Source organism: Paenibacillus sp. RUD330, from assembly GCF_002243345.2.
In the GTDB taxonomy this organism is placed as follows: domain Bacteria; phylum Bacillota; class Bacilli; order Paenibacillales; family Paenibacillaceae; genus Paenibacillus_O.
The window spans coordinates 941,451-999,121 of sequence record NZ_CP022655.2 but is presented as its reverse complement, the minus strand read 5'-3'; the positions used below and the strand labels follow the sequence as shown (position 1 = coordinate 999,121).

The 57,671-nt window shown below is 61.1% G+C and carries 42 protein-coding genes and 1 pseudogene (1 of these 43 only partly in view); 7 read left to right on the top strand and 36 right to left on the bottom strand.

What is annotated here, in order from left to right; translation table 11 throughout:
* Window positions 1-29: 29 nt before the first annotated feature.
* Both CIC07_RS04440 and CIC07_RS04435 read right to left on the bottom strand, forming a co-directional pair.
* Window positions 30-1,655 carry an MDR family MFS transporter gene (locus CIC07_RS04440; RefSeq protein WP_076358717.1) on the bottom strand — a complete coding sequence of 542 codons (1,626 nt, stop codon included), beginning with the start codon at window positions 1,653-1,655 and terminating at the stop codon, window positions 30-32.
* 253 nt (window positions 1,656-1,908) lie between these two features.
* Window positions 1,909-2,538 carry a TVP38/TMEM64 family protein gene (locus CIC07_RS04435; RefSeq protein WP_076358716.1) on the bottom strand — a complete coding sequence of 210 codons (630 nt, stop codon included), beginning with the start codon at window positions 2,536-2,538 and terminating at the stop codon, window positions 1,909-1,911.
* 441 nt (window positions 2,539-2,979) lie between these two features.
* Between CIC07_RS04435 and CIC07_RS04430 the strand changes: the two genes are divergently transcribed.
* Window positions 2,980-3,741: a ZIP family metal transporter gene (locus tag CIC07_RS04430; protein WP_076358715.1), complete on the top strand. Its 762-nt coding sequence runs from the start codon at window positions 2,980-2,982 to the stop codon at window positions 3,739-3,741.
* Window positions 3,742-4,339: 598 nt separating this feature from the next.
* Here CIC07_RS04430 and CIC07_RS04425 read toward each other — a convergent pair.
* From CIC07_RS04425 to CIC07_RS04370, 12 genes are all read right to left on the bottom strand, one after another.
* On the bottom strand, window positions 4,340-5,116 hold the full coding sequence (locus CIC07_RS04425) for a DsbA family oxidoreductase (protein WP_076358714.1): 777 nt from the start codon (window positions 5,114-5,116) through the stop codon (window positions 4,340-4,342).
* Between the two features lie 298 nt (window positions 5,117-5,414).
* Window positions 5,415-5,822, bottom strand: a complete 408-nt coding sequence (locus CIC07_RS04420; RefSeq protein WP_076358713.1) for an ArsR/SmtB family transcription factor — start codon at window positions 5,820-5,822, stop codon at window positions 5,415-5,417.
* Window position 5,823: 1 nt separating this feature from the next.
* A complete protein-coding gene (locus tag CIC07_RS04415; protein ID WP_076358712.1) occupies window positions 5,824-6,261 on the bottom strand; it encodes an SRPBCC family protein in 438 nt (145 codons plus the stop codon).
* A 267-nt stretch (window positions 6,262-6,528) separates the two neighbouring features.
* Window positions 6,529-7,389: a delta-lactam-biosynthetic de-N-acetylase gene (pdaA, locus tag CIC07_RS04410; protein ID WP_083688538.1), complete on the bottom strand. Its 861-nt coding sequence runs from the start codon at window positions 7,387-7,389 to the stop codon at window positions 6,529-6,531.
* A gap of 260 nt (window positions 7,390-7,649) precedes the next feature.
* Window positions 7,650-8,546: a DUF8580 domain-containing lipoprotein gene (locus tag CIC07_RS04405; protein WP_076358711.1), complete on the bottom strand. Its 897-nt coding sequence runs from the start codon at window positions 8,544-8,546 to the stop codon at window positions 7,650-7,652.
* 133 nt (window positions 8,547-8,679) lie between these two features.
* Complete coding sequence (locus CIC07_RS04400; RefSeq protein ID WP_076358710.1) at window positions 8,680-10,311, bottom strand: copper amine oxidase N-terminal domain-containing protein; 1,632 nt, start codon at window positions 10,309-10,311, stop codon at window positions 8,680-8,682.
* Window positions 10,312-10,674: 363 nt separating this feature from the next.
* On the bottom strand, window positions 10,675-12,123 hold the full coding sequence (locus tag CIC07_RS04395; protein ID WP_076358709.1) for a SulP family inorganic anion transporter: 1,449 nt from the start codon (window positions 12,121-12,123) through the stop codon (window positions 10,675-10,677).
* A gap of 274 nt (window positions 12,124-12,397) precedes the next feature.
* Window positions 12,398-12,796, bottom strand: coding sequence for a hypothetical protein (locus CIC07_RS04390; protein ID WP_139334449.1), 399 nt, complete (start codon window positions 12,794-12,796; stop codon window positions 12,398-12,400).
* Between the two features lie 147 nt (window positions 12,797-12,943).
* Window positions 12,944-13,855 (bottom strand): ATP-binding cassette domain-containing protein, encoded by a 912-nt coding sequence (locus tag CIC07_RS04385; RefSeq protein WP_083688536.1) that lies wholly within the window; start codon window positions 13,853-13,855, stop codon window positions 12,944-12,946.
* A complete protein-coding gene (gene ssuC / locus CIC07_RS04380; protein WP_083688534.1) occupies window positions 13,852-14,694 on the bottom strand; it encodes an aliphatic sulfonate ABC transporter permease SsuC in 843 nt (280 codons plus the stop codon). Before ssuC ends, CIC07_RS04385 begins: the two co-directional genes overlap by 4 nt.
* Complete coding sequence (gene ssuD, locus CIC07_RS04375) at window positions 14,672-15,814, bottom strand: FMNH2-dependent alkanesulfonate monooxygenase (RefSeq protein WP_076358707.1); 1,143 nt, start codon at window positions 15,812-15,814, stop codon at window positions 14,672-14,674. Before ssuD ends, ssuC begins: the two co-directional genes overlap by 23 nt.
* Before the next feature lie 150 nt (window positions 15,815-15,964).
* Window positions 15,965-16,966 (bottom strand): sulfonate ABC transporter substrate-binding protein, encoded by a 1,002-nt coding sequence (locus tag CIC07_RS04370; protein WP_076358862.1) that lies wholly within the window; start codon window positions 16,964-16,966, stop codon window positions 15,965-15,967.
* Between the two features lie 322 nt (window positions 16,967-17,288).
* On the opposite strand from CIC07_RS04370, the gene CIC07_RS04365 reads away from it, so the two are divergent.
* Both CIC07_RS04365 and CIC07_RS04360 read left to right on the top strand, forming a co-directional pair.
* Window positions 17,289-18,533 carry a helix-turn-helix domain-containing protein gene (locus CIC07_RS04365; RefSeq protein WP_076358706.1) on the top strand — a complete coding sequence of 415 codons (1,245 nt, stop codon included), beginning with the start codon at window positions 17,289-17,291 and terminating at the stop codon, window positions 18,531-18,533.
* 232 nt (window positions 18,534-18,765) lie between these two features.
* Window positions 18,766-23,442, top strand: a complete 4,677-nt coding sequence (locus CIC07_RS04360; RefSeq protein WP_165895292.1) for a DUF7507 domain-containing protein — start codon at window positions 18,766-18,768, stop codon at window positions 23,440-23,442.
* A gap of 43 nt (window positions 23,443-23,485) precedes the next feature.
* On the opposite strand, the gene CIC07_RS04355 is transcribed toward CIC07_RS04360, so the two are convergent.
* The 9 genes from CIC07_RS04355 to CIC07_RS04315 form a co-directional block, all read right to left on the bottom strand.
* Window positions 23,486-24,616 (bottom strand): hypothetical protein, encoded by a 1,131-nt coding sequence (locus CIC07_RS04355; RefSeq protein WP_139334448.1) that lies wholly within the window; start codon window positions 24,614-24,616, stop codon window positions 23,486-23,488.
* Window positions 24,617-25,006: 390 nt separating this feature from the next.
* Window positions 25,007-26,608 carry an FAD-dependent oxidoreductase gene (locus tag CIC07_RS04350; RefSeq protein ID WP_076358703.1) on the bottom strand — a complete coding sequence of 534 codons (1,602 nt, stop codon included), beginning with the start codon at window positions 26,606-26,608 and terminating at the stop codon, window positions 25,007-25,009.
* A complete protein-coding gene (locus CIC07_RS04345) occupies window positions 26,605-27,528 on the bottom strand; it encodes an ROK family protein (RefSeq protein WP_076358702.1) in 924 nt (307 codons plus the stop codon). The genes CIC07_RS04350 and CIC07_RS04345 overlap by 4 nt, the downstream gene beginning before the upstream one ends.
* 51 nt (window positions 27,529-27,579) lie before the next feature.
* Window positions 27,580-28,416, bottom strand: coding sequence for a MurR/RpiR family transcriptional regulator (locus CIC07_RS04340; protein WP_076358701.1), 837 nt, complete (start codon window positions 28,414-28,416; stop codon window positions 27,580-27,582).
* Between the two features lie 2 nt (window positions 28,417-28,418).
* The gene (locus CIC07_RS04335) at window positions 28,419-29,105 is read right to left on the bottom strand and encodes an N-acetylmannosamine-6-phosphate 2-epimerase (RefSeq protein WP_175619208.1); all 687 of its coding nucleotides are present in this window, start codon (window positions 29,103-29,105) and stop codon (window positions 28,419-28,421) included.
* Between the two features lie 4 nt (window positions 29,106-29,109).
* Window positions 29,110-30,807, bottom strand: a complete 1,698-nt coding sequence (locus tag CIC07_RS04330; protein ID WP_076358700.1) for a DUF4127 family protein — start codon at window positions 30,805-30,807, stop codon at window positions 29,110-29,112.
* Between the two features lie 110 nt (window positions 30,808-30,917).
* Window positions 30,918-31,808 carry a carbohydrate ABC transporter permease gene (locus CIC07_RS04325; RefSeq protein WP_442953359.1) on the bottom strand — a complete coding sequence of 297 codons (891 nt, stop codon included), beginning with the start codon at window positions 31,806-31,808 and terminating at the stop codon, window positions 30,918-30,920.
* The gene (locus tag CIC07_RS04320) at window positions 31,802-32,686 is read right to left on the bottom strand and encodes a carbohydrate ABC transporter permease (protein WP_076358698.1); all 885 of its coding nucleotides are present in this window, start codon (window positions 32,684-32,686) and stop codon (window positions 31,802-31,804) included. The genes CIC07_RS04325 and CIC07_RS04320 overlap by 7 nt, the downstream gene beginning before the upstream one ends.
* Window positions 32,687-32,739: 53 nt before the next feature.
* Entirely contained in the window at window positions 32,740-34,158 is a 1,419-nt protein-coding gene (locus tag CIC07_RS04315; RefSeq protein ID WP_083688530.1) for an ABC transporter substrate-binding protein, read from the bottom strand.
* Between the two features lie 546 nt (window positions 34,159-34,704).
* Between CIC07_RS04315 and CIC07_RS04310 the strand changes: the two genes are divergently transcribed.
* A complete protein-coding gene (locus CIC07_RS04310) occupies window positions 34,705-35,631 on the top strand; it encodes a hypothetical protein (RefSeq protein WP_076358696.1) in 927 nt (308 codons plus the stop codon).
* Between the two features lie 223 nt (window positions 35,632-35,854).
* Window positions 35,855-36,364, top strand: a complete 510-nt coding sequence (locus CIC07_RS04305; protein WP_076358695.1) for a hypothetical protein — start codon at window positions 35,855-35,857, stop codon at window positions 36,362-36,364.
* A gap of 88 nt (window positions 36,365-36,452) precedes the next feature.
* Here CIC07_RS04305 and CIC07_RS04300 read toward each other — a convergent pair.
* The 4 genes and pseudogenes from CIC07_RS04300 to CIC07_RS04285 all read right to left on the bottom strand — a co-directional run bounded on the left by CIC07_RS04300 (window position 36,453) and on the right by CIC07_RS04285 (window position 43,932).
* Window positions 36,453-37,581: pseudogene (locus tag CIC07_RS04300) on the bottom strand (MFS transporter).
* Window positions 37,582-37,643: 62 nt separating this feature from the next.
* Window positions 37,644-38,624 (bottom strand): aldo/keto reductase, encoded by a 981-nt coding sequence (locus CIC07_RS04295; RefSeq protein WP_076358694.1) that lies wholly within the window; start codon window positions 38,622-38,624, stop codon window positions 37,644-37,646.
* A 143-nt stretch (window positions 38,625-38,767) separates the two neighbouring features.
* Complete coding sequence (locus CIC07_RS04290) at window positions 38,768-40,444, bottom strand: glycoside hydrolase family 13 protein (protein WP_076358693.1); 1,677 nt, start codon at window positions 40,442-40,444, stop codon at window positions 38,768-38,770.
* A 179-nt stretch (window positions 40,445-40,623) separates the two neighbouring features.
* Entirely contained in the window at window positions 40,624-43,932 is a 3,309-nt protein-coding gene (locus CIC07_RS04285) for a DEAD/DEAH box helicase (RefSeq protein ID WP_076358692.1), read from the bottom strand.
* Window positions 43,933-44,395: 463 nt separating this feature from the next.
* Here CIC07_RS04285 and CIC07_RS04280 point away from each other — a divergent pair, with 463 nt between their 5' ends.
* Together CIC07_RS04280 and CIC07_RS04275 are read left to right on the top strand one after the other, a co-directional pair.
* Window positions 44,396-47,092: a discoidin domain-containing protein gene (locus CIC07_RS04280; RefSeq protein ID WP_076358691.1), complete on the top strand. Its 2,697-nt coding sequence runs from the start codon at window positions 44,396-44,398 to the stop codon at window positions 47,090-47,092.
* Between the two features lie 77 nt (window positions 47,093-47,169).
* Window positions 47,170-51,387 carry a discoidin domain-containing protein gene (locus tag CIC07_RS04275; protein WP_076358690.1) on the top strand — a complete coding sequence of 1,406 codons (4,218 nt, stop codon included), beginning with the start codon at window positions 47,170-47,172 and terminating at the stop codon, window positions 51,385-51,387.
* 208 nt (window positions 51,388-51,595) lie between these two features.
* On the opposite strand, the gene CIC07_RS04270 is transcribed toward CIC07_RS04275, so the two are convergent.
* The 9 genes from CIC07_RS04270 to CIC07_RS04230 form a co-directional block, all read right to left on the bottom strand.
* Window positions 51,596-52,399 (bottom strand): hypothetical protein, encoded by an 804-nt coding sequence (locus CIC07_RS04270; RefSeq protein ID WP_076358689.1) that lies wholly within the window; start codon window positions 52,397-52,399, stop codon window positions 51,596-51,598.
* A gap of 53 nt (window positions 52,400-52,452) precedes the next feature.
* Window positions 52,453-52,803, bottom strand: a complete 351-nt coding sequence (locus CIC07_RS04265; RefSeq protein WP_076358688.1) for a GNAT family N-acetyltransferase — start codon at window positions 52,801-52,803, stop codon at window positions 52,453-52,455.
* Between the two features lie 62 nt (window positions 52,804-52,865).
* Window positions 52,866-53,093, bottom strand: a complete 228-nt coding sequence (locus tag CIC07_RS04260) for a hypothetical protein (protein WP_076358687.1) — start codon at window positions 53,091-53,093, stop codon at window positions 52,866-52,868.
* Window positions 53,094-53,227: 134 nt separating this feature from the next.
* Entirely contained in the window at window positions 53,228-54,196 is a 969-nt protein-coding gene (locus CIC07_RS04255) for a quinone oxidoreductase family protein (RefSeq protein ID WP_076358859.1), read from the bottom strand.
* A gap of 49 nt (window positions 54,197-54,245) precedes the next feature.
* A complete protein-coding gene (locus CIC07_RS04250) occupies window positions 54,246-54,707 on the bottom strand; it encodes a hypothetical protein (protein WP_139334447.1) in 462 nt (153 codons plus the stop codon).
* Window positions 54,708-54,748: 41 nt separating this feature from the next.
* A complete protein-coding gene (locus CIC07_RS04245) occupies window positions 54,749-55,816 on the bottom strand; it encodes an aminoglycoside 6-adenylyltransferase (protein ID WP_327205397.1) in 1,068 nt (355 codons plus the stop codon).
* A gap of 84 nt (window positions 55,817-55,900) precedes the next feature.
* On the bottom strand, window positions 55,901-56,410 hold the full coding sequence (locus CIC07_RS04240) for a hypothetical protein (protein ID WP_076358685.1): 510 nt from the start codon (window positions 56,408-56,410) through the stop codon (window positions 55,901-55,903).
* Between the two features lie 280 nt (window positions 56,411-56,690).
* On the bottom strand, window positions 56,691-57,179 hold the full coding sequence (locus tag CIC07_RS04235; RefSeq protein WP_076358684.1) for a DUF2798 domain-containing protein: 489 nt from the start codon (window positions 57,177-57,179) through the stop codon (window positions 56,691-56,693).
* Between the two features lie 250 nt (window positions 57,180-57,429).
* Window positions 57,430-57,671 carry the 3' portion of a Rieske (2Fe-2S) protein gene (locus CIC07_RS04230; RefSeq protein ID WP_076358683.1) on the bottom strand. Its footprint extends 118 nt past the window's final position, so 242 of the gene's 360 nt are visible here — the last part of the coding sequence; the start codon falls outside the window, past its right edge; its stop codon occupies window positions 57,430-57,432.

Here is a 57,671-nt window from a genome sequence, read left to right as displayed (position 1 = left end):
GGATAAGGCTCCGAGCTCAACTTACCGGATCAATGCATCGCAGCCGCATGCTCCTGCTCCTGGCGTGCGACCTCCTGCGGATCCATCCTGCCGCTGCCCATGAAGAAGGAGAACATGAGAGCGATGGCCGCAGGCAGGATCGCCCAAGCGAAGGTATGCACGATGGAGGAGCTGAGCGCCGAGGTGATGGAGTCGAGAATCTCCTGCGGGATGTGCTTGCGGGCTTCGGGGTCCAGCAGCTGGCGCGGATCGCTGAAGTTCAGACCTTCCGGCAGGCCGGCTCCTCCCGCTGCCCCTGCGACGGCTCCGCCCGCCGTGCCGCCCGCTCCAGCGGCATCGGCGCCGGCTGCGGCTCCCGGAGCGGCAGCCGCTCCGCCCAGCAGATCTTTCATGCGGCCGCTGAACAGATGGCTCTGGACGATGCCGAACACCGTGATGCCGAGCGCCATGCCGAGCGAGCGCAGGAAGTTCAGCGTCGCGCTGGCCGTCCCGCGGTCCGAGACAGGCACGGAGAAGATGGCCGCATTGCTGAGCACCGAGAACGACGCGCCGATGCCCAGGCCGACCAGAATCATGAACAGCCTCAGCGTCCAGATGTTCGTTCCCTCGCCGATCGTCGCGAGCAGCACGAGGCCGAGCACGAGGATGGCAAGAGTCGGCATCATGAGGGTCCGGTACTTGAGCTTGGTCATGAGGAAGCCGCCCATCGTCGCCGTCACGACCGAGCCGACCATCATCGGCAGCAGCACGAGGCCGGAGTTGGTCGCTCTTCCGCCCAGCACGCCCTGCACGAAGATCGGAATGTAGACGGATGCCGTCACGAAGGCGGCGCCGCTGAAGATGCCGATCAGATTGCTGGAGAGGAATTCACGGTTGCGGAACATGCCGAACGTAATGATCGGCTCCTTGGCCCGCAGCTCGAACACGACGAACAGAATCGTGAGCACGGCAAATCCGGCGAACAGCCCGGATATTTGAATGGAGTCCCAAGCGTAGGTCTTCCCGCCGAATTCCAGGGCGAACATCAGGCAGAGGACCGCTCCGACCAGCGTTGCCGCGCCTCCCCAGTCGATGACCTGCTTGGCATGCTTGGGCGATTCCTTGTAGAAGATCGCGATGAAGGCGAGCGCGATCAAGCCGAGCGGAAGATTGATGTAGAATACCCATTCCCAATGGATATGGTCCGTGATGTAGGCTCCGAGCAGCGGTCCGAAGATGCTGGAGAGGCCGAATACGGCGCCGAACAGGCCGCCCAGCTTGCCCCTCGCGCCTGCCGGCACGGCATCGAACATGATTGTGAAGGCGATCGGCACGAGCGCTCCGCCCCCGATGCCCTGGATGGCCCGGTAAATGGCCAGCTGCTCGATGGAAGTCGCGGTGCCGCATAACGCCGAGCCCGCCATGAACACGATGATGCCGAAAATATAGAATCTCTTGCGGCCGTACATATCGGACAACTTGCCGAAAATCGGCATGCCCGCCATTTCCGCTACCATATACGCCGAAGTGACCCAGACGAATTTGTCCAGTCCTCCAAGCTCGCTGACGATGGTTCCCATAGCCGTCGATACGATCGTCTGGTCCATGGAAGCCATCAGAATGCCTAGCAGCAATCCGGCCACGATGAGGCCCGTGCTGCGTGAGGCTTGCGCCATGATGATCCCCTGCCCTTCCCCTGTCTGTTTCCGGCCTTGAGGGCCGGACGCTTCCCCTATTATATAGAGGAGCCTTGCCGCGAAAATCAGTCCGGAGACTGATTTCAGTTAAAACTGAAACAGTTCGGACAAAGATGCTTACCGCAAAGACTTCAAGCCTGGCGGACGGATCGGCAGAACATCCTTCGCTTCTGTTTCCAGCCTAACAAAAACACCCTGACAACTGATTGTCAGGGTTCCCGGAGGAGATGGACTAATTTCCGCCTGCGGCTTGAGCTCCATCCGGAGCCGGCTCTTTGCGCATGAAGCGGGCTTCGATTTTCTTGCATGCATACCAGGAGAGCACGATGAACAGGACCACGTAGACGAGCTGGAGAGGATCCCGGTAAAAGCGGGCGATGTCGTGGCCGACAAAGGAAACGGCCAGCGCCATGACCGCTTTGCCGGCGGCGACGGCGGCCAGAAAACGAAGCACGCTCATGCGGGATACGGCTGCGGCCATGTTCACGAGCACGAACGGACCGACCGGGAACAGGCTCAGCACGAACACATAGCTGAAGCCGTTGCGGCGAATCCAGTCCATGCTGGCCTTCACCTTGGGCTTCGCCGCCCAGCGGCGGGCGATGCGGTGGCCGGCCGCCGTGCGCACCAGCAGGAACGTAGCCATGCAGCCGGCCACCAGGCCGATCCACGAGTATAAGAAGCCGGGCCACAAACCGTATACGGCGGCGTTGACGCCGACGATCAGAATCGTCGGAAGCGGCGGCACGAACGATTTGAGGAAGGTCAGCAGGATGCCTGGGAGCGGTCCGTAGGAACGGTATTCTCCGAGCAGCCGATGCAGATTTTCTTCCGTCATATAGTCAAGCAGGTCGGATATCATAGTCGATGCCCCTTTGGCCGGCTCTGGCTGCATAAGCAACAGCTGGCAGGATGATCCTATTCGGTATGCCCATTGTATCGGCAAGCGGCAAGGAAATAAAGCCCCGCCCAGCGCCGAAGGGCAAAAGTCCGGACAAGCAGGACAAGCATGTTCCGCCCGCGAGCGGCATACCTTATTGCTAGGCCTCGCGGCTGGTTGACGGAGCGCTTCGCGGATTCGAACCGTTCATGTATGGAACGGGATCGGCAAAGATTGGCGTCGATGCTGGCCGGAAAGGTGTTCAAGACCGATGGGAGGGGCTCCGGCGGGCTGGAAGAAATCATCTGCAGCCGCCCCAATGATTGCTGTCACCCTACGGGGGGCAAGAATCATTGGGATGCAACTCTTTCCCGTCCTTCAAATGAATTTTCCCGGCATTGCGCCGGAACAAGGAGAATGGCTATGAATCCGATTCTGCTGGGGTCGCTGGCCACGGCCATGTGCACCGCTGTCGGCGCGCTGCCCGCCCTCTTCATCAGCTCCATGACACATCGGGGAAAAGACGTGCTGCTCGCCTTCACGGCCGGCATCATGGTATCCGCGTCGACCTATGGCCTCATTCCAAGCGCTCTCAAGCTGTCCAATCTAGGCGTGCTGACAATCGGCATCCTGCTCGGCACATTCGTCCTCATGCTGCTGGAGCTGCTCATTCCGCATACCGACACCGTCCACGGCAAGCTTCCGCAGCCTCTGCAACCGCAGAGCGGCGGCTGGTTCGGACTGGACCGGAATTCGACGCTCTTCCTCACTGCCATGGCGCTGCACAACCTGCCGGAGGGTTTATCGGTCGGTGTCAGCTACAGCAGCGGCGAAATCCAGCTGGGACCGATTGTAGCTGTCAGCATCGGCTTGCAGAATATTCCGGAAGGCTTCCTGACGGCACTGTTCCTGATCACTCAAGGTACAAAACGCGGTTACGCCGTCCTCATGGCCATCGGAACCGGGCTTCTGGAGTTCACCGCGGCTCTCCTTGGAGGCAGCTTTGCCGCAGCCATCGAACCGATCGTGCCTTACGGCCTCGCTTTTGCGGCCGGAGCCATGCTGTTCGTCGTGTACAAGGAGCTTATTCCGGAGAGCCACGGGGATGGAAATGCACGGACCGCGACACTCTCGTTCATCGCCGGGCTTTTGACGATGATATCGTTGACCCACGCGCTTGGATAGAATCATTCTATCGGACACAGGATCCGTTATTTGATCCTTTAGCCGCGATCCGGCTGATTATCGGACATAGGATCCGTTATTCTGCCCTTTCAGGTCCAAAATGACGGAAAATGGGACAAATAACGGATCTGATGTCCGATAAATCTCATTTTTCGCCCATTTCATCCCAATAACGGATCTGATGTCCGATAAATCTCATTTTCCGCCCAGTTCATCCCAATAACGGATCTGATGTCCGATAATCTCATTTTCCGCCCAGTTCATCCCAATAACGGATCTGATGTCCGATAAATCTCATTTTCCGCCCAGTTCATCCCGATAACGGATCTGATGTCCGATTCAGCAGCCTTTGCCCGAATAAGCTTGTGACAGGGGGCGGCGTCTGATGTCAGGCTGTATCCCGTATCGTTCGGTTTCATATATGATATCCATGCGGTCTCGCATGCAGGTTCACGCACAGGCGGATCCGTATGCGGTGTCAACGGGTATAAATATGATTTCGTATTCGCCTCATGTCCGCTCCAGACACGCCAGCTGCCTGCATATCCGCAACAAAGAAGAGGCAAGCTGCTGCCGCAGCTTGCCTCTTCAGCCTTCATTATTTGCCGCTTGGATCCGGGACAGCGCAGCTCCCGTCGTCGCAGGCGTCCCCACCGCTCGTTGCGGCAGGAACGGCGCAGGCTCCATCCGCGCAATCCTCGCCTGCGGAAGCTCCGGCTGGAACGGAATCCGCGGCGGCGGCGCGCTCCGACCAAGCCTGCTCCAGCGCCTGGAGGAATACGGATGGAGGCTGGGCGCCGGACACGCCGTATTTGCGATCCAAGACGTAGAAGGGAACTCCCTGGATGCCCAGCTCGGACCCTTCCTGCTCGTCTCTCCTCGTCTCCGCCTCATATCTTCCCGAAGCGAGAACCTCTGCTGCTTCCGCCGCATCCAGCCCCGCTTCAGCCGCAAGCTCCGCCAGCGTCCGGCGGTCTTCGAGAAGCCGTCCCTGTTCGAAGTAGGCTCGGAACAGCCCTTCGGAAAGGGCGTTGCCCTTGCCCTGCTCCGACGCCCAGTGCATCAGACGGTGGGCATCGAATGTATTTCCCGTTTTCATCGCGTCAAAATCGAAGGTCAAGCCGAGCTCGGCGGCCTGGCTGCCGACATTCGCATTGCTGGCCTTGGCCTGTTCCAATGGGAATCCGTATTTGCGCGACAGCAGCTCATGGATGCTGGTGCCGGGCACGTGCTTGGCATTCGGGTCCAGCTCGAAGCTGCGGTACACGACCTCGACCTTGTCCCGATGCGGGAACGATTGCAGCGCCAGCTCAAACCTCTTCTTGCCGATATAACAAAACGGACATGCATAGTCGGACCAAATCTCTACCTTCATGCTGCCTTCCTCCCGTTGTTTCGAATCCGCCTCAACTAACTGTAACAAAGTAAGTTACATTATTATAGCACAGCACGGTTTCATCGATCAAACGAACGGGACGGAGCCGCGCAGGATTGCACCAAGCATCCATACGAAGATCCGGCAACAAGCTCCCGGGAACGGCCGCAGCATCCTTTGGCTGATCCATTCCCGTCGAACGGCGTCAGCATCCTTTGACCTGATCCATTCCCGTCGAACGGCCGCAGCATCCTTTGACCTGATCCATTCCCGTCGAACGGCCGCAGCAGCCTTTGACCTAATCCATTCCCTGTCCTGTGCGGTCGGCTGATCCCGGCCCCACCGGCGCGGCCGGCCGATCCGGCTTCCCGACGGCTGCTCCATGCTCCGTCTCCGCGATCATCTTCAGCATGCCCAGCTTGTTGTCCCAGTAGCGCTCGAAGAAGGCGAGCCAGCGCCGAAGCTCCAGCAAGGGATCGGGATTCATCCGGTACCGGGTCTCCCGTCCGACACGCCGTTCATGGAGAAGCCCCGCATCGGATAAAATATGCAGATGCTTGGATACGGCAGCCCTTGTCATGGAAAAATGAGGAGTGATGCCTTTAAGCGGGAGCTCTTCACCGGAGCGAAGCAGCCGCAGCAGCTCCCGGCGAGTCGGATCCGCTACCGCCTGAAACACGTCATGCCGCTGTTCCTTCGCCTCCATGTCAGGAAGCGAACAAGCCGGCGAGCTTCTGAACGATTTTCTCCCAGCCGCCGTTCATGTTGCCCCGCACCTGGCTGTGAGGCTGTCCGAATTCCGTCCTTCCTTCCTCCAGCCAGCCGGAGTGGATCAAGGTGAATTCCGTCACATCCGGCTCCAGCTCGCGCAGCTCGAATGTGATGGACCATTGCTCCCCCCAGGCGAAGCTCAACCGGCGAGGAGGCGACAGCTCGGTCACCTTGCACTTGGAGTCTCCGAAGGGACCCGCATGCAAGACGAACTCCGCTCCTTGCTCCGGCGTGAACGTATTGGGCATGAACCAGGAGGCGATACCCTCGGAAGTAGCGGTCTTCTCCCATACGAGAGCGATGGGGGCGTTGATGATCCGGGTTTGGCGGATATCGGGCAGCGGTCGGCCCGGCTGCAGGTTGTGGTCGGTCATGAGATACAGCTCCTCTGTGCGTATGAGTTTCATTCCGCTATTAGGATACCACATGGTATCCAATTCGACAATTGGACGGCACTGTAAGGTTAATCCAAGCCTTATTTCGAATACCTGAACGGAAGCGCCCTCCCCATGCCTGCAAATCAAAAAAGGGCCAACCAAATGAATTGGTTGGCCCCATCCCCGTCCCCGCAGGGTACGGCTTGCCGATAGCCTTGCCCTGAAGCTCGCCTTGAAGCCTCCGAGCGGAAGGAGCTGTCGGCTTCAGCGATAAGTCCGCTGCGTGAGCTGATCCAGGCTTTTGAACGTATAGCCTTGGCTTCGCGCCGAATCGATCATGCGTCCGAGAGCTTGAGCATTGTCCCTGGATACCGCGTGAAGCAGCAGGACGGCACCGGGATGAAGCTGGCCCATTACGTTGCTGTAGGCATATTCCGCCCCTTTTTGCGCGGAGGTATCCCAATCCTTGTAGGCGACCGACCAGAACACATTGGTGTAGCCTTCCTCCTTGCTCGCCTCCAGCATGCGGTCGCTGAAGATGCCTCTCGGAGGACGGAGATAGTTCATTTCCCGGAAGCCTGTCAGGTCGGCTACCGCTTTTTTCACATCGGCCAGCTCCCGCTTGACCGCATCGGGATGCAGCGTGCTCATATCGGGATGGCTCCAGGAATGGTTGCCGATCAGATGGCCCTCGGATGCCATCCTCTTGACGAGATCAGGCTCCGTCTTGACATAATGGCCCGTGATGAAAAAGATGGCCGGAACCTTCTTCTCCTTCAATACGTCCAGGATCTGCGCCGTAAGCTTGTCCTTCTCGTACCCGTTGTCGAAGGTCAGATACAGCTCCTTCTCGGCCGTATTGCCGAGAAAAATCGCCTTATGCTTCTCCAGCATCGGCATGAAGCCCTCCTCGGCTATCGAGGGCAGCTGCCCGTTTTTGCTTTTTTTGAAGCCGAAATGGTAGGGCTTGCTCCATCCTGCCGCCGCTTCCTGATTGGGCTCCGTGACGGCGGCATTCCCACTGGACAGCTGCTCAGGGGCAGCGGCTCCCGCTGCCTGAGCGGAAAGAACAAGCATCGCCAGCATGCAGCCGGCCGCTCCCGCCGCTTTGATTCGGGCTTTCATTCATTGTCCGCCTCCTGCCTGATTAAGTTCGCATACCGGGTTGGTATGTGCAGGAAGCGGAAAAAATATGCGTTCCGGAAGTCCAAGGAAATACCTGCGCCGCAATCCGGCATTCACGAACGCGGCCAAAGCATGTATCCTCTTGTGCATAACTTGAATTGTGGATAAGTGAGCAACTTTTTCAATTTCTTCATATTACAGGCTTTTGAACCTGTTCATAGTGTGTACAAATCTGTGCATAACTACTGTTTCAGCAAGCATCAATTTGGGTTCCGGGAGCGCTCAAGCGAATTCAAGCTCGTATAGACATAGTCGGAGAAAATGCCGCCGTCCTCGGTCTTGTTCGTGTCTACTTTGAAGACGAACCATTCCCCGTCATATTTCTTGGCGATATATTGCACCATGTCCGAATCGTTGCTTCCCTCCAGGAAGACCGCCGCATCGCGCAAAGGCACGGGACGCTTATCCTGCGGAACGTCGGCGAGCTCGATTCCGGCGAACTCCTTCCGTGCCTCCGCCTTCAGATCGTCCGTCCTGTAGTCCGAGCCGTAAGGCTGGATGGAAGCCTGCAGCTTGTTTCCCTGTGCCGGATCGCCGAAGGAGAGGATGCCTTTTTCGGGATCGAAATCAAGCGCGCTGAAAACATACAATCCGAATCCCTTGCCCTGCATGAGGGCGGCCGGCTTTTCCGCCGGAGCCGTCTGCACGCTGAGCTTGAAGGTTTTCGCCTTGGCCAGCTTGGCGAGGATCAGCTGCTTCACGGAAGCGTCTCCTTCTACCGGTTGTTCCTTATAGATAAAGAAAACCTCGCCTCCTTCGGCAATCCCTTCCGTGCTGACGCCTTCCGCGAGCTGATAAGCCTGGGGCTGCCCGTCCGATTCGATCTCGACCGTATGCGGATCGGCCGCTCCGTTATAGATGCCGTACTTCCGATGTTCCGCCTGCTCTGGAGCCGGAGCGGCAGTCGGCGCGACCGAAGGCTCGGCGCTCGGGGCTGGAGCCGGCGCCGCCGAAGCCGATACGACGGGGCTGGCCACCGGCGCAGGACTTGCTTCGCCGCCAGCCGCGCCTTCAGGAGGATTGCCAACGCCGCAGCCTGCGAGCATCAGCATCAGAACCGCGCTGGACAGCGCGAATGTTTTCGATTTTCTTTTCATGCGGGTTTACACCTCCGCTCTTTAAGACGAACGGGACGAACTCTTGGTTACAGGCGAGCGGAAAAAGCCGGCATCGCGGATGAGACCGCGATGCCGGCTTTGAATTGAAACCGGATGGATGGCTGACCTTGCCTTACATGTTGGAAGTAAGCGTGATGGAACCGTCTTTGCTGTTGAACATGACGTTCCAGTTCAGCGTTTCAGCGATGAAACGAAGCGGAACGAGCGTGCGGCCGTTTTTGTCGATGACGACCTTGGAAGAGACTTTTTTATTCACGCCGTTCATGGAGAAGATGTCCTTGCCGGCCCAGAAGCCGAGCTTGTCGGAGCCAGCCATGACCCAGATGCCTTTGGTCGCTTTGTCGTAGCTCACCGTCGCGCCGATGCCTTCGCTCAGGAAGCGCAGCGGGATATACGTCATGCCGTTCCACATCACCGGTGTCGTGTCCATTTGAGTCGTCGAGCCGTTCACCTTCAGCATCATGCTGTTCAGCTTCATCCAAACCGTCGTCATCTCAGGAGCTGGAGCCGGAGTTGGCGTCGGAGCCGGCGTAACGACCGGAGTCTCCATGAATTTTTCCGGCGATTGCGTCACGATCGCATTGCCCAGCGCCTGGCCGACGCCGAAGACGAATTTAAAGCCTTCACGGTCTGTGGCGTAAGCACCGTCATAGTTGCCGGCAGCATATTGGTCGAAGGCGGCCTGGATCTGGCCTTCGTGCTTCATCAGAGCTTCCGTAGCGGCAGCTGCAGGCAGGTTGCCGTTCGTAGCCGTGCCGAGGAAGGCGCCGAAGTCTTTTGTGAAGCTTTCGATGCGGGACTTGACCGCGGCTTTTGCATTGGCGTCGTTCATCTTGACGGCATTTACATAGTCGCTCTGAGCATTGATGTGATTCGTCACCCACAGCTTCTCGAAGCCGTCAGCGCCGGCTGTGCCATAGAGGGAACCGATCGCCGCTTTCCAGTCGGCCGTATTCATCGCTTCCGTACTGATCAGCGCATCGGAATCCTTGGAGCCGTCCAGCTGCTTCTGCATTTGCAGAACCGACAGGGCTACGTGCTCCGATACGAGCGCGTTCAGGCTGGAGCGCAGATCCGCGGCTTTCGTATCCGGGGTCGTGTTATTGAACTTTTCCGGCATTTGTTTCGTAATCGCCGTGGAAAGCGCCTTGCTGATGACGAACATCGTCTTGTAGCCTTCACGGTATTTGCTGTAGGCATCCTTGTAATCTCCGGCTACATACTCGTCGAACACCATTTGCACTTGATCTTCATGAAGGCGGATGGCCTTGGCAGCTGCATCTTTGGGAAGGTTGCCGGCAGTCGCCGTCGCCAGGAAGGCGGAGAACTCATCTACGAAGGCTTGAACATTCGCTTTAGCGGCCTTCTCGGCGTCCACGTTGTTCATTTTATAGGCTTTGGCGTAATCATCCGTAGCTTTGTTGTGAGCGCGGAAGATGCGCAGGAACTCATCCGCGCCGGCTTTGCCGTAGAGGCCTTCGATTGCCGGCCCCATGTCGAGAGCGTTCTGGTCCAGCGCTTTGTAGGCGGCCGCAGCATCCTTCGAACCTTCATAAGCTTTCGTCATGGCGACGACCGCAAGTGCGAAGTGTTCGGAGAGCAGCTGGTCCAGTCCGGCGCGAAGATCGGCTGCCGGCGTGCTGACCGAAGGCTGCATCGAGTTGGCCGGGGCTGCTGCGGCTATTCCGGTTGGGATAAGAAGGGTCAGGCTGAGTACGGGGGCGACCAGTTTTTTGATTTTCATGTTATTCACTCCTCGAGTTTTGATAGGATCTGAAATGTTGTCCGTGATACTCATCAACCTCTTGCATGGAGTGAAACGCGCCTGGTTTAGAAAAGGATCACTATTGCGAGGAATTAATTTTTATATTATTTTTCATGGTTTTACCTGTTTTAACTAGCAGCAATCATGGTTAATTCTATGATTCTAATATTTTATTTACATTTTCATCATTTTTCATATTTTTCGATATGAATAATATCCTCTACCAGAACCGCTCTGCGATACCGGCCGATTCGATCAACAAGACCATGATAGAGCAGCTGCAAAAAAAGAAAAGGACTGAGCACCAGCCGCGAACGGCTCGGTTCAGTCCTTTTCCTCTTATCAGTGGGCTCCGCTGCCCAGACCGATGCGGTCGACGAGGGTGCGGCTCTGCTCGTTGAGGCCTTCAAGCACGACGCGCTTGCCGGCGGCGGCGTACTTGTCCGCGAGCTTGGCAATGGCGTTGACGGCGGAATGATCCCATACATGGGACTGCCCGAAGTCGATCACGACCTCATCCGGATCATCGGCATGATCGAACTGCTGTCCGAAAGCCGTCGTCGTGGCGAAGAACAGCTGGCCCTCGACGGAATAGCGCTTGCGGCCGCCTTCCATCCTTCCTTCCACCTTCATCGCGGAGATGCGGCGGGCGAAAATCAAGGCGCTGATGACGACGCCGGCCATGACTCCGTAGGACAGGTTATGCGTCATCACGACGATGATGACCGTCACGACCATGACGATGCTGTCGCCGATCGGAATCCGCTTCAGCTCCGTCAGGGAACGCCAGTTGAACGTTCCGAAGGACACCATGAACATGACGCCGACAAGCGCGGCCATCGGGATTTCCATGACGACACGGCTTAGAGCCATGATCAGGACGAGCAGGAAGATGCCCGCCGTAAACGTGGACAGGCGGGTCCGTCCGCCTGATTTGACGTTGATGACCGATTGGCCGATCATCGCGCAGCCCGCCATGCCTCCGAAGAAGCCGGCCACGATATTGGCGATGCCCTGGCCCTTGACCTCACGGTTCTTGCTGCTTGTCGTGTCGGTCATCTCGTCGACGATATTCGAAGTCAGGAGCGACTCCAGCAAGCCGACCAGAGCGAGCGAGACCGAATAGGGCAGGATAATCATCAGATTGTCCACATTCGGCACGAAGTTCGGCAGATGGAAGCTCGGCAGCGCGCTCGTGATGCTGCCGATGTCGCCGACGGTGAGGACGTCCAGTTTGAAGCCCATCGTGACCGCCGAGACGACGATGATCGCCGCGAGCGCGGACGGGAACGCCTTGGTCAGACGCGGCAGGCCGTAAATGATGGCGAGCGTCAGGGCGAGCAGCGCGTACATGAGCCAGCCCTGCCCCCGGAAGTGGACAAGCTGCGCGGTGAAGATCAGAATCGCGAGCGCGTTGACGAAGCCGTTCATGACCGGGTGCGGCACGAAGCGGATCAAATGGCCCAGCCGCATATAGCCGATCGCCGTCTGGATGATGCCGCAGAGGACGGTGGCCGCGAACAGATACTCCAGTCCATGGTCGCGGACCAGGTTGACCATGAGCAGCGCCATCGCGCCGGTCGCGGCCGAGATCATCGCGGGTCTCCCGCCGAAGAAGGAGATGACGACGGCGATGATGAAGGAGGTGTACAATCCGACCATCGGATGCACGCCGGCAATGATCGAGAAGGCGATCGCCTCCGGAATCAGCGCCAGCGCGACGGTGATGCCCGACAGCAGATTCGATTTGGGATCCGTGAACCATTCGTTTTTCCAGCTTGCTGCTTTCAATTCTTTCCCAGACCTCCTGCAGGATGATTTTGGCGACTTTCCAGTCTCAGAAAAGCCGGGTTCCGATGCGTTTCGTCCGTAAGCATTATACGGAAAATTCCGATCGAATTGAAGGCTTTTTTGGCCTCGTCTATGGGGAGGAAGGGCTTGGACAAAGAAAGGAAGGCTATGCTTCGGAGAAGAAAGGGAGGCCATGCTTCGGAAAAGAAAGGGAAGGAAGCTTTTCGCCAAAGGCTGGAAGCCCCTGCCTTGGAGCCCCTGCCTTGGAACGGGTTTACGGCTTCTTGAGCTCGAAGCTTTCCTGATGCTTGCCATCCTTGTCGGTCCATTCCATTACGACCGCTATCGTATTCCTAGCGGGAGTGCAGTCATCGCACACCATGCTGGAGGACAAGGCCGGACCGGGCAGGCCGCCCGATCCATGATAATAGAAATGACCGGGTCCATCGGCCGTGATCGAGAAGGCTTCAACCTCTTTGGGCGCATCCCCCTTGTAGCGGAAAGAATACGTCCCCAGCTGCGACTTCTTGTTCTTGACTAAATCCGCTTGGTAGCTTCCTTCCCAGCTGGCGCCGCCCCCTTTGTACCGGATGGTCCGAGGCTCTCCGCAGCCTGCCAGCAGCACGGCTGCGGCCGCAGCAAGAAGAACGGCTTTTGCGCTGCCTGTTTTCACCGCCATCACTCTCCCTCTATTTTCCATTCTACCAAAAGACCTGGAGCAAATCCGAATCCATCGCCCCAAACGAAAAGCGGAGGATGGAAAAATCCCACCCTCCGCTGCCCATGAACAACAAGAACACGCCGGACTGAATCTGTCCGATTAGATTGAATATGCCGTCGCCCGCAGCCGCCCGGAGCTTTCCTCCCCGCCCATGATGCGGTCCAGAATCAGCTTCTCGTAATGCGCGAAGGCGCTGTCGCGCTCCCTGGGCCTGGCGAGGCGGATCTCGACGTCGATGGCGATCCGGCCGTCCTCAACGAGAATGACCCGGTCGGCAAGCGCGACGGCCTCGCTCACGTCATGCGTGACGAGCACGGCGGTGAAGCCCTGCTCCTCCCACAGCCTCTCGATGAGACGCTGCATCTCGATTCGCGTGAGCGCATCGAGCGCGCCGAGCGGCTCGTCGAGCAGCAGCAATCCCGGCTGCCCCGCAAGCGCGCGCGCCAGAGCGACACGCTGACGCTGGCCGCCGGAAAGCACGCGCGGCCATTCGTCGGCGCGGTCGCGCAGTCCGACCAAGGCGAGCGCCTCCACCGCCTCCTGGCGGCTGCCGCGCCGAATGCCGATGCGGACATTGTCGGCCGCCCGCTTCCACGGCAGCAGGCGCGCGTCCTGGAACAGCATGCGAGTGGACTCGCCGATGCCTGCGATTTCAATGCCGTCCAGCGACAGACTGCCGGCCGACGGATCGTCAAGGCCCGCGATCAGCCGCAGCAGCGTGCTCTTGCCGCAGCCGCTCCGGCCGACGACGGCGAGAAACTGTCCGGCGGGAATATCGAGATCGATTCCCTTCAGCACTTCCTTGCCCCCGAATTTCTTCGAGGCTTCCGAGACGACAAGCCGCTTGCCCCGGGAATCCAGCCGCAAGTCCTCTTCCGGTCCGGCCTTCTCGTGACTTGAATCCGGCTTCTCTTCCTCCGCTCCAGCCTCGTACCGGTCCGTTTGCCCGGCCTTCCCTTCCCGGACCTCCGGCCTGCCCGCCTGCTTCCGTTCCCCTATGCGCACGCTCATGCTCTCCCCTCCCCGGATTCCGGCGTCGTATAATTCGGATTCCAAGCGAGCAGCCTGCGCTCCAGCAGCCTGGCCGCCGTATCCGACAGCTTGCCCAGGAAGGCATACAGGAGGATCGCCAGCACGACAATATCCAGCCTCATGAATTCCCTTGCGTTCATCGCCATATATCCGATGCCGCTGTTGGCGGAGATCGTCTCCGATACGATCAGCGTCAGCCACATGAGGCCGAGCGCATAACGCACGCCGACGAGAACCGAGGACATGGCGCCGGGCAGGATGACCTCGCGATAGAGGGCGAACCCCCTCAGCTTGTACACGCGCGCCATCTCCAGCAGTCCGGAATCGATGGAGCGGATGCCGTGGAGAGTGTTCAGATAGATAGGGAAAAAAACGCCGAGCGCAACGAGAAAGATTTTGGCCGTCTCCCCGATTCCGAACCACAGGATGACGAGCGGAATCAGAGCGAGATGCGGTACGTTGCGGACCATCTGCACCGAGCTGTCGAGCAGCCGGAACGCGCTCCGCGACAGGCCGCTCAGCAGCCCGAGCCCGAAGCCGACGCCGCCTCCGATCAGAAATCCGATCAGCGCCCGCTGCGAGCTGCTCCAGATGTATTGGAACAGCTCGCCGGAATAAGCCAAGTCGATGCCCGCCTCCGCCACCCGGACCGGAGTCGGAAGCGTGCGCGACGAGATCGCGCCGTACTGGCCCAGCAGCTGCCAAAGGACCAGAACGAGTACCGGCACAAGCCACGGTGTCAGACGGCTTTCCGTCCATTTGCCTCTCTTGTCGATGGGAATCCCCCCGCTTTCCTCAGGATTTGGCTGCCACGGCATCCGGCAGCAGATCGTTGGCGACGATTTCCCCTGAAGCCTTGAGCGCGGCCTTGAGCGGCTCAGCCTGCGGCTCGACCGGCAGCAGCGGGAACAGCAGCTCGGCCGTCCGGTACGCCTCTTCCAGATGCGGATAACCAGACAGGATGAATGTCTCGATGCCCAGCGCCTCATACTCGCGGATGCGCTCTGCCACTGTGGCCGCGTCTCCTACGAGAGCCGTGCCGGCGCCCCCTCGGACGAGGCCGACGCCCGCCCACAGATTGGGCGATATTTCCAGAGAGTCCCGCTGGCCGTTGTGCAGCTTCGCCATCCGCTGCTGGCCGACGGAATCGTAGCGGGCGAACACCTTCTGCGCCTCGGCGATCGTATGGTCGTCGACATGGCGGATCAGCTCCTCGGCCGCCTGCCACGCCTGCTCGTTCGTCTCGCGGACGATGACATGCAGCCGGATGCCGAACTTGACCTTGCGCCCCTTGGCCGCGGCCTGCTCCCTCACCTCGCCGAGCTTGGCCGCGACGTCGGCCGGCGGCTCGCCCCAGGTCAGATACACATCCACATGCTCGGCGGCGATTTCCTTGGCTTCCTCCGAGGAGCCTCCGAAGTAGAGAGGCGGATAAGGAGACTGCAGCGGCGGATAGAGCAGCTGTCCGCCCTCGGCGCGAAGGTATTTGCCCTTATGGCTCACCTTCTCGCCGGAGGCGTACTTCCGCCATAGATGCAGGAATTCGTCCGTCAGCTCGTAACGTTCCTTATGGTTCAGGAACAGGCCGTCGCCCGCGAGCTCCTCCGGATCGCCGCCGGTGACGATGTTGACCAGCAGCCTGCCGCCGGAGAGGCGGTCGAACGTCGATGCCATGCGGGCAGCCGTAGCCGGCGCCATCATGCCGGGACGGATGGCTACGAGATATTTGAGCCGGTTCGTGGCCGGGATCAGCGACGAGGCCGCTACCCATGCATCCTCGCAGGAGCGTCCGGTCGGGAGCAGCACGCCGTTGTAGCCCAGACGGTCGGCTGCACCGGCGATCTGCTTCATATAATCGTAGTCGACGGCGCGGGCGCCGTCGCTCGTGCCGAGATATCGGCCGTCGCCGTGGAGCGGTATGAACCAGAACATTTGCATGATGGGTATCCTCCTTGGACATGGGGAAAATGTGAATATCCGTCGAAACGGCTTAGAGGCCGGGCTCACCGGCCGTGAATATAGCCGCTGCAGGGTTTTCCAGGCCGGCGGCACGGGCAGGGCTCGCGTCATTGTTCTGCCCCGCTTGCGTCATTGTCCGGGCGCCGCGTCCTTGACCTTGACCGCTTCGGGAATCAGCTTCAGCTTCAGGAAGGCGTCCGCGATTCGCTGCTGCTCGGCGTAGGTGTCCTCGTCCATGTCCTCGATGCCGAAGGAGCGATGCGAGATCGCCTGCTCCAGCGACGGAATGTCGATGCCGAGCTCCGGCGAGAGCAGCCTCGCAACCTCGCTTTGGTTGGCTTCCGCCCACTTGTCCGCTTCCTTGAGCTGATCCAGGACGATACGGACAGCCTCCTTGTTGTTCTGCTCGAAGCTTCTTGAAGCCAGCATGAATTCATGGTTCTGCACCAGACCCTCTCCCGTCGTCAGCACTCGGGCCTTGGTCGCCAGCTGGGCCGCCGAAAAGAACGGCTCCCAGATGACCCAGGCGTCGACGCTGCCGCTCTCGAAGGCGGCTCTGGCATCGGCCGGAGGCAGGAAGACGGCCGTGATGTCCTTATAGTCCACGCCCGCCTCCTCCAGCGCCTTGACGAGCAGGTAATGCACGTTGGATCCTTTGTTCAAGGCGACCTTCTTCCCTTTGAGATCGGCGACCGTCTTGTTCGCGGAATGCTCCGGCACCAGGATGCTCTCCGACTTCGGACTCGCCGGCGAATGGGCCAAGTAAACGAGCGGCGTTCCGGCCGCCTGGGCGAATATCGGAGGCGCCTCTCCGGTATGGCCGAAGTCGATGCTGCCGACGTTCATCGCCTCCAGCAGCTGGGGACCGCCGGGGAACTGCGTCCATTCCACCTTGTAGCCGATCGTCTCCAGCTCGCCCTCCAGGCTTCCTCTGCCCTTGAGGATATTGGCGGTGCCGTACTTCTGATAGCCGATATGAATGATTTTTTCCTTCGCGCCTTGGCCGAAGCCCGATCCGCCCCCAGCCTGGGATGTCTCTCCATCGCCGTTGCCGCATGCCGCGGCCAGCAGAAGCATGGCGGACAAGCCGATCATCCCTCCCGCCCTTTTCCATCCGATTCCAGCACGCATGCCCGCTCCCCGAATGCCCGCAGTTGGCTTCACGTTTTCCCTCTCCCTTTCGGCCAGACCCGGCCTCTTTCTATTTTCTCGCGCTTAATACCCATTAAGTCGGTGTGATTAATAGAAAATTAGCATCGCTCCGTTTCTCTGTCAATGAATGGAGGAGAAGTGAGGAGGAATGAGGAGGAATGAGGAAGAAAGGCAGCGTTTGAGAACTAGCCATTGCGCTTTCGGCAACGGTCCGGTATTTTTATAAGTATATAATTCCTACCTGATAAGTTGTATTTATAAATGAGGACCGTTCCTATGACTCGTCGACGGAGGAGAAGCGATGCCGAACGAACCTTTCAATCTGATGAGCCTCCAGGAGGCGATGGACCTGCTTGGCGTCAGCCGGGCGACCATCGACCGCTGGCGCAAAGACAAGCGGCTGCCGTATCTGAAAATCGGAAAAGACGTATGGATCGACCGCATCCAGCTGGAGCAGTGGGCTCGAGGAGGCTTGCGGAACGCCGCAGCCGCTGAGAAGGAAGCGGCGGCCGGCCCGGCGGTGGTCCCTCCTCCTTCCCCGGAAGCCCCGTCAGACGAAGCGGAGATCACCGTCGGCTACCAGAGCGGTGCGGCCCTGCTCTGGAGCGCCTTGATCGTCAAAAGCCGGGGCTGGTTCGAGCAGGAGCTGCAGCAGGCGGAGCCTCGCCGCCGGTACCGGGTCAGCTGGAAGCATGCGGACAGCGGCATGGAGCTGGTCGAGGAGCTGATCGCCGGCCGGGTGCAGATCGCCTCCGTCGGCGATTATCCGATCGCCGCGAGCCTGGAGCTCGGACGGCTGCTGCCGCGCTTCCAGCCGGCCATGCTCGCCTTCGACGGCAAATGCGCAGGCGGAGCGGGCATAGCCCTGGTGGCCCGCAAAGAAGAAGGAATCCGCTACGGGGATCAGCTTGCCTCCTCCGCCGCCGTCTCCACCGTCATCCGCTCAAGCGCATCGAGACGGCTGCAAGCCGTTCTGGACCGGGGCCGCAAGGAGGCCATGCCGATGCTCGGCAGCCGCAGGATGGCCGACTGCCTGGCCGCGCTGCTGGAAGGGCGCGTCGGAGCGGCGATGCTGTGGGAGCCCTATCTGACCTGGGCGCAGACGCTCGGAGCGGGGATGACGGTCGCAGCGGATGATTGCGGCGGCGATTACCTGACCGGAATCATGGCGGATGAAGCGTGGGCACGCGCTCACGAATCGGTGACGGTATCCTATCTGAAGGCTCATATCCGGGCTCATGAGCTGATCCGACGGGATTCCCTGGCTGCCGCATCCATCATCCGAGACGCAAGCGGCATCCCTCTGGAGGTCATCCTCCCGGTTCTCGGCACCATCCGCTGGGACGCCAGCGTCTACAGCCGCGACCTGCTGACTCTGTCCCGGCTGGGAGAGGACGACTCCGGACCGAGGCTGCGAAGCTCTTCCCTGTCAGCCGGCCCAGCGTTTCAAGCCTCTTATTTGCAGGAGGCCGCCGCTGCGCTCAAGCTGCCGTCCCTGCCGGATATGGCTATTCCCCATGATTGGACCGATGACCGCTTCTATTGATTCCACCTGCGTCTCTACGATCGGATTTCCGCGCAGGCTTATCTATCGATCTCCGCACGCTCCATTGCCGCGCAGGCTCATCTATCGATCTCCGCACCTTCCATTGCCGCGCAGGCCCATCTGCCGATCTCCGCATCGCCGCGCAGCGAAGAATGCGGATGGCCAGTCATCGGCCAAGTCGGCCTCCCATACGCTAAAACAGGTAGCAAGCGCAGAAGGAGGCTGTCCACACATGAGCGTGTATGTAGCCAACAGCGGCTCCAACACCGTATCGGTCATCGACCAGACGACGAACACCGTCTTCGCCACCATTCCAGGCTTCTCCACCCCGCAGCAGCTCGATGCGACTCCCGATGGAACGAGGGTATACGTCGCCAACCTGGCCAACGCCACCGTATCGATCATCCAGACGTCGACCAATGCCGTCATCGGCTCGATTCCGGTAGGAGGCGGTCCGAACGGAATCGTCATCGACCGCACGGGAACGAGGGCGTATGTGACCAACTCTACGGACGGCACCATGTCGGTCATCGACCTGGCCACCGACACCGTCACAGCCACCGTCGCCGTCGGCATCAACCCGATCGGCGTGGACGTGACGCCGAACAACCGCTACGTCTATGTCGCCAATCAGATCAGCAGCACGGTCTCCGTCATCTCCGTCTCCGACAACGCCGTCGTTGCCACCATCCCGGTCGATACGACGCCGATCGGCGTCAAAGCATCGCCGGACGGAGCCTATGTGTATGTATCCACCCGAGCGGCAGGCATCGTGGACGTCATCTCTACGGCCACCCAATCGGTCGTCGGCACGCTGCAGGCGGGCATCGCCCCGATCGGAGTGTCGACGGACGGAATGAGCGTCTTCGTCGCGAATGAAGTATCCGGAAACCTTACGGTCGTCAATCCGGCCACCAATGCCATCATCGCCACCATTCCGACCAATACCTTTCCCCAGTACATCGCCGTAGACTCCAGTTCCCGCTTCCTCTACGTCAGCACGAGGACGAACGTCGTCTCCGTCATCGACCGGACAACGAACCGGCTGGTCGCCTCCGTACCCGTCGGCGATCAGTCCATCGGCATCGTTGTCGTGCCGAAGTTCAATCTCGACCCGGCTCTGGCCGCGACCAAAACGGTCAACGGAGCCGAAGCGATCGAAGCCAGGCCGGGAGAAACCGTGTTCTTCCAGCTGAGAGTCGCGAACACAGGCAATACGCTGCTGAGCGGCATCCAGCTCACCGACGCCCTCGAGCCTGCCGGAGCCTTGCTGTTGAATGAAACCTTGACCACTCTCGCTCCCGGTGAGTCCGTCACGAGAGAGATTCCCTACGTCGTGCCGGATCCGGCGCCGGCGTCGGTGCTGACCAACCGCTTCATCGCCGACGCCCCGCTCTCCGGCATCTCCTCCGAATCCGATGCCGTCATCAACGTAGGGGCTTCCTCGCCTCTGCTTGCGCTGACCAAAACGGCGGATCGTGCCGCAGCCGCGCCGGGCGAGATCGTCACGTATACGATCGTCGTGACCAATACGGGATCGATGGACCTGTCGAACCTCGTCCTGTCCGACGCCACGCTGGGATTGAACCAGATCATCGGGAGCCTCATGGTCGGGGAGAGCGCCACGATCACCGCCAGCTTCGCCATCCCCGCCGGCACTCCCGCAGGAACGGCGCTCATCAATACCGCCTTTGTCGAGGGCGGAGGAGCCGCGGCAGAGGACTCCGCCAGCGTGACGGTCAGCTCCGCGCCGGCCCTCTCCCTGCTCAAAGAGGCGGATCCGGCCACCGCCGTGCCCGGAGAGTCGATCCGTTATACGTTCACGGTGACAAATACAGGCAACGAGCCGCTTACCGGCATCGTCATCTCCGATCCCCGCATCGGAGCCTCCATCTTTATCGACGGCCTTGCGGTCGGAGCGTCCGCCACCCGCTCGCTCGACTTTGCGGTTCCCGAGGGCACCCCTCCTGGCCTGCTCGTCAACACGGCTGAGGCCGCTGCGGATCAAGGCGCGTCCGCCAATGCGTCCGCCACCGTCATGATCGCGCCTGTAGCCCGGATCGTGCTCAACAAGAACGCTTCGCCCACGACGGCCTTCCCCGGCGAAACCGTCGCCTACACGATCGAGATCGTGAATACGGGAACCGCCACGTTGACGAACGTCCGGGTGACCGATCCTTTCCTCGGGCTGGATCAGGTCGTCGACAGCCTTGTTCCTGGAGCGAGAGCCACCTTCACCGGCACGTTCACCCTGCCTGTCGACGCCTTGGCCGGCACGGAGTTCACGAACGTTGCGTCCGTCGTCACCGACCAGACGCCCTCCATCTCCCAGGAAGCGGTTGTAACGGTCAGGGAATCGCCTTCCATTTTCCTGGAAAAGAGCGTCTCTCCGGCGAACGCGAGCGTCGGCGAAACGGTGATCTATACGTTTGTCATCCGCAATACCGGCAACGTGCTGCTCACGGACCCTCTGCTGCTCGATCCGTCGCTCGGCTTGAATCGAGGCTTGCCGGCCATCCCGCCCGGAGGCTCCGTCACGGAGACCGTCGCCTTCGTCGTGCCGCCGGACGCGCCGGATCTCATCCTCAACACCGCCTCCGCGCAGGCGAGCTCGATGGAGCGGTTCCTCGTCTCCCAGTCCGACTCGTCCCTCTTCGTCATCCGCCTGACCAAGACGGCGACGCAGGCGGAGGCCAGCCCCGGCGAGCGGATCAGCTATACGTTCATCGTCGAGAATACGGGCAATGTGCCTCTGACGAATCTGGTGCTCAGCGATCCGGAGCTCGGGGTGAGCGAACGCATTCCGTTCCTGGACGCAGGCAACGCCTTGACCTTCTCGCTGAACTACGTCATCCTGCCGATGCCGGGCGGCACCGTCATCGTGAACACGGCGACGGTCGGCGGAGACGGCGTTTCGGCGGAGAGCTCCGCCTCCGTCACCGTGCGCAGCATTCCGGGGATGTCGATCCTCAAGACGGCGAGCGCGGTCTCGGCCGCACCCGGCGAAGTCATCACCTTCATGATCCAGACGGTCAATACCGGCAATGTGACGCTGCCCGACGTCACCGTCACGGACCCTCTGCTCGGCATCGCCACCGCTCCGGCGCCGCTCGATCCGGGCGGGACGCTGACGCTGACGGGAACCTATAGTGTGCCTGCGGGCACGCCGGCAGGCACGATCATCACCAACACGGCAACGGCCTCTTCCGCGTTGACAGGCGTGCGGGAGGGGGCGGCCTCCGTCATCGTCGCTGCCGCTCCTGCTCTCTCCATCGCGAAGACGGTCGACCGGGAGACAGCCTCTCCGGGACAGAGCGTCCTGTTCACCATCATCGTCACCAATGTATCCGCCGCGACGCTCGCCGCCGTGCGGATTACCGACCCCGTGCTGAGCATCGATGAAACGGTCGCCTCGCTGGCTCCCGGAGCCCAGGCGGTGCTGACGTCGAGCTTCCTGATTCCGGCAGGAACGCCGGCCGGTACGGTCATCACCAATACCGCTCAGGCGCTGGCCCCGCTTACGGTGCCGGTCTCGGCCTCGGCCAGCGTGGTCGTTGCCGCCGTTCCGTCCCTCACCGTCATCAAGGAAGCCGGAGTCTCCGAAGCGCCGGCCGGCACGCTGGTTTTCTACGAGGTATCCATCCTGAACACCGGCAACATCCGGCTGACCAACCTGCTTCTGACCGACAGCTTCGTATCCGCGACTCTGGCGATCGCCTTCCTCGAGCCCGGAGAGTCCCAATCCCAGCTTGTGCCGTTCCGGCTGCCGGCCGGACTTGCGCCAGGCGACTTGTTCACCAATACCGTCACGGTGTCGAGCACCGAGACGGGTCCCGTTCAGGATTCGGCTCAGGTTCTCATTCTGCCGCCTCCGGACGTGGAGCTCACGGCATCGCCGTATCCGGCCTATGTGCTGCCGGGCCAGCGGGTGACGGTCACGATCACGGCGACCAACCGCGCCGATACCACGCTGACCAATCTCGCCGTCTTCAACGGCTTCACCGGCATCGACGACCGGATCGCCTCGCTGGCTCCCGGCGAATCCATCGCGCTGGCACGCGAAGTGTTCATCCCGCCGCTGACGCGCGCCGGCACGGAGTTCCCGAGCCTCGCCTATCTGGAAACGGACCAGACGACGACGCGGACCGCTCCCGTGCTCGTCATCGTGCTTCCGGATCCGTCGTTCCGGCTCACGAAGACGGCCAGCACGGCGGAGGCGATCGCCGGGGAAACGGTGCGCTTCCGCGTGGAGGCGGTGAATACCGGCAATACGGACTTGAACGGCGTGCTCGCCGATCCGCTGCTGAGCGTGGCGATCGGCCCGGGGACGCTGCTGTATCAGAGCCGGATCATCCTGACGATGCCGTATACGATCCCTCCGGAGACCGAGAACGGAGCCGTCGTCACCAATACGGTCCGCAGCCAGGGGGTGCTGAAGGAGCTTCAGGCTTCCGCCTCCGTCAAGGTGCTGCGCGTCCTCGAGGTGACCAAATCGGCCGATGTGCTCGAAACCTTCCTTGGAGCCGTCATCCGGTACACGGTCGTCGTGGAGAACAACAGCGGCTTCACGGCGGAGGACGCCATCCTGACCGACGACCTTTCCCCTTCGCTCGCCCTCGTGCCCGACAGCGTAACGATCGGCGGCCGTCCCGCGCCGGCGGCAAGCCTGAAGAACGGCATCCCGCTCGGCACGATAGCGCCAGGCCGGCGTCTCGTCATCGCCTTCGCCGCCCGGGTGCTTTCCATTCCGCGTCCAGCCGGCGCCGGCTCCATGTCGTCCGATCATTCCGGAGTGCTGCTCAACCAAGCCGTCGTGACCTTCGGCGTGCGCTCCCCCTCCGGCCGTGATGTCGTCGTTCGGGCGCTGTCCAACATCTCCCGAATCTCCGTCACCGAAGAGGAGGAGTAAACAGGAAATCCCTCTCGTCATGCAGACGAGAGGGATTTCCTGTTTATTTGACCGGACGGCTGGTGAAGTAAAGCGTCTGCGGGCCCGCCGATCCGCCGGTCAGGCTGAGCCGGGACGGAACCGTCTTCCCTTTGCGCCCGACATTGAACTCGGAGAGCTGCCACGCCATCGTGTAGTTCAGGAAGCCGGAATTCAGCAGCTTGCCGCCCCAGCCGATCGTATAATGGCCCGAACCGCCGGACGGGTTCAGATAGACGCCTACGGTGCGGCGCTCGTCGCTGTCGTTCTCGATCTCGACCGACATGTCGTAGATGACTCCGTAGTTGCCGGGGTTCAGGACGGCGGCGCCGCTCGTGGCGTCCACGCCCTGCTCGTATTCTCCCGGCATGAAGTCGGCCCACTGGCCGGAAGGCGACGAATCGACCCGAAGCAGGGAATTGCCGGCCGAGGTTTTGTAGACCAGCGTGCCGGTACGGTCGTAATGCGGGAACGTGCCGCGGATATGCCGGTCGGGCGGCAGCACCGGCTCGGCGAGCGGATCGGCCGGCCGCATCGCATAGCCGAGCGTAGTGACGGTCACCGGCGCGGCGCCGCCGGAAGCGGACTCCGCGCGCAGCTGCAGGAAGCCGCTGAGCGTATGCGTCGCGGGCACCTCGGCGGTCCGCCAGTAGGATTCCCCCGGCTTCAGCACGGCCACCGGCCGCTTCGAGCCGCGATCCTTGAGAAAGGCGGCGAGGGCGATCTGGCCGGCTACGTCCGGGTAGTAGTCCACTCCCGCTCCGGAGCCTTCCTCGTATAGCTTGACCGTGTAGCCCGACGTATTGGTCACCGCGGCGCCGATCTGCAGCGGCGCTCCCGTATTGTTGAGATGATGGTAGAAGACGCGGAAGGAGCCTGTCACCACATCCCGGTAATAGGCGCCTGGTGCGGTCGGCATTTCCGGAGAATCGCTGAGGATGAGCTGGCCGCCCGTTGGAGTCAGCACCGGCTTCTCCATGGCCTGGGCCGGCTTGAGCGATTCAATCGGGACGGTAACGAACGGCTGGTCCTTCGCCATCGCCTGCAGGCCGGCTCCCGATTCGGGAACGGCGGGCGGCGAAGCGGATGCCGTCCCCCCCAGCAGCAGACTGGCGGCAACGAGGCTGTACGCAAGCTTTTGACCATGTGATCTCATGAACAATTCCTCCTGTTCGATCATGGGTTGTCTAGCCCGGCTTCCTTCAGCGGCGGATCGGAAGGAAGTTCCCCTTTCGACCCTGTTGTCCAGTGTGTCCCAATCGTCCATTCTGCTCTTCCATCGTTGCCCTGTTCCTTCCGATTTCATGCCTGCCCGAGAAATGTTCACGGACTTCTTCCCTATCCTTTTCGCAGCCAGAACTTTTCGCTCGCCTAATGATTGCTTCGGTTTCATTTCCTATCGCTCTCGTCATTCACCTGCCCGCGCTGTCATCCTGCTCCCTATTTCTTGCGTCCAAGCGGCAGGCCGCCGCTTCCTCCAGCCCCTCATCCCGCTCGCGGCGGCAGCAGCTGCCCAAGAGGGCTGAAGTCGTCTAGGCCGCATGCCTCACGCTCCCTCGACCACCTCCTTCTCCACATCCTCCGGCCAGTGCATCTCCACGCCGCGGGACGCCAGCAGCTCCTGGTAGCCGGCCAGACGCTCGGCTTCTCCGCGCACCTCGCGCGGCCGCAGCCCGGTGCGGAGGCAATAGGCGGCGAGCGCCCCGGCAGCCTCGCCGATGTTCCACTCCGTCGGGTGCAGGCGGTAGCAGCCGTTGGAAATCTGGGTCGTGCCGATGTTCTTGCAGGCGGGAAGCAGGTTGTTCATCCGCACCGGGATGAGAGCCCCGAGCGGGATCTCGTACGGATAGTTGGGAATGTAGAAGCTCCGGTACGTCACGGTCGTATGATGAAGATCCAGATGATAGCTGCCGACTCCGACGCTGTCCCCGTACCTTCGGATGCCCTCGCTGCCGCGCATCTCCTTGCTGACGTCGGCCTCCGTAATCGTCTGGATCGCCTTGATGCGGCGGGATTCCCGGATGTAGACGGACTTGGCGAGGCCGTCCTTCGTCCCCAGCACATCCGGCCGCAGCCGCACGCCAGGCCAGCCCTTGCCCCCGTCGAGCCGCGGCGCCTCCGTCTGCAGCCAGTAGACGACGGACAGCGTCAGCTGCCTCGCCGCATACAGCCGATCCTCCTTGACGGTCGGAGGAACATCCAGGATCGTGCCCAGATAATAATCGTTCTGGGCCCAGTTGAGCAGCGACAGATCTCCGTCATAGAGAGGAGCCGCAAGATGGCGGGGATCCAGAATCCGGCGGTAATCCCACAGGGAGGTGACGCCCTTGTCGTTGGGCAGCAGGGTGAACTCCTTTTTCTTCGTCGTGTCATTGGCATCGGTAGCGAACCAGCTCAGCAGCGGGTAAGGGGAAAACGGCGGGACGAGATCCCTCCAGTACGAATACATTTCCGGAGGCTTCTCCGGCGTGAAGTCCGCTCCGGGAATGTACTCCAGCGCCGCCACATGGGTGAACGCCTGCACATCCTCCGGATCGCCCGTCTCCGGCGCATGCGGCTCGCCGCTCTCGCTGCGGGATTCCGAGCCGACCGCATATTCCGTCCCCGTCATCGGGAGCAGATCGCCGCATTCCGTCGCATCCAGCACATACGGCGCGCGCAGGATCATGCGGCGGTCCGTCCTGCGGCAGGCGACCGTTACGGAAGACACCAGATCTCCCTCCGTCTCTGCGCTTACGGCGGCCGTTTCCTTGAGGATCCGCAGCTTGCCGCTGTTGACGTACGGAGCCAGCATCGCCTCCAATACGGACAGCGCGACGCGGGGCTCATGCGCCAGGCGGCTGACCCAGCCGTTGCCGGGGTTGAGCAGCTTGTCGGCCCGGGCCGCCTCCGTGAGCGGATAGTTGGCCCGGTAGTACGCGCGGATCCGCTCCCTCAGCTCCCGGAACGAAGCCGTGCAGCCGCAGCTCTCGATCCATCGGTGCTCGTCGGGAGGCACCGCCTGCGAAGTCAGCTGCCCGCCGATCCAATCGGTCTCCTCCGTCAGGATGACCCGGCATCCTTCCCGCGCCGCGGCCAGCGCCGCGGCCGTCCCTCCAAGACCTCCGCCGATGATCAGCACATCCGCTTCCAGCTCCTGCATCTTCATGCCGTCTCCTCCTCCGTTCTTCTTCCCATCAGGTCCAGCGCCATCTTCGCGGCGCCGCAGCAGCCTGCCGCCGTGCCGAGCAGAGCCGGACGCAGCTCGATCCTCGCGCCCTCCGAGGCCAGCGCCTCGTCCAGCAGCGGCCGCCACTCCCGCAGCGAATCCGCGGCGCCGCCTCCCAGCAGGACGGCTTCGGGATCGAGGGCGGCGGCCAGATTGCCGATAAATACGGCCAGCATCCCCGCATAATTCCGAAGCAGCCCCTGAGCAGCAGCATCTCCTGCCCGGTACCGCTCCATCAGCCCTTCCGGCCCGATCGGACCGAAAGCCGCAGAGGCATCGCGCATGAGCGCCGTGCCCGACAGGTACATCTCCGCGCAGCCCCGGCGGCCGCAGTTGCATGGACGTCCGCCCGGCACGAGCACGACATGGCCCCAGTCTCCGCCTCCCCAGCGGGCTCCGCGCAGCAGCCTGCCGCCGGCAAGATTGGCTCCTCCGACTCCGGTGCCGAGCGTCAGCATGACCGCGTCGCGCAGCCCTCTTCCGGAGCCGACCCAGCATTCGCCGAGCAGCGCCGCATTGGCGTCGTTGTCCACGCTTACCGGCAGCCCGAAGCGGAGTCCGGCCCACTCCGAGAGCCGCATGCCGGTCCAGCCGGGCAGGTTGTCCGTCGCATAGGCGACTTCCCCGCTGCCCGCATCGATGCGGCCCGCGCTGGCGATTCCGATCGCCTCGGACTCGGGATGCCTCTCCAGCAGCAGCGCCGCCAGATTGTCCAGCGAGGAGAGGATTCCCGTCCGGCCGCGAGCCGCTTCCGTCGGCACCGACAGCTCCTCCAGAATGCGCCCCCGATGATCCGCGGCGATTCCTTTAATGGAAGTGCCTCCGATATCGATTCCTACCAGCGTCGCGATCCCGCCCACCTCCGATCCTTGATGATCAAGCCTTCATGGCGAAGGCAGCGCCGTCCCAGGTCAATAAATCCGTTCGATGACCGCCTTGGCCGTCCGTTCCTTCATCTCCCGCGTACGGGCGAGATCGAGCCGGGCCAGCCCCTCGCAGATCATGTCGATCAGCAGAAGCTGCGAGATCTTCGCTCCGATGGAGCCTCCTTCAAGCGGAGATTCCTTGCCCGCCGTGAGCAGCACGAGATCGGCCGCCGCCGTTATAGGCGATTTGGCGTAGTTGGTCACAGCGATGACGTAGGCTCCCTGCTGCCGGGCTTTGGTCAGCATGTCGACCGTGTCGAGGGTGCTGCCGCTGAGGCTGATTCCGAAGGCGACGTCCCCGGGGCCCATCGTGACGGCCATCATCGCCTGAAAATGGGCGTCCGCCACAGCTTCGGCGCGCCTGCCGATGCGCAGCAGCCGGTTCTTGGCGTCCAGCGCGGTAATGCCCGATGCCCCGACGCCGAAAAACTGGACGTAGCCGGCCGCATCCATGCGGGCTACCGCTTCCTCCAGCTTGGCGCGGTCGAGCAGGCTCATCGTATCGGCCAGAATCGAGGAGGTCTCCCTGTAGACGAGCTCCGCGTAATCATCCGGCGTGGCATCGGAATGCCCGCCGCTCTCCTGCTGCCTGCGCGGGCTGTAATCCTGGGCGAGCGCAAGCTTGAAATCCTGGTATCCTTTGAAGCCGATCGCTCTGCAGAACCGCATGACCGTCGTTTCCCCGACGGCGGACAGCTCCGCGAGCTCCGTCACCGAGCGGTAGATGATATCCTCCGAAGCGTTCAGCACATAGTCGGCGACCTTCTGCTCCGACTTCGTCAAGGAGGGATAATAGGAACCGACCTTCAATCTCAAATCCATCTCTAGCGGACACTCCTTCTCGCGGCTGCGGCGAACCGCTCTGTGATCAATTGGGGACGGGTGATCGCCGATCCGACGACGACGGCGCAGGCTCCCAGGCCGAGCAGCTTGGCCACCTGGCCCGGGTCGCTGATCCGCCCTTCGGCGAACACCGGAATCCGCAGGCTGGAGGCCGCTTGCTCCACCAGCTCGAAATCAGGGCCGTCGAGGCTTCTCGAATAAGGCGTATAGCCGGCAAGCGTCGTCGAGACGCAATCGGCTCCTGCACGCTCGGCTTCGAGAGCTTCCTCCAGCGTGGAAATGTCGGCCATCGCCGGAATCCCCCTGCCGTGCATATAGCGGACGAGCTGCTCCGCCGTGACGCCGCCCGGCCGCTGCCTGAGCGTCGCGTCGAACGCGATCATGTCCGCCCCCGCATCCGCCAGCTCATCCACTTCCTTCATCGTCGGCGTGATGTAGACCGGAGAGCCGGGGTAATCGCGCTTGACGATGCCGATGACCGGTATGGCCACACCGTTCTTGATCTCGGCCACGTCGGCGCCGGAGTTGGCCCGGATGGCGGCGGCTCCTCCCTGCTCCGCCGCAAGCGCCATTCTCGCCATCATGCCCGCACCGTGCAGCGGCTCTCCCTCCAGCGCCTGGCAGGAGACGATCAGCCCGCCCTTCACCTTCCCCCACAAAGACGTCATGCCGTCATCCCCTTGCCTCGTTGTTGTCGGCGGCTGAGGCCGCTTTCTCCATGGACGGTTCCCGCATGCCGGACCGTCCGGCAGCCGAGAGTTCAGATTCCCCGCATCCTTCCGCCGGGACCGCCCCGGCCGCACCGGTCACGTCTGCATCGGACCTTCCTTCATCGGTCCCGGCTGTTACGGACAGCCCGACCTCGAACATCCGCCTCCACGGCATCCGGCAATCCAGGATCTTCACGGAAAGCCCGCTCCCGGCCAGCTCCCTTTCCAGGAAGCCGGCCAGCTCCTCCCGAACCATGCCCGCAGCCCGGCCGCTCTGTCCGTCCACGGCGAAATAGTCCATGCCGAGCTCCTTGATCGGCCCGTCGGCGAGCTGGCGGCGAACGGCAGAGCAGTAGCCGTAGTCCTCCGCGATGCGCAGGCCAAGGAAGTCCAGGTGGCTGCCCGTGCAGCCGAACCGGCCATAGAGCATCAGCTGCGCGAGCACAGTGCCGATGGAGTTGGCGCTCGTGTTCCAGCCGGCGATTCCCGCCAGCCTGGGCAGCATGCCCTTCCTGCCGAGCAGCCTCAGCAGCTGCAGGTCGCCTCCGTTCGCGAAGGCGACGTCGGCGACCGCCACGGGCTTGCGCAGCCGGCTCAGCGCATAATGGCCGTACTCCGCCAGCTCCGTTACGCTCCTCTGCACGTCATAGCCGGCATCCGGGCTCAGCTGCCCGTTCGCCTCGCCCATCCTGTCTCCCGGCGAATTGACAAGCAGGAGAAGATCACCGTCGGCAGCGCTCTCCGCAAGCAAGCCGCCCGCCGCAAGGATATGGAGCTTGAGGCTTTCGCCGAGCATGCGGTCCTCGTACAGCGGCGTGATCTGAGGCCCCCGCGTGCTGGAATATCTCGGGTAGACGAGCGGGACCGCATCGTGCCTGGCGTTGACGAGCCGGGCGAGCAGCGTGCAGCCCGCCTCGTCCGCTCCCGGATACATGAGCGTCCGCAGCTCGGCTCCCAGCTCCCGGATCCGCTCCCGCACCGCTTGCTGGTCCAGCGCCGTCCAGCCGTAAGGAGCGGCGTCGTCCTGGGGCAGCGCGAGAAAATCGAGCGTGCCGTCCGCCGCCAGCTCCAGCGAAGCCCGGTTGGCGGCGGCGTTCACCGCCCGGCGCTGCAGGTAGTCGTCGCGGACGTCTCCCGGCAGCCGGCCGCGGATAGCCTCCAGCTCGGCCAGCTCCTCCGCCGAAGCCTCGCCCAGCCTTTCCCGGTGGCCGTAATAACCGAGCAGGAACAGCTCCCGTCCCCACTCCCCGTAATAATCCGGCTCCTCGTCGGAGCTGGAATAGCGGGGACATCTCATCAGAAGGTGGAAGGCGTACAGCTTGAGCGTCGGATTGCTTTGGCGGATGCGGCGCAGCCTCTCCAGCGGAGCGGCGGCCTCGTGCTCGCCAAGCCCGTGCAGCCGGGAAGGGACGATGCCGCCGTACAGCAGCGTGTCGATGGATACGATCGCCGCCTCGGCGTCCGCGGCCTCCCGTTCCAGCCAGTCGCCGAGCTCGCGGATGCGGCCAGGCTTCTTCTTGTCGCCCATCCATTCCATCGGCGGGCGCACTAGCTCCAGATCGCTCCCGCGCGACAGCAGCCAAGGAAAATCGTAGTTGCAGGGGCGCTCGTCCAGCGGCAGGTATACGACCTTCGCCTTCGGGCCCGATGTCGGATGCATAACGTCGTCAGCTCCTTTCTTCCCGCATGGCGGCTTCGGTCGGACGCTGCCGGCCTTGTCCGAGCCTCCTGCGCTCCCCGGTCAGGCGGAGCGTCCTCGTCCATGCGTCACTACCCTTTCACCGCTCCCGAAATCCCTTCCATGTAATACCGCTGCGTGAACAGGAACACGAGGATGATCGGCAGCACCGACAGGATCGTGCCGGCCGCGATCCAGCCGAAGTTGTAGGCGAACTGGCCGTTCAGATACGTCAGCGCCGCTGCGAGCGGATACTTGCCGGGATCGTCGAGCACGACGATCGGCCAGAGGAAGTTGTTCCAGTACGCCATGAATTCCAGCAGCAGAATGACGGCAATGCCCGGCTTCACCATCGGCACCATGAGCCGCAGGAAGATCCGCAGCTCGGAAGCTCCGTCGATCTTGCCGGAGTCGCGGATGTCGTCGGGCACGCCCATGAACGTCTGCCGCATCAGGAAGATGTTGAAGACGGACACGGCCGACGGAAGCACGACGCCGATATAGGATCCGATGAGGCCGAGCCAGCCGATCGTCAGGTAATGGACGATGAGCGCCGTCGACGACGGAATGATCATCGTGGAGACGAGGATCGCGAAGACGAGCGAGCGTCCCTTGAAGCGCATTTTGGCCAGAGGATAGGCGGTCGTCAGCGACAGCACCAGGTTGAGCGCGAGGCCGAGCGCGGTGATGATCAGCGTATTGCCGATGTATTTGGGAAAATTGATGAAGCCCCAAACCTCCGTGTAGTTGGTCAGCTTGACGAAGGTCGGGAAGATCGGCGGCGGGAAGGCGAACACGTTCTTCCCCGGCATGAGGGACACGCTGAGCAGCCAGAGAAACGGCCCCATCATGAACAAGGCCAGCAGCAGCAGAAGCAGGTAGCCGACCGCCAGCGTCAGCATGCGGCGCGGCTGCCTGCTGCGCCGGGCATTCCGTTCCAGGCTTTGGACGGAGCGGTCCATACTCGGTGGATTCATCAATATGGATTCACCCCGCCTTTCTGATTGACCCGGAATACGATGACGCTGACGACGCCGACAATGACGCTGACGATCAGCCCGAGCGCCGAGGCATACCCGTAATTCAGCTTGGTGATGCCCTCCTGGTAAATGTAGAGGCTGGAGGTCAGCGTCGCATTGCCCGGTCCTCCGTTCGTCAGCACGAACATCTCGTCGAAGACGCGGATGGCGCCCATGAGGGAAATCAGGCTGCAGAAGAAGACGTACGGACGCAGCAGCGGAATGGTGATATGGCGGATCCGCTGGGCCGCTGTAGCTCCGTCCACGATCGCCGCCTCGTACAGATCGGCGGGAATCGCCTGAAGGCCGGCCAGATACAGCATCATGTAATAGCCGAGCCCTTTCCACAAGGTGATGAACATGAGCACATAGAGAGCGGTCGAGCTGGTCGAGAGCCAGCCGATCTTCTCCCGGATGATGCCGAGCTCCATCAGGATGTAGTTGACGAGGCCGTTCTGGCTGAGCAGCCAGTTCCACATGAGCGCGACGGCGACCATCGAGGTGACGACCGGAATGTAGTAGGCGGCGCGGAACGCCTTGATGCCCGGAATGCGGCTGTTGACGAGGATCGCCATCAGAATCGACAGCAGCTGCAGCACCGGAACGACGAGGACGTACGTCATCGAATTCCGGAGGGAGGCGATGAAGCTGTCGTCCTTGAACGCCTTGACGAAGTTGTCCAGGCCGACGAAATCCGTCTCGCCGAGCACCGAGTAGTTGGTCAGCGCGAGCGGGATGCTGTACAGGATGGGAAACAAAACAAAAACTCCGATAACGAGAAGGCCCGGAGCCATGAAGCTCCAGGCCGGAAGCGCATCGGAGGCGAGGCTTCTTCTGCGCATTTCCTTTTCACCGTCCTAATCAGGATAGGTAGCGAGGTCCGGCAGCCATGGGGTCATTTGGCCGGGGCTTTGATGGCCTCGTTCACTTTGGCAGCCGCCGCATCCAGTCCCTTCTTGACGTCGCCGCCGTTCAGGATGATGTTCTGCAGCTCCTTGGAGACGGCGGTATTGATGTCGCCCGCTGCAGGTATGCCCAGGTAATACTCCTGAGCCTTGTCAAGGCTCTGCGCCGAAGCGATCTTGGCCTGGGATTCCAGCGTATTGTCGGATTCGGAGAAGAACGGATCCTCGATCGATTTCTTCGTCGCCGGCAGCGTATTGGAATCCTTGGAGAAGGCGGTCTGGTTATCCGCGTTCGTGACGAAGGCGGCGAAGTCGGCCGCTGCCTGCGGGTCCTTGGAGCCCTTCGGCACAACCAGGTTCATGGAGTTGGAATAGCGCAGATCCGCCTTGCCCGTCGGCAGCGGCACCGCGATCGTGTTTTTGTACACATCCGGAGCGGATGTCTTGAGGAAGTTGATGAAGGATGGGCCGGACAGCTCGAACGCCACCTGCTCGCTGGAGTAATATTGGATCTGCTTGTCGAACTTGGCGTCGTCCTTGACGATGACGCCCTCGTCCACGAGGGTTTTCAGCTGCTGTACGACTGCTATGCCGGCATCCGTATTGAAGGCTGCGCCGGTCCGCGCCTCGTCCAGGATCGGAACGCCCTCGCTCGGGAGGATATTCGCGCCGAACTGGGTCGCGTACCCCGAAGCGCCCGTCTTGGCCTTGATCTGCCTGGACCACTCATAGAGCTCCTCCTTGGTTTTGGGAGGATTGGCGGGATCAAGCCCGGCCTTCTTGACCAGATTGGTGTTCATGTAGAGGACTTGGGTGCCGGTATACCACGGCAGGGCGTATGCTTTTCCGTCAAAGACGGTGGAATTGTAGATGCCGTCGAAAAAGCTCGATTTCACCTCGTCGCCGATGAGCGGATTGAGGTCGGCAAGAGCGCCCTTGGAGGCGAGCTGGCTGGCGAATTCCGTGTTGAGGTTGACGACGTCGGGAGAATTGCTGCCGCCTGCGGTTGCGAGCAGCTTGGCCTGGATGGCGTCGTACGGATAGTCCTTCCAGTCGATGGTGACGCCGGGATGTCCCTGCTCGTACTGGTCGATCAGCTTGTTGAAGAAGTCGTTGAACTTCGGCTGGAGGGAGATCGTCCAGAACTCCAGCTTCACGTCCTTGGCGGGGGCCGGGCTGCCGCTCGGAGCGGTGCTGGCTCCGGACGTCGGGGCCGGCGATGCCGCTCCGCCGTTGTTCCCGCTGCTGTTGCCGTTGTTGCCGCATGCGGCGCTCAGCAGGAGCAGCGCTCCCAAAGTTCCCGCCGTCGCGGCCTTGCGCAGCGCTGCGGATGACGGACGTTGTTGGGATGCTTGAGCCGCCTTGCGATGCTTGACGGCCTGTTCCTCGCCTACTGCTTGCTTCACCATACCATGAGTCACCCTCTCTTGATTTCATAGACTTGCAGGACAAGTACGCAGAAACGGGAGAAAAGAGAAACCATGCCGTTCTTAACCAAGTTGAGGAAAATGTGGAAGTGGCAAATCTTGCTTAGAGTATAGCAACAGAGCTCCGCTTTGAGAAGCATTTTTATCCAAAATTTCTGGTTTTTCTGGAGAATTTTTTCTTCATAAGGTGAATAGGACATCGAAGGAAGTCGAGCTGCGTCTATGGCTACCTTGATGGTGGCCTCGTTCGCGGTAACCTCCGGCTCCCTTAGGGTTGGGATGGACTGCGAGCGTGCCCTTAAGCTCCGGCAGGTGCTGTCCTATAATGTTTGACTAATATAAATTTTAAAAATAAACCAACATGGTCGACACGTTTATTAAAAATTTCTAATATTTATCCAATTTTTAAAAATTAGATATACTATTAAATGGAAATATATCTAAATATTCATTTTAAGAACCATAAACTTGGAGGTGATGTTTTTTTCATTCGGATTGTATAAATTTAATTAAAGGAGCAGAAAATTCATGAAAAAAATCAAAATTATTGCTGTTGTGGCTATGTCGCTTGCCCTTTTTACTTCCGTTCCGTTCGTAAATGCTGAAAGCATCAAGAATATTACTTATGCTACAGAGTCTACCGGTGGCCAAGTTGATCTAACAAAGCTGCCGGCGGCGGAAAAAGAAAAACTCGAGAAACGTAATGATGAATTAACTGAATTTTTCCTAGCACAAGCTAAGGCTCAAGGAAAATTGACGACTGCACAGAAGGCCGGAATCTCTGCGGATATCAGTAGCGCGAAATCTGAAGTAAAGAACATTGAAGATAGAGCCAAAGAAATTGGTCTTGAAAAAGTGACGGAATTCAATCCTGTTGTTGCTCCTATGGCTTCATCTAACAGCGATTTTAATTGGGACGTTCAAATGTTCTACAAAGATACCTCAACGGGGAACTATGTATGGGAAGCACAAGGACAGTTTGACTCAGGAAAAGATTGGGCCTCGGAATGCTTCTGCTCTCCTTATTATAAGTGGTACAATCTTGGAGGGGACGATGGCTTTGGGCTTGCGTCATTGCATAAAGATATAAACATAATGACGTCCGGATTTTGGACACTACACGATGATTTAGCTACCGACGATGACCATTCCTCCAACATCAGCACTCTTAACGCAAGAGGTGCTGGCTGGGCTTGGCAGGATAGAGTCTATGCAAACGCCCCTCTAATCGCTCCAAAAGAGTATGATTCTCACAGACGCCTAGGATGGATTACCTTTTCTTTCGTAGGCGGAACACCATTGGGTCAAACAATTAGCTTTCAGGCCAGCACAGCTCACACATGGGACAGCACATCTGTTAACGGCATATCAATTGGTGGCGGCGGAGTCGGTTTTTCATGGGCCAGTCAAGGATCTTCATGGACTAAACCAACTAGCAAAGCTTTCAAAGTATAAACAGAAGGAGGGGGCCTCCTTCTCTCAAGCTTTTGAGCCCCCCTTGTTTTTCGGAGCATTGAATCAGGGCCTGGAAACAACCCTGTGACTTTTCTTTTAGGGCATTTTAAATCGATTTTCTTTAAAGAAGAAATAAAAGTGTCGAGAAAGTCCGTCGGAATTTCTCGACACTCTGAAAGGAGGGGCTCCTCCTTTGTTTTCCTAGGGGAAAGGAAGGAGAAGTATGAAAAAGAGAATTATTTTTATTACTGTTACGGCTGTTGTAATTATTTCAATTTATTTTTTTTTACAGAATAAAAAAAATTTGAAGGAATATAGCGATTTAAATATTGACAGGCAAAGCGTTACATCCGTTTACGCCACCTCAGATTACGAAGTCCTGCTTGGACATACAAATGATGACAGTGATTATGTCTTTATAATTAAAGTAGGCTCAAAAATTAGCCGTACAGCCTCATATCCAATGAATTCAATTGAAGAACCTTCATCTAATCTTGAATGGAATTATATAACCAATATTGGCGATAAAATGAACTTCAATGTATTGATAGGAAAAATAAATCAAAAAAACCAAGAAAATTTCACCTTGTATGTAAATGGAGTTGAGAATAGTGATATTAGAATTATTAAATACATGGAACAATATTTCTTTATTGTTCCCAAAAAATTAAATTTGCCCATTGGAATTTTATTAAAAGATCAATCTGGAAAAGTGATTTACTCTAACTCATAAAACATTATCCAGATCTGGACCAGAAAAAAACAGCCCGGATGCCCGGGCTGTTTCCTTAGCGTTGACTTTGTCAGTCCCCCGAAGCGTCCTATTGGAGCGCCGGTTCTTTTGTTTTCCGCAGCAACCGGTTCACAAAAAACATGAAGAGGATCAAGGACACCGTAACGGATCCGGCGCTGACCGCGAACAAGGCTTGGTAGCTCGCATACTGGGAAATCCAGCCCAGCGCGATCGCTCCCAGTCCGATGCTGAGATCATTGGCAGCCGTCAAGGAGGCATTGGCGCCCCCCAGACGGTCCTGACGGGCCAGACGGATCGTCGCCGCCTGAAAAGCGGGCTGCGCGGATCCGAAGCCGATGCCGTATAGAACCGCCGAAACGATGATGCCGACAATCCCGTGGAAAGGCTTAAGACGGTCAAAGCGCCGACCGTGACCACGAGGGCAGGCAGGATGACGACCATCTCGCCGAAACGGTCGGACAGCTTCCCCGAGAGTGGCCGGCTCAGCGCCAGCGCGGCGGCGAAGACGAGGAAAAACGTGCCGGAATTGACGTGCAGCGATTTCGCGAAGAGCGGCACGAAGGTCGTGATGCCGCCGTAGGCGACAAACAGGAAGAATACGGATCCTGCAACGGGGAGCACGGATTTTTCGAACCATTCGATCCGCCTTGCCGCCGATGCCGGCTGAAAAGGCAGGCTGACGCCGGCCATCAGGAGCAGAGCCGCAGCAGCGAGCGCCACCGCCAATAAAAACAAAATGCGATTCCCGCCATCGGGCCGACCGCCATCGCCAAGGTCGTGGATGTGCCGAACCACCCCATGCCTTCTCCGCGGCGGGCAGACGGAAAGATGTCCGTAACGGCGGAGATCGTAGCCGTCGCGGAAACGGCCCAGGTCATGCCATGCAGGATTCGAATACCCATCAGCATGATGATCCCTCCGACCAAGTTGTATATATACATCGCCACGGTGAACAGGATCAGGCCCCCGACGATAAACGGACGCCTGCCGTACCGGTCCAGCAAACCTCCGACAAGCGGACGGAAAGCGACGGCGGACAGCATGAATGCTCCCATCGCCAGGCCGACCTGCGATTCATTGCCCCCCATCTGCTGGATGAAGAGCGGCATCGTCGGATACAGCATATAAAAAGAGACAAATAAGAACAAATTGCCGATCGCCAACAAAATGAACGATTTCGTCCATAAACGCTCCAGGCCGCATCCCTCCCCAGACGTCATCCGTTCTCCGAGTCTCGCTTGCCTGCGCTCAAGCGATTTTATTGGGCTCCGACGACCCGATGAGGGACATACGGATCTTCCAGCGACGCGATTTCCTCCGGCATCAAGGATACCGAGAGAGCGGCGGCCGCCTCCTGGAGATGCGATAGTTTGGTGGCGCCGACAATAGGAGCGGTGACGGGCTGCTTCTGCAGCAGCCAGGCCAGCGCGATCTGGACGCGGGAGACGCCGCGCTTTTCCGCTATGGAAGCGACTTTATCGATGATCGAGCGGTCGGCGTCTGCGGTGGCGTCGTACTTTTGTCTGGCGATCTGATCGGTTTCGGAACGAAGAGTCGTTTCCCCGGCATCTCTCGTCAGCCTTCCGCCTGCCAGGGGACTGTAAGGAATCACGCCGATTTTCTCCTCCCTGCAGAGAGGAAGCATCTCCCGCTCTTCTTCGCGATAAATGAGGTTCAAATGGTTCTGCATCGATACGAACCGGGTCCATCCGCGAGTCTCTGCTGTATGAAGCGCCTTCAAGAATTGCCATGCATACATGGCCGAGGCCCCTATGTATCGGGCTTTGCCGGCCTTCACGACATCGTGCATGGCTTCCATCGTCTCTTCGATCGGCGTCTGGTAATCCCAGCGGTGAATCTGGTACAGGTCCACGTAATCGGTTCCAAGACGCTTCAGGCTTTTGTCGATCTCGCTCATGATCGCCTTGCGGGAAAGTCCGGCCCCATTGGTGCCCTCATGCATGCGGCCATACACCTTCGTCGCGATGACGATCTCATCCCGATTCGCGAAATCCTTGAGAGCGCGTCCGACGATCTCTTCGCTGGTTCCGCCCGAATATACGTTAGCCGTATCAAAGAAATTAATACCCAACTCCAAGGCATTCTTGATGATGTGACGGCTGCTCTCCTCATCGAGCACCCACTTGTGAATCCAGCGGTCGGCGTCGCCGAAGCCCATGCAGCCAAGGCAAATGCGGGATACATCCAAGCCGGTGTTTCCAAGTTTCACATAGTCCATGCGTCGGCACACTCCTTAATAGAGATAGCTCGACTATACTCCTTGGAGTGAACTCCAAGTCAAGCGGAAAAGGCAGCCGAAAGAAAAGAAGGTTCGCTCTCCCCGTCCATCGGAACGCCATCCTATGCTCGATGACGCTGCCGTCAGCCCTGCAAGCGCAGGACGAGCGCCTCATAAGGTCGAAGCTTCAGGTTGCGCCAATCGCGATCCGCTCCATCCCCGTAATTGCCGATGAGAAGCTCGGCGGTCTGGAATCGGATGGCTGCCGGCAGGCTGCAATTGGCATCCTCTCGGGAGAAGTTCAGCAGCACAAGCAGCCGCTCTCCATCCAGCGTGCGCGTATATGCATAGATCCGCTCGTCCTCCTCGAGCAGCGCCTCGTACTTGCCGTAGACGATGACATCATGCCGCTTGCGCAGGGCGATCAGCCGGCGGTAATAATGGAAAATGGAATCCGGATCGCTGCGCGCTTCCTCCGCGTTGATCTCCGTGTAATCGGGGTTGGACGCGATCCATGGCGTGCCGGTCGTGAAGCCTCCGTGAGCGGATCCGTCCCACTGCATAGGCGTGCGGGCATTGTCTCTCCCTTTGCTGTAAATGGAAGCCATGACAGCCTCCACCGGGCGTCCGGCCTGAGTCGCTTCCTTATACATGTTCAGCGTCTCGATATCCCGGTACTCCCCGATGGAGCCGAACCGGACGTTGGTCATGCCGAGCTCCTCGCCCTGATAGATATAGGGCGTTCCCTGCAGCGTGTGCAGCAGCGTGCCCAGCATTTTCGCGGACTGCTTGCGATAGTCCTTGTCGTCGCCGAAGCGGGATACCATCCGCGGCTGGTCGTGGTTGTTCAGGTACAGGCTGTTCCAGCCCCTGTCCTGCAGCTCCAGCTGCCATTTTCCCATGACGCGCTTGAATTCCGTCAGCCTCCAAGGCTGCACATCCCATTTGCCGCCGGGCCCGGAATCGAGGTCCATATGCTCGAACTGGAACACCATGTTCAGCTCTCCCCGGTCCTCGCCGACGTACAGAGCCGCCTGCTCCGGCGTCACGCCCGGCGTCTCTCCCACCGTCATGATGTCGTAGCGGGACAGCACCTCGCGGTTCATTTCCTGCAAATATTCGTGCACCCTAGGGCCGTTCATGAAAGAATCGGCGCCGAAGCTGTAGCGCCCTTCTCCAGGCGCGTCCGGCAGTCCCGGCATCTTGGAGATCAGGTTGATGACATCCATCCGGAAGCCGTCGATGCCCTTGTCCAGCCACCAGGCCATCATATCGTACACCTCGCGGCGGACCTTCCCGTTCTCCCAGTTGAGATCGGGCTGCTTGGAGGAGAACAGATGCAGGTAATATTGATCCGTCTCCCCGTCGTATGCCCATGCGGAACCGCTGAAGAAGCTCGACCAGTTGTTCGGCTCCGCTCCGTTTTTGCCGTCCCGCCAAATATAGTAATCGCGATAGCCGTTGTCCCGGGACTTGCGGGATTCCATGAACCAGGCGTGCTCGTCCGAACTGTGGTTCACGACGAGATCCATGATCAGCTTCATGCCGCGGGCATGCAGATCCTCCAGCAGCTTCTCCCAGTCCTCGAGCGTGCCGAATTCATCCATGATGCGGCGGTAATCGCTGATGTCATACCCGTTGTCGTCGTTCGGAGATTCGTAGACGGGACAGAGCCAGACGACGTCGACGCCGAGCTCCTGCAAATAATCCAGCCGGGACACGATTCCCGGGATGTCGCCGATGCCGTCTCCGTTGCTGTCCTGGAAACTGCGGGGATAAATCTGATAGACGACGCTTTCCTTCCACCATGCTCGCTTCATCTGCCAGCCTCCTGTCGGTAAGGTTCCGCTCTATGCTCCAAACGGAAATAGAAGCAGCCGCGCTCCGGTTCCGGAACGCTTCTGCTTCTATTCTTACCCGATCGGAGCCGTTCCCAACGTCAGGTTCCGGATCAGACGCCCTCGACGACGAGATCGGCCCGCTCCTTCGGCTTGCGGGACTAAGAAGTCCCCTCCGGCAGCGCCAGCAGCTCCCGGATGTCGTCCTGATTGAGCAGCGGCATATCGGCCTCCGCTGTTCCTTGGATGACTTCCTCGGCGAGACGGCGCTTGCGCTGCTGCATGTCGTGCATGCGCTCCTCGATCGTGCCGCGGGCGACGAGCCGGAACACCTGCACCGTCTTGTCCTGGCCGATCCGGTGCGCCCGGTCCATCGCCTGCTGCTCGGACGCCGGGTTCCACCACAGGTCGTACAGGATGACCGTATCGGCGCCGGTCAGGTTGAGGCCGGTGCCGCCGGCCTTGAGCGAGAGCAGGCAGACGTCGCGCTCGCCGGCGTTGAAGCGGCGGCAGATTTCCACCCTCTCGCGGGCCGGAGTGCTGCCCTCGAGCAGGAACGTGGACACGCCCTGCTCCGTCAGCCGCCGCCGGATCATGTCCAGCATGCCGGTGTACTGCGAGAAGACGAGCGGCCTGCGGCCGCTCAGCCGGCAATCCCGCACGAGATCCATCAGCTGGTCGAACTTGGCCGAGCCGCCGGCGTAGTCCTCCACGAACACGGCCGGATGGTTGCAGATCTGCCGCAGGCGGGTCAGCCCCGCCAGAATGCGGATCTTCTTCAGCTCGAAAATGCCCTCGGCCATATGCTTCAGAGCCTCCGCCCGCAGCTTCACCAGATAGCTGGCGTACAGCCTCTTCTGCTCCGGCAGCAGGTCGGTCTTCAGCATCGTCTCGATCTTGTCCGGCAGCTCGCTCAGCACGTCGCGCTTGAGCCTGCGGAGCAGGAACGGCCGGATCATCCGCGCCACCTCCCCGCTGCGCAGCTCCTGGAACTCGCGGCGGCTGCCGAACAGCCCCGGCAGCACGGCCTCGCAGATCGACCACAGCTCGGTCAAGCGGTTCTCCAGCGGCGTGCCGGACAGAGCGAACCGATGGCGCGCATTCAACCGCTTGACCGCCCGCGCCGTGCTCGTGACATCGTTCTTGATCATCTGCGCCTCGTCCAGGATGAGCGTATGGAACGCAAGCGCGTCATAATCGGCCGTATCCAGCCTTACCAGCGGATAGGAGGCGATGACGACGTCGACGCCGCCCAGCCGGGACAGCTTGGCGCTGCGCTCCTTCCTGGAGCCGTCGGCGATGACGGCGCGCATGCCTGGAGCGAAGCGCTCCAGCTCGGAGCTCCAGTTGTACAGCAGCGAGGACGGGCAGACGACGAGAGCCGGCTGCCCGCTCTCCCGGATCTCGGGCAGCACGGAGACGAGGAAGGAGATCGCCTGCAGCGTTTTTCCCAGCCCCATGTCGTCAGCCAGAATGCCTCCAAGGCCGTAATGGGCCAGCGTCTTGAACCAGCGGAAGCCGGTCTTCTGATAGTCGCGCAGCACGTTCTCCAGCGATTCCGGCAACGGGAACTCCAATCGCTCCGGATGGCGGAGATCCTCCGCCAGCTTATGCAAGGCGGGACCGAACCGCATGCCCGCATCCTCGCCGGAAGCATGGTGAAGCATGGGCAGCCCCTGAAGCAGCGGCAGCTTGAACGATCCGTCCAGGCCGATCCGGCTTGCCATGCCCGTGTCCTGGATGATCCGGATCATCCCGGCGAAACGGTCGCCTTCCAGGGAAACGAATGCTCCAGAAGGCAGCCTGTAGTAAGGCTTTCGTTCCTGAACCGCCTCCACCAGATGGCGGACCTCCTCGGACGGCACTCCGTCCATCGAGAAGCGGAATTCCAGCCAGTCGGTCCGCTCGTCGACCTCAACCCGCACCTGCGGCGGAGCCGTGCTCGACGGCATGCGGATGCGGACCGCATTCGTCGCGTAGAGCTGCAGCAGCTTCTCCAGCTTGGGCACGGTGCGGTAGAGGAATCGGTATTCCTCCTCTTCCCCCGAGAGGAAATAACCGGCGTCCGTGGAGGCGGGCTTGTCCTCCTCCAGCACCCGGAAGATCTCGGCCTCCCGCTCGGGATCGCGGATCAGAATCGCTCCCGTCCCTCTCTGGCGCAGATCCTCCAGCGGATTGAAGACGATTTCCCCGTATTGGAATTCAAGGGCGGCGAGCAGCTTGTCGCGCACTCGATCCAAATACAGCCGGGCTTTGAGCGGATGACGGATCATCCTCTCCTCCAGGCGGGCGTCCAGCTTCACGCTGCCGAGCTTCGCCAGCTCCGGCAGCACGCCGGCGGCAAGCGCCTCCAGCTGATCCTCCGGAACGGCCAGCCTTCCATCCGGCGCGTCGGCCAGCAGCCGCTGCAGCTCGTCCAGCCGCACGGCCTGCTGCGGTTCGAGCCGGTGGAGCGAGTTGCCCTGCAGAGCGGCGGCATAAGCAGGAAAGGCGGTGACGGCGGCCAGTCCGTCGGCCCGCAGCCCGTATTCGCCATGCCCCGCCTCCTCCAGCCGGAAGCCGAGCTCCGGAGCTCCGTCGCCCTCGCGCAGCCCATCGTAGGCGGCTCCCCGATGCTCCAGCTTCAAGCCCGTCGCCAGCAGCAGCAGCGGCTGCAGGCGGGGCCAAACGGCAGGCGGCACCGGAAGCACGCTCTCCGGCAGAGCGCTTGCGGCGGCATCGCCGGCCTGCCCCGATGGCTGCCGGTACAGCGCCTCCGTGCCGGCCGTCTCCGCGAGCAGGCGCAGCAGCGCCTCCTGCCCGGCAGGAAAGCGCTGCTGCTGCGGATCGAACGCGGCGCCCGTCTCGGCCGGGTCGGCCGCCGCTCCAGCGCCGATGCGCAGCAGGAACTCGCGGATCCGCCGCACGGGCCGCAGGCCGCGCCCGTCCGCGACCGACAAGGCGATGCCGAGCAGGCGCAAGCCGCCGTCCAGCAGGACCGGCGCGCAGACAAGCTCCGCCCGCGTCAGCCGGCGCGAGTCCACCAGCCGCTCCGCCAGTCCGGGAGCGGCCGGCGCCGCTGCCGCGTTGAACAGCTGCAGCAGCTTGTCCACGCCGGACGGAGGCGCCTGGGCGCCGGCAGCAGGCTTCTTCCCTGCGCTCCGCCGGCGTCCAGGCTCCCCGCCGCCGTCATGGAGCCGCTCCTTGACGGCTACGAGCACCGCCGCCACATGCTTGCAGCCTTTGACATAAGAGCCCAATGGCGGGCAAGAGGAGCAGGACGCCTCCAGCCGGCCTCCCGACCCGGCGCGGACGGACACATGGCTCTGCGGCTTGTCCTGGACGAGAGCCTCGACCCGGCTGCCGTCCGCAGCCATATCGGCCAGCAGCACCTTGCCGTTATTGTAGAGCGTCCGGCCCTTCCCGAAGGAAAGGCTGCCGCACAGATTTTGGATCATCGCTTCGGTCAGGACCGGTGCCGGCTGGTTCATGTCCTTCGGCGGCCTCCTTCATGATGTCTGGTTTGGTCAGACTCCATCATACCATGCCTGGTTTGGACAGGAGAACGGCGGCCAACCGCATTCTCCTGGAAGCGGCTTCGCGGCCATTTAGCAGCGATTCCATTTCCCTTGCTGAACGAGCTTGCTAATAATATCCTTGTCAATCCCAAGCAAACGATAACAAAGAGAAGGCCAACCCAAAAAGTAAATGCGCGGGGATTTTTTGCGCTCGAGGCGGTGAATTCAAGCCGCTTGGTTTGTATTTTCAAGAACTTGGAAAGAAACCGTTTTCAAGGATAGTATTCCATCTTATACTGTGGTTGCCATCTCCTGATGGCAATAGAAAATCATCGACATCAAACGAAAAGAGGTGGCAGGCAGCCCGTTTTTGAAAACGATTTCAACATCAGGGCCAACCCGCGCATCGCAAGGCCAAATCAAAGGAGGATGAAGAATGAAGAAAATGATCCTGTCGGTCGCAGCGGCGCTGACGCTGGGCGGATTGGCGGCAGGCGCAGCCTCGGCCGCGCCTGTCAGCGACGCCAACACCACCCTGTTCGGACCGAATGTCTATGTGTTCGATCCGTCCATGCCGGCGGCGGACATCCAGTCCGTGGCGACGTCGGTCTTCAGCTCGCTGGAGTCGGCCGAGTTCAGCAGCAGCCGCAAGGCGCTGCTGTTCAAGCCCGGCACGTACAACGTCAATTTCAACGTCGGCTTCTATACCCATGTGGCCGGCCTAGGGCTCAATCCCGGGGATGTCACGGTAACCGGCGGCGTCAACGTGAACGCCGACTGGGACAACGGCAACGCGACGCGCAATTTCTGGCGGGCGATCGAGAACATGACGCTGGCTCCTTCCAGCGGCAAGACGCAGATCGCCGTGTCGCAGGCCGCTCCGCTCCGCCGCCTCAACATCAAGGGCGAGCTCGACCTGTTCGATTTCGATTCCAACTGGAACGCCGGCTGGGCCAGCGGAGGCTTCCTCGCCGATTCCAAGGTCGACGGCAAGGTCGTTCCGGCCTCCCAGCAGCAGTGGTTCTCCCGCAACAGCGAGTGGGGAGAATGGACCAACGGCGTCTGGAACATGATGTTCGTCGGCAGCAAGAACGCCCCCGCGGCCAGCTTCCCCGATCCTCCCTACACCGTCGTGCCGACGACTCCGGTCATCCGCGAGAAGCCGTATCTGTACGTCGACGGCAGCGGCCAGTACCAGGTGTTCGTCCCCGCGCTGCAGAGCGGCACGCAGGGCGTCAGCTGGGCGTCCGGCTCTACGCCCGGCCAGTCGATCCCGATCAGCCAGTTTTATGTCGCGCGTCCTGAAAGCGCTACCGCGGCGAGCCTGAACGCAGCTCTCGCCCAAGGCAAGCATCTGCTGTTCACGCCCGGCATCTATCATCTGAGCGATACGATCCGCGTGGCGAACGCCAACACCGTCGTGCTCGGCATCGGCATTCCGACGCTCGTGCCGGATACGGGACTGCCCGCCATGACCGTCGCGGACGTGGACGGCGTGAAGATCGCCGGCCTTACCTTCGACGCCGGTCCTGTCAACACGCCGGTGCTGATGGATGTCGGCCCTGTCGGCAGCTCGGCCCGCCATAAATCCAATCCGACCTCCCTTCACGATCTGACCTTCCGCACCGGCGGCGCGTCCAACGGACGCAGCGACGCCAGCCTGCGCATCAACAGCAGCGACGTCATCGGCGACCATTTCTGGCTCTGGCGGGCCGACCATGGAGCCGGCGCCGGCTGGACGTCCAACGTCTCCAAAAACGGCCTCATCGTCAACGGCGCCGACGTCACCCTGTACGGGCTGTTCAACGAGCATCACAACGAGTATCAGACCGTATGGAACGGCAACGGCGGCAAGCTGTATTTCTACCAGTCCGAAATTCCGTACGACGTGCCGAATCAAGCCTCCTGGAAAAGCGGCGGAGGCGCCGTCAACGGCTACGCCTCCTACAAGGTCGCAGACAGCGTGACAAGCCACGAGGCCTGGGGACTCGGCATCTACTCCTACTTCCGCGACGCGGCCGTCAAGCTGAACAGCGCCATCGAGGCGCCCAACGCGCCGGGCGTGAAGTTCCACAACATGACGACCATCTGGCTCTCCGGCACGGCCGGCAGCGAGATCTCCCACATCATCAACAACACCGGCGGCCGCGTGTACGCCAACACCCCGGCCGAGGCGATGCGCCAGACGCTGGGTGAATGGGCGGGCAACGGCTCGGGAGGCACGCCTACCCCGACACCGACTCCGACTCCGACCCCAACCCCGACGGTTGCGCCTACGCCGACTCCGACTCCGACACCGGCGCCGGGAACGGCGCTGGACCGGACCGGATGGACCGCGACGAGCAATCCGTCGAGCGGAGACGTCCCGGCCAACCTGCTGGACGGCAGCATGGCGACCCGCTGGAGCACAGGCGCGGCGATGGCGCCGGGCCAATATATCCTCATCGACATGAAGGCTTCCAAAACCTTCAACAAGCTGACGATGGACTCCACCGGCAGCGACAGCGACTATGCGCGGGGTTATGAGGTGTATGTCTCCGCCGACGGCGCGAGCTGGGGCAGCCCCGTTGCGACGGGAATCGGCAGCGCACCCGTCGTGACGACTTCCTTCGCGGCTCAGACCGCCCGCTACATCAAGATCGTGCAGACCGGCACGAACAGCAGCTGGTGGTCGATCCGCGAGCTGAACGTGTACGGCACGTCGGGCGGGACAACGCCGACTCCGACTCCGACGCCTGGCGCAGCTCTGGACCGCACCGGCTGGACGGCGAGCAGCACGCCGTCCAGCGGCGACGTGCCGGCCAACCTGCTCGACGGCAGCATGGCGACCCGCTGGAGTACAGGCGCGGCGATGGCGCCGGGCCAGTCCATCACCGTCGATATGAAGGCGTCCAAAACCTTCTCCAAGCTGACGATGGATTCTACCGGCAGCGACAGCGACTATGCGCGGGGTTATGAAATCTACGTCTCCGCCGACGGCGCGAGCTGGGGCAGCGCCGTCGCCACAGGCACCGGCACCGGTCCCGTCGTCACCGCCTCGTTCGCGGCGAAGACCGCCCGCTACATCAAGATCGTGCAGACCGGAACGGCGACCAGCTGGTGGTCGATCCGCGAGCTGAACGTATACAGCTGAGAAGCAGCAGCCGAGAGGGACTTTCCGCGTCCCTCTCTTTTTGCGACCCCATTCTGTACCATTCGGGAGGAACTCTCGTGAAGACATGGATCCAAAAATCGACGGCACGACGCCGCATCGCCATCTGGACCGCCGTCCTGGCGCTCCTGCTGCCGCTGCTGATTCCTGCCGCGCCGCCTGCGCCGGCGGCAGCTGCGGCCGGCGACTACCTGCTCACGGCGAACCGGCTCGCCTATGCGTCCTCCGTGCGCGGCGCGAACGGTCCCCAGCTCGCCTTCGACGGCGATCCGGCGACCCGCTGGGAAAGCCGCCTCGGCCAGGATCCGCAGTGGCTTTATGTCGATCTGGGCGCTCAGGCGACCCTCTCCAGGGCGGTCATCAAATGGGAAGGCGCCTACTCCAAATCGTTCCGCATCGAGACGTCGAACGACGAGTCGGCCTGGACGCCCGTCTATGCGAACGCGAACGCCTCGGGCGGGACGACCGACGTCGCCTTGAGCGGGTCCGGCCGCTACGTGCGCCTCTATTCCGTGCAGCGGGCGCTACCCGCCTACGGCGTCTCCCTGTATGAATTCGAGCTGTACGGCACCGGCGGGGCCGGTCCTGCGCCGCAGCCCGCTCCGATCAACGCCGCGCTCGGACGTCCGGCAGTCTCCTCGTCGGAAGCCGGGGGCAGCCAGCCCAAGGACTACGCCACGGCGAATGTCACCGATGGCGGCCTCTCCAGCCGCTGGGCGTCCCAAGCGTCCGATCCCCAGTGGATCTACGTGGACCTCGGCCAGAGCCAGCGGATCGGCAAGGTCGTCCTGAGGTGGGAGACAGCCTTCGGCCGGGTGTACGACATCCAGGTATCCGACGACGCCAGAAGCTGGACGACCGTCTACCGCCAGCGCTACGGCGCGGGAGGCAAGGACGAGATTCCGCTCTATGCCTCCGGCCGCTACGTCCGCATGCTGGGCATCGGCCGGGGAACGAATTACGGTTATTCCCTCTATGAGTTCGAGGTGTATTCATACCGCACGGGCGATCCCCAGCCGAGCTACAGCATCGCCCCGCTGCCCCAGCCTTCCACCGTGCAGGTCGGCAGCGGCAGCTACGAGATCGGCGATGTGACCCAGCTCGAGCCGCTCTATCCCAAAAACCGCACGAGCGGCGTGAATGCCCCGATCCCGTCCAACGACTGGTGGCAGAACCTGCTCGTGCAGCATCTAGGCGCGGGAACCGGCATCGTCACCCTGCCGCTCAAGGCGAAATACTCCGCCAATGGGCTCGGCCTCCTGAACCCCGGAGCTGGCGCCGTCAACGGGGACGGCGGCGCGGTCAACGCCGACGGCGATCCCGACTTGTACCTGTCGGCGAGCAATCTGCTGAATCCAAAAGCGCTGGAAAGCAAGGTGGACGGCTACGGCGACTATTCGGTCCGCGTCGTCCTGAGCGACGATGATACGCCGAAGATGAAGTCGGTGCTGGCGAAAGGCTCGCCCTACGTGTACAGCATGTTCAGCGATCCGAACTCGCCGGAGCTGTTCGTCCCCGGCCTGATCCGCGCCTTCGACGATTCCGGACAGCCCCTGCTGGCGGCGGAGGGCTCCGCCGTCACAGCCGACCATATCGGGCTGGAGATCGCGACGCTGGACAACGCCGTGCAGCCGAAGGCGGCGACGCGCTCCTACGGCGTCTTCGCGCCTCCGGGAACCGTGTTCACGCGGGCCGGAGGCAAAATCAAGATGAAGCTCGGCGGTGGCGCCAATTATCTCTCGCTGGCCGGCCTGCCGGGCAGCGGCGACTTGAATTATTTCTACAAGCACGCCTATGCGTTCGTGACCGACACAAAGGTGGCGTACGGCTACGATATGAGCCAGGCCAAAGTATCCTCCACGTTCACCAGCGTCACCGAGCTGAAGCGCTCCGGCTTCTCCGCCGACACGCTGACGGCGCTGCTTCCGCATCAGTGGAAGTCCTCGTCCGCTCCGCTGACGGGGCTGTCCTACCCGTCCATCCGGGGCACGCTGAAGCTGCGCGAGGGCAACAGCTTCTCGACATCCGATTCCTTCACCGGCCTGCTGCCGCAGTTCGCGGAGCCCAATGACTCCGCCTACTCCCGCAGCGAGCTGACGGGCTATCTGAGCCAGCTCGATACGGAGCTTGCGAACACCGCCGGCCTCATGAACCAGGATCCTTACTGGCAGGGAAAAGTGCTGTATCCGGCCGCTCTAGGCGCCATGGTCAGCGACAGCATCGGCGATGCGGCCCGGCGCGACCGGTACCTCGGCATCCTGCGGAGCATCCTGACCGACTGGTACACCTATTCCTCCTCGGACGCCCTGCATACGTATTATTTCCATTACGCGCCGGAGTGGGGCTCCATCTTCCCCTGGGCGGCGGGCTGGGGCATCAATACGGGCCTGACCGACCATCACTACACCTATGGCTACTACGTGTACGCTTCCGCCGTGCTGGCATCGTTCGACAGCGCCTTCAAGCGCGACTACGGCGGCATGGTGGAGCAGCTGATCCGCGACTACGCCAATCCTTCGCGCACCGACTCCATGTACCCGTGGCTGCGCAGCTTCGACCCGTACGAGGGCCACTCCTGGGCGGGAGCCTATGCCGACAACGACAACGGCAACAACCAGGAGGCCGCGGGCGAAGCGCTGAACGGCTGGGCGGGCCTCTTCCTCTGGGGGCTCGTCACCGGCAACGACAGCTACCGGGATACCGGCGCCTGGGGCTTCTCCACGGAGCTGAAGGCGATCGAGCAGTACTGGTTCAACTACGACCATGACAATTGGATTCCCGACTACCGCCACGGCGTCGCGGGGCAGGTCTGGGGCAGCGCCTACCTCTACGGCACCTACTTCTCCGGCGCGCCGGTCAACATCTACGGCATCCACTGGCTGCCGACGGCGGAGTGGATGAGCTACTACGGACGCTATCCGCAGAAGGCGGCCGATCTGTACGCGTCCTTCCTCAAGGACAACGGCGGCCCTGAATCCGGCTGGGAGCACATCGTCTGGCCGTATCAGTCTCTGAGCGACCCGCAGGCGGCGATCGCCAAGTGGAATCCCTCCATCCTGCAAAAAAACGAAATCTTCAACTCGTACTGGTTCATCCACAACATGGCCAGCTACGGCAGCCGGACAGCTGACATCTGGGCGAGCAACTGGGCCGGCGTCGGCATCTACAAAAAAGGCTCCGCGTACACGGCGATGGCGTGGAACCCTACAGATCAGCCGATCATCGTGCAGTTCCGCAATGCCGCCGGACCGACGGGCAGCGTCGCCGTGCCGCCTCACAAGCTGGTCAAGGCCGATCCGCTGAGCCAGGGAGGCGGGGCGACTCCGACTCCAGCCCCGACGGACACGCCGACTCCGACCCCGACAGCCACGCCGACTCCGGCTCCGACAGCCACGCCGACTCCGGCACCGGGAGCGGCGCTGGACCGCACCGGCTGGACCGCGACGAGCAGTCCGTCGAGCGGAGACGCAGCAGCCAACCTGCTCGACGGCAGCATGGCGACCCGCTGGAGCACGGGAGCGGCGATGGCGCCCGGCCAGTCCATCACCATCGATATGAAGGCGTCCAAAACCTTCAGCAAGCTGACGATGGACTCCACCGGCAGCGACGACGACTATGCGCGGGGTTATGAGATCTACGTCTCCGCCGACGGCGCGGGCTGGGGCAGCTCCGTCGCCTCAGGCGCCGGCACCGGCCCTGTCGTCGCCGCCACGTTCGCCGTCAAGACCGCCCGCTACATCAAGATCGTGCAGACCGGCACGAGCACCAGCTGGTGGTCGGTCCGCGAGCTTAACGTGTACGGCGCGTCGGGCGGGACGACACCGTCGCCGTCGCCGACTCCAACTCCGACCGCCGCTCCGTCCCCGACCCCGGCTCCCGGAGCGGCGCTGGACCGCACCGGCTGGACGGCGAGCAGCACGCCGTCCAGCGGCGACGTGCCGGCCAGCCTGCTCGACGGCAGCATGGCGACCCGCTGGAGCACGGGAGCGGCGATGGCGCCCGGCCAATCCATCACCATTGATATGAAGGCGTCCAAAACCTTCTCCAAGCTGACGATGGATTCTACCGGCAGCGACGGCGACTATGCCCGCGGGTATGAAATCTACGTCTCCGCCGACGGCGCGAGCTGGGGCAGCGCCGTCGCCGCAGGCGCCGGCACCGGTCCCGTCGTCACCGCCTCGTTCGCGGCGAAGACCGCCCGCTACATCAAGATCGTGCAGACCGGCACGAGCAGCAGCTGGTGGTCGATCCGCGAGCTCAATGTCTACTTGTCCTAAGCAAGGGAACAGAAAAGGGCCGTTCCGGGCGAAGCTTCCGGAACGGCCCTTTTTCGCATGGACCCGTCTCCTGCGGCTGTCGGACCGGCAAGGGAATCTGCCCCGTTTCAATCAGGTCTTTTTGTGCATGCCCTGAACGCCTTCGAGCCTCGTTCTGAACGCTTTTGAGCAAGTCCTGACGTTTTGGGGCGTGCCCTGCCTGAACGACCTACTTCGTCTTCCCTTTCTCCTGCTCCAGGAATCGGGCCGCATCATGGCTGTCGGTCGCGGTCCTCTCCAGCTGCCGGCTGGCGGCGTTGTAGCGGAAATGGTACACGTCGATCTTGTCCTGCCCCGCTCCGTAGCCCTCGGCCAGGAGGAGCTCTCCGTCCTTCGTCTCCATGCCGCCGATCGGCAGCCTCGCCATCAGCGGTTTGGTCTGATCCTCGCCGAAGACCAGCGGCACCGAGTAGGCCTTGCCGCCTTCCAGGACGTAAAAATAAGTCAGAAGCGCATGGCAATCCGTATATTGGGGAGTGAACGCATACAAGTCAGCCGAGCCCAAGGATACGGCCTCCATCTGGACAGGCTCGGTGTCCGGCTGGATGATTCCGTCGCCGTCAAAGCCGTCCTCGTAGCGCGCCACCGGCTGCTCGGGTCCATCCTTAGGCTGCCACACCGCCTCAAAGCTGCCTGTCCACTGATGATCGTTCTCCTGTCCGAGACAGCTCGGGGCTCCAAGCCTCTCCTCCGTCACCGGGCCGGCCGGCCGGATGACGAGCTTCCCTTCCGCGTTCTCCGCGAACGCTCGCGCAGCCATGCCATCCTTGGATGGCGGGGCCGCTTGCCCATCGGGCGAAGGGGACGGAAGCGCGCCTCCTCCGGTGCCGGGTGCCGGGGAATTCGAATCGCCGTGCAAGGCTGCCGATGAAGCCGGGACGGCTGTTGCCCCCCGTTCCGACGGAGCTCCGCTGCAAGCCGTCAAAAGCAGGGCGCAAACGGAGATGGGTACGATGAAACCGCGAAGCTGCATTTCAAATCTCCTCCTGGAAGCATTTACTGCCTTCAATGACGCCTTCTCCATCCTCAAGGTTGCACAGCAGCCATCCCCTCCGGATGAGCGGCAGTGCTATCGTGCCTGGGCTTCGCCCCCGATGCGGCATGCCAGCTCGATTCTTGCAAAGGCATCCCCCCATGCTCCCGGTCGCCGCTCACCTTGACGGCTTCCTTGGAGCCGCAGCCGATCCAGAAGCGCAGAGCCGCCCCGTTCTTGAGACCGACCGCTGCCCGGACGGTCTCATAGGACCGCTCGGCGGCAAGAGAGAGGATGCCGTACACGAGCTCGCTTCCGAGCCTTCGGCCGCGATGCGTCGGATCGACAGCGAACAGGCCGATATAGAGATCCCGCTCGCCCGGGTACCCTCGGTACAGCTCCATCAGGGCGATGGGCTCCGCTGACGGTCCTTCCGCCTTCGGCTCAGCCGCGGGCGCCTCTTCCTTCAGCTCCGCCAGCCGGACATGCAGCCGATCGGGCCGGCCGGCGGCAGCTCCGGATATCCGCTCCGCGCGTTGGCTATATAGGAGGCATTCAAAGGCTGGCCTGTCCAGATCGGCAGCGGAGCGGATCTCTCGTAAAGCCGCTGCACAGGCTCGACTTCATCATCCCGCAACTTTCGAACCCGGCAGCGTTCGGACAGCCAGACGGACGGCCATGGAGTTGTCAGCATCCATGCTCCTTTTCTTCGCGCAGCATAAATTCGACTAGCATCTAATTAGATAGTAATCGAATTAAATGATGTCTGCAAGCATAGAAAAAAGGACGGAGATCTCTCTCCGTCCCAGCTTCATCTTGCCCTTTGCTTCACGGGATCAACACGATCTTTCCGCTGTGCAGCCGGCTCTCCAGCAGGCGGTGAGCGTCAGCCCCGTCCGCCAAAGCGAAGCTTCGGATGTCCGCAAGCTTCAGGCTGCCTTCCATGATCCAGCCGAACAGCTCTCCGGAACGCCGTATCCGTTCCTCCTGCGTCGTGACATGATTCCACAGGTCTCCGCCGGTCAGCGTCTTGGAGGCATCCATCAGCATGCGGGGATCGACAGGGGCGGGATCTCCGCCCGCCATCCCGTAGAAGACGACCGTACCGCGCGTTCTCACAGCGGCAAAGCTCTCCATCAGCGTCGAGCCGACGGAATCGTAGGCCACGCCGACGCCTTCGCCGCCGACGCTCCACTGCCGCACCCCGCTCACCCAATCGGTTCCGTACAGCAGCACTTCATCGGCCCCCGCCTGAAGAGCGGCCTGCCGCTTGGCAGCGGACGAAGTCAGTCCGAGCACCCGCGCTCCCTTGGCCGCCGCCAGCTGGACGAGCAGCTGCCCGACGCCTCCGGCCGCGGCATGGACGAGCACCTCGTCGCCCGGCGCGACGCGGCAGCTGTCGTTCACCAGGTAGTGGGCGGTCAAGCCCTGCAGCAGCACGGCCGCCGCCTGCTCGAAGCTGATTCCTTCCGGCAGCGGGATGGCGCGATCGGCAGGGACGCGCACCAGCTCGGCGTTGGCATGCGGAACGTCGGCGAATGCGACGCGATCCCCTTTTTTGAAGCCATGAGCGCCGGCTCCCGCTTCCACGACGACGCCTGCGCCCTCGTAGCCGAGAATATAAGGCGGCTTGCCCTCCAAGTGATAGTTGCCCCGCCTCCGGTAAATATCCGCGAAGTTGAGTCCGATCGCCTCCACCCGCACGAGCACTTCATCGGATGCCGGAGCGGGATCCGGAAGCTGTTCCACATGGAGCACTTCCGGTCCGCCGAATTCATGGAACACCAATGCTTTCACAGACATTCCCCTTTCCTAGTCCCCGTACCTTGCCCGCTATCCATTCGCTTCAAATCCATTTCCAAAAGTTCTTCTGCACCATCTTGATTCCATTGGCTGCGGCCCAGCGCTCCAGCTCGCGCATCCCTTGATCCTCATCTCCCACGAACCGGAAGTAGAGTGAGGGCGGCACGACGCGGCGTCCGCGTCTCAAAATGCCGGTATACGTTCCAAACACTCCGTAGACCCGGATTTCCCCGATTTCATCCGCCGCATGACGGCTGTCGCCAATTTTCAATCCACCGGGCGACAGAGTCAGCCGCCTCGGTTTTTGCCTCAAGCGGGCGAGCCGGATTCCGACGAGCAGCAGGAGGAGAATCAGAACGACGACGCCCATGCATAAAATCAGCGGGTTCAAATCTCCATGCCTGCTGAAGTTCGCCCCATTCACGAGCAGGACAACGGCGAGACCTATCGTTTCCGCCCACAGTACGGGCGTTTTTACGGTAATGACCTTTTGCTCGGCTTCCACCCTTTCTCCTCCGCTCCGATAAGAATCCGGCTTCAGCCCGATCACTCCGGCTGCGGATCGGACTGCTTCCTTACTTGTTCCAAATAAGCCGTCACGCGGAGGGCTTCCGCCTCGTCGAAGACAAAACCCGCCGCCTCGGCCACCTCGGAGCTGACCCGGCGAAACAGCCCGCCCACAGCGAACAGAGCCCTCCATATGCTTTCCAGGCTGGCATCGGAATACGTCGCCATCAGCTCGCTCCATGTCCCCGTTTCCACATGCTGCCGCAAATACTTGCCGTTTTTGCCCGTGCTCACGCTATATCCCGTCGAAATGCCGACCTGCCAGTCCAGCATCGTCAGCAGCATCGGCCGGACATAGAGATTCAGGTGGTCGTAAGCATACAAATGCTCCTGCCTCCACAGCCCCTTGGCGACATAGGTCGCCACCCACCAGAACTCGTTGCAGCAGCCGGCATACTCCGATGCGGTCGGGGGCTTGACGCGGTAGTCCTCGTCGGTCGGAGGAGGCAGCTCCGGCAGCAAGCCGTCCTTGTCGAGCAGCGCCACGGCCAGCTTGTCCTCGCAGGCATACTCCGCAGCCTGCTCCTTCTCAATCAGCGTCAGGTCGATGCGGTTGCCATCCGCCAGCTGCATCAGGTAGGCGTATCGTCCTTTGCGGTCCGAAGGAAACAGCTGGCCTTCGTCCGGCCTCTGCATGATCAGGCGTTCTCCGAAGACGTCTGTCCAGGCATGGTTTTCCACAAAAGAATCCAGCTCCGTCACCAGATAAACGATGTCGTAATCCTGAAAGCGATCCTTCGGCACGTTCGCATTGGTCCGCGAGCCGTTCATGAAGACCGCCCGCACGCGCTCGTCCTGCCGGGCATAACCCAGAATCAAGTCCATCATCTGCTGTTCCGTTCTCATGTTTCCAGCTCCCTTGGTTGTCTTGGCTTCGAGGTTGTCCAGCACGGCTGAATCCAGGAGGCGGTCCCCTTGCCGCGGATGGGCGAGTGCGGTACGGAGTGCGGGACGGGCGAATGCGGGACGGACGAATGCGGGACGGGCGAATGCGGGACGGGCGAATGCCGGACGGACGAATGCGGAACGGGCGTCAAAGCTTCGCAAACGGTTTTTTCATTTCCCTTTCTCCCCCTCGGAATGATCCTCGTCTCCGTCATTGTATCCCCTGCGATGACGCCTGGCCTCTGCCTAAGACCGGGAACGGCTGAGTCCTCTCTCCTCCAGCGCTTCACGCAAGACTTCCAGCCTGCGCTTGGCTTCCTTGATGCCGCCGCCCATCGTTATCCCGATTCCAATCCCGGCCTTCCTCAGCTCCGCTCGCAGGCCGGAGTTGGCCGACCGGTCCTCTTGAGCAACCTCCGGAAGCAGATATAACTCTCTATTTGGATATCGCATGAAAAGGACATACAAGCTTTGCAGCATGCGATTTTCCGACTTGGAGGGCAGCTTGGTCAGAACAAGCGTCGACAAGTTGTCCGTCACATTTCCCAGCTGTATCGTGACGAGGTCAGGCTTATCCCAGTTCCTCTCTTCCTGCTGGCCGATCAATCCCTCCAGCTGCACCAGACTGATCATCAAGTCGTTTCCATAGAGCTGCTGCTCCACTCTGTCCATCTGCCAGCATCCTCGGATCAGAAGGACGGCAAGCAGGATGGAGAACAGAACCGATGCTCGAAAGGCCCATTTTCTTCTCGCCATCAGGCTCAATCCTTCCTCCCGGGAACAGGCATCGCCAACGGTTGCAATAAAACGATACTCGGTTCTTCTTCGGAAAGATTCCGAAATCCTTTATTCAGGAGATCACATTCGTGATGACAGAGTCATCCTCTTCGCGCCGAAAGGAAAAACGGAAGCACGCCAACAAGCCCTTCGGGCTGTCAGAACGCTGCTTCCGCCTGCCGTTTCCACGTTGAATTCATTTCGTCTATCGCGGCAGCGTCGAGATTTCAAAGCCCGTTCAACGACGGCAGCCAGCCGGTCAGCCTCCAAGCTCCGTTCTCCTGTTACCTTGAACAAACTTCGCGAACAATAGCCTAACCAGCGGCCCTACGACCAGCAGCTGCAGAGGAAGAGCGAAGATGAAATTATGTCCTACGAGGGAAAAATAGCTGCCGAGCCATGATTCTCCGGCCAAGCCGCCGGTCAGGCGGGTCGTCGCCAGTCCATAAAGAGACATGCAGAGAACCATGCCGGTCACCATGCATAAAGCCAGGGACAGAATGACGTATATTTTCTTGGACTTGTCATAGGGCAAGGAAAAGGCGGCTTTCTTCGCAATCGGGCCGACGACAAACAGCTCGAGCAAGGAAGCGACGACATAAACCAAGAGCAGCTGAACGAGAACTTCTTTCCACGTCATCGTTCCAAGCAGATCATGCGTGTAGAGATTGTAGAACGTCATGAACACGACCATTCCCAAGCACATCATCAATCCGAAATAAATGTCTTCCTTCTTCGTTGCGGGCATTTCCCATCATCCTTTCGTTTATCCTTGTCAGTATAGAAAGGATGGGACCTCCCGCATAAGTGAACACTTTGTGAACGTTCAAAGATCAGGACCTTTGTTGTCTGGACCGGCCATAGAGGCGTTCCGGGGCTGATCTCTTCCCATCGGAGGAGCGTGTTCAGTTTCTTATGCCTTTATCGCTTGCATGGAAAGGCGAAGAAACCCAAGCCATCCCCTCGGCGGCTTCGGTTTCTCCGACTGTATTTCAGCTCTAGTGCTCCCCCAGCACAATCCCGATTCTTCCGCCGCCGACCGACAGCTTGTAGGTGCGGATCCGGGTGCGTTCGCTGAACAGAGACTTGCCGGTGCGGATATCAAACTCCCATCCATGCCACGGACATCGGAGAATTTCGCCTTCCCTCCCGTAAGCATACTCGTACACGCCCGATGGACTCGTCGTCCCGGACACCCTTCCTGCGCACATCGGAGCCCCTTGATGCGGGCAATAGTTGT

Coding starts and splice junctions, on each gene's coding strand:
- CIC07_RS04440 (WP_076358717.1), bottom strand. CDS start 1,655: ATGGCGCAAGCCTCACGCAGCACGGGCCTCATCGTGGCCGGATTGCTG.
- CIC07_RS04435 (WP_076358716.1), bottom strand. CDS start 2,538: ATGATATCCGACCTGCTTGACTATATGACGGAAGAAAATCTGCATCGG.
- CIC07_RS04430 (WP_076358715.1), top strand. CDS start 2,980: ATGAATCCGATTCTGCTGGGGTCGCTGGCCACGGCCATGTGCACCGCT.
- CIC07_RS04425 (WP_076358714.1), bottom strand. CDS start 5,116: ATGAAGGTAGAGATTTGGTCCGACTATGCATGTCCGTTTTGTTATATC.
- CIC07_RS04420 (WP_076358713.1), bottom strand. CDS start 5,822: ATGGAGGCGAAGGAACAGCGGCATGACGTGTTTCAGGCGGTAGCGGAT.
- CIC07_RS04415 (WP_076358712.1), bottom strand. CDS start 6,261: ATGACCGACCACAACCTGCAGCCGGGCCGACCGCTGCCCGATATCCGC.
- pdaA (WP_083688538.1), bottom strand. CDS start 7,389: ATGAAAGCCCGAATCAAAGCGGCGGGAGCGGCCGGCTGCATGCTGGCG.
- CIC07_RS04405 (WP_076358711.1), bottom strand. CDS start 8,546: ATGAAAAGAAAATCGAAAACATTCGCGCTGTCCAGCGCGGTTCTGATG.
- CIC07_RS04400 (WP_076358710.1), bottom strand. CDS start 10,311: ATGAAAATCAAAAAACTGGTCGCCCCCGTACTCAGCCTGACCCTTCTT.
- CIC07_RS04385 (WP_083688536.1), bottom strand. CDS start 13,855: ATGAGCGTGCGCATAGGGGAACGGAAGCAGGCGGGCAGGCCGGAGGTC.
- ssuC (WP_083688534.1), bottom strand. CDS start 14,694: ATGCCGTGGCAGCCAAATCCTGAGGAAAGCGGGGGGATTCCCATCGAC.
- ssuD (WP_076358707.1), bottom strand. CDS start 15,814: ATGCAAATGTTCTGGTTCATACCGCTCCACGGCGACGGCCGATATCTC.
- CIC07_RS04370 (WP_076358862.1), bottom strand. CDS start 16,966: ATGCGTGCTGGAATCGGATGGAAAAGGGCGGGAGGGATGATCGGCTTG.
- CIC07_RS04365 (WP_076358706.1), top strand. CDS start 17,289: ATGCCGAACGAACCTTTCAATCTGATGAGCCTCCAGGAGGCGATGGAC.
- CIC07_RS04360 (WP_165895292.1), top strand. CDS start 18,766: ATGAGCGTGTATGTAGCCAACAGCGGCTCCAACACCGTATCGGTCATC.
- CIC07_RS04355 (WP_139334448.1), bottom strand. CDS start 24,616: ATGAGATCACATGGTCAAAAGCTTGCGTACAGCCTCGTTGCCGCCAGT.
- CIC07_RS04350 (WP_076358703.1), bottom strand. CDS start 26,608: ATGAAGATGCAGGAGCTGGAAGCGGATGTGCTGATCATCGGCGGAGGT.
- CIC07_RS04340 (WP_076358701.1), bottom strand. CDS start 28,416: ATGGATTTGAGATTGAAGGTCGGTTCCTATTATCCCTCCTTGACGAAG.
- CIC07_RS04335 (WP_175619208.1), bottom strand. CDS start 29,105: ATGACGTCTTTGTGGGGGAAGGTGAAGGGCGGGCTGATCGTCTCCTGC.
- CIC07_RS04330 (WP_076358700.1), bottom strand. CDS start 30,807: ATGCATCCGACATCGGGCCCGAAGGCGAAGGTCGTATACCTGCCGCTG.
- CIC07_RS04320 (WP_076358698.1), bottom strand. CDS start 32,686: ATGCGCAGAAGAAGCCTCGCCTCCGATGCGCTTCCGGCCTGGAGCTTC.
- CIC07_RS04315 (WP_083688530.1), bottom strand. CDS start 34,158: ATGGTGAAGCAAGCAGTAGGCGAGGAACAGGCCGTCAAGCATCGCAAG.
- CIC07_RS04310 (WP_076358696.1), top strand. CDS start 34,705: ATGAAAAAAATCAAAATTATTGCTGTTGTGGCTATGTCGCTTGCCCTT.
- CIC07_RS04305 (WP_076358695.1), top strand. CDS start 35,855: ATGAAAAAGAGAATTATTTTTATTACTGTTACGGCTGTTGTAATTATT.
- CIC07_RS04295 (WP_076358694.1), bottom strand. CDS start 38,624: ATGGACTATGTGAAACTTGGAAACACCGGCTTGGATGTATCCCGCATT.
- CIC07_RS04290 (WP_076358693.1), bottom strand. CDS start 40,444: ATGAAGCGAGCATGGTGGAAGGAAAGCGTCGTCTATCAGATTTATCCC.
- CIC07_RS04285 (WP_076358692.1), bottom strand. CDS start 43,932: ATGAACCAGCCGGCACCGGTCCTGACCGAAGCGATGATCCAAAATCTG.
- CIC07_RS04280 (WP_076358691.1), top strand. CDS start 44,396: ATGAAGAAAATGATCCTGTCGGTCGCAGCGGCGCTGACGCTGGGCGGA.
- CIC07_RS04270 (WP_076358689.1), bottom strand. CDS start 52,399: ATGCAGCTTCGCGGTTTCATCGTACCCATCTCCGTTTGCGCCCTGCTT.
- CIC07_RS04265 (WP_076358688.1), bottom strand. CDS start 52,803: ATGGAGCTGTACCGAGGGTACCCGGGCGAGCGGGATCTCTATATCGGC.
- CIC07_RS04260 (WP_076358687.1), bottom strand. CDS start 53,093: ATGCTGACAACTCCATGGCCGTCCGTCTGGCTGTCCGAACGCTGCCGG.
- CIC07_RS04240 (WP_076358685.1), bottom strand. CDS start 56,410: ATGGCGAGAAGAAAATGGGCCTTTCGAGCATCGGTTCTGTTCTCCATC.
- CIC07_RS04235 (WP_076358684.1), bottom strand. CDS start 57,179: ATGCCCGCAACGAAGAAGGAAGACATTTATTTCGGATTGATGATGTGC.